Below are 54,439 nucleotides of genomic sequence, written 5' to 3'. Positions count from 1 at the left end.
AAGATGCTTATGCAGATATGATCAGAGACAGCAAGTATGCAGATAATAAGGAACTAATGATAATCCCTGATGCAGTACATACTGATCTGTATGATGGCGGAGATAAGGATTATATTCCTTTTGACAAGCTGGAGAACTTCTTTAAGAAGAATCTGAAATAATGATAACGGTTGAAGAAATACTGGAATATCTTAATTCGGACAGAATAGAGGATATGACAGAAAAGAAATAAAGGATGGGATGATATGAGCAAAGTGTTAGTAATTTCTACAAGCCTTCGTGCAAATAGTAATTCCGATATACTTACTGAAAAGCTTATAGAGGGAGCAAAAGCTTCAGGTCATGATGTGGAGTATATAAGTCTTAAAGGGAAGAGTATCGGTTTTTGTATAGGTTGTCTTGCCTGTCAGAATACTCAGAAATGTGTCATTAAGGATGATGCTGCTGAGATTGCAGAAAAAGTAAAGAATGCAGATACCCTTGTATTTGCAACTCCGATTTATTATTACGAGATGAGCGGCCAGATGAAAACTCTTTTGGACAGGCTCAATCCGCTGTATCCTTCAGACTATAAGTTTAGGAATGTATATATGCTCTCTGTTGCGGCTGAGGATGAAGAGTTTGTGCCTAAAAAGGCTGAAAGCGGACTTCAGGGATGGGTTGACTGTTTTGAAAAGGCTGAGTTTTCCGGTTCCTTATTCTGCGGTGGCGTAGGCGATATGGGTGAGGCATCGAAAAAAACTGAAGAGTTAAACGAAGCCTTCGAATTTGGTAAAGCTCTAAAATAAAGGAAGTCTGCGATGAAAACGAAAATGATTTTTCTGGCATTCTGTATGACCATAATGTTTTGCATGAGCGCCTGTGCAGGGACAACCAAAAACACAAGCTCAGATCTGGGTGCCGTAACTGAAATATCAGCATCAGAAAATAATGAAACGGAAAGTCCAAAAGAGAATGTCACGCCGGAGGGAACAACTATGTATCAGCTTGCCGCAGAAAATGAATCAGCAGAGGATGAAGCTATTGGAGATAGTTCTATGACAATGAAAATCGGCGATACAAAAGTTAATGTGGATTGGGAAGACAATCAGGCTGTAGAGGCACTGAGGAATATGGCTGAAGACGGTGATGTTACAATTCAGATGTCAATGTATGGCGGTTTTGAACAGGTGGGCTCAATTGGACAGAGTCTGCCGAGAGATGATAAGCATACAACAACGAGTTCAGGTGACGTTGTACTATACTCAGGAAATCAGATGGTAGTGTTCTATGGTTCTAATAGCTGGTCATATACAAGACTTGGACATATATCTGATAAGAATACGGAAGATATGACTGATCTTCTTTCCAATGGAGATGTTACTATAACCATTAGCATTGATTATTCCACGGAATAGAGTGTGTTCTTCTCAAACAATCCAATTGCAAATCCCATTCGCATGAATAATGGCATATGTTCATACGCCCGGAAGCTGGTGCGCTCCAATAATTCTTCCGGCGTCAGCACTTCGTAATAGCCATAGGGATTTGCAACCGTAATCGTATCATTTGGAATGTCAGCGCCTACAATCAAGGAATAATGCAGCGTCCATTCATCCCCATACATCGCCGCCCATTCAAAGGGAACCGGCTTGCCGGATTCTAAGGTGTCATACATGATATCGATAAACTCGGTATTCTTCACGTACTTGTGCATGGTCGTGGTATATTCCGGGAACTGCTTGTTCATCTCCTTGCAAAAATTATTGCCGGAGGAAGTCACAACTGTTCCGTATTCATCGAAGAGACTATCCTCTGTCACATTTCCCCCATTCCATGCAGAGAACATCTCAATGACCGCATACCCACAAGAAATGTGTTGCTGAATCACTTCCACGTCAGCTACTTTTACCGGATTCTGATACTTCGGATTCGTATACACCGCCGAATAATCGTCCTGCGTTAGCGTAGTACGAATGCTGACAATTAGGAGCAATACAAGGGGGATTGCTACCAACACGGCTAAGATTATTCCTGTGATTTTTGCCGCTTTTTTCATCTTTCTTCCTTTTCTTTCCTTTATTTTGGTCCCCGTCCCCAGGGGCTATCTCCCTACAATTCGGAAGTTGTCCCTATCATATTTTTTTTGAATAAAGGACTTCCTCTGTATCAAACGCAGGCTTTGAAAAATCAGTCAATGCGAACCCGTTTGCTTCATAAAAAGCTCTAGCGCGAAGGTTTTGCCGGAACACCCACAGAACCACTTCGGAATACCCCGCTTCCTTGATGTCTTTCAGAACCCGATTCATCATCATACTACCATAGCCTTTATGCCAATTGTTGGGCAAGCTGTGAATGCAAATCAGTTCCGCTTTCCCGACAAGTTCGGAGTCTCTTGCTGCATCCCAATATGCAATGCAATGAGGTTTTCCGTCCACAGCGAGAAGATATCCATTTCCCTTTTTCTCATCTAATAGCCTCTGATACATAGAGGTTGCTCGTTCAATATTAGTACATTTTGTTAATGTCTCAGCGTCAAGGATGCTCGTAAAAGCTGCTTTCCAGCTTTCAGTTTGAATATAAGCAAGATTACTAGCATCACCTTGCTGTACTTTTCGAATAACTGCTTCCATTTCCATATCTCCTCATTTATCTTCACAAGAGTACGACAAATCGCGATTTATCGATTGCATATGCAAATAATCATACTACAATCCTTGGTACTTTCAAGATGGGAGCAAGGCTTTCAAAGTAGTAGTATAGAAAAAGCTGAGGGGGATTTCTCAGCTTTTTAAATATAGAAATGTGACTCTGTCAGTGAAATGGAAAAAATACTAATATCAGTCAGGAAAAGAGTTAATTGTAGAATTGTACAAACCGTGCCGGGTATGATGCTATGATAGAGTATAGAGTTTGTAAAATACAGATATCACAATTAAAGGAACACAAATGTACCGTTTAGCAAGCATAGGTGAATCTAATACTGGAGAAGGTAGCTTATATAGATACCTAAGCAGTGCCATATCACAAACAATAATAGATTCTCTCGATTTGTATCTTGCTTCAGCAATGCTCTTAAAAGACAGTGAGGATGAGAATCTTATCTTTTGGGATGATGATTACGATATTTTTTGGAATGAAGGATTCATCAAAGACGGTATATTGAGAAAATGGATGAGCATTTTGGGGAAGGCTGATCACTGCAGGGTTTTAGTAAAGAATATTGGTATCGATTCATATTCTGAAATTAAATTGGAGAAAGTCTGGTAATTAGTGGAGGTGCTGTATGGTTTCAATAAGAGCTGATGTAGAAAAATATATAAAGAAAAAATACAAAGCATCGGCTAACATTACTGAGGATCGTTTACCGACATTTTTCTCAGATGAGTCAGACTTTAATGTAACTTTCTGGAACCTGAATTATGGGGTGGAGTTTTGTCTTACCATACTTCCCGAATCACAGGCAAAGATGTATCATGATATTAACCGGTTCAGACTTACTGATGAACCTACATGGGAAAGTTGCCTGATATATTCAAGGAACAGGCCACCAAGAAAAGCAGGACGGTATTTTATAGATCTTGCAGTGGACGATTGCTCTGAGCCGACCGGAACGGAGTGGAGACATTATGGACAAAACGAGTGGAAAGCTCACGGTATTCTTTGAGGATCCGTTCTGGGTTGGAGTTTTCGAAAAGGTATCTGGTGAAAAGTTGTCGGTAAGTAAAATGACCTTTGGATCAGAACCTAAGGATAACGAAGTCCGGGATTTCATACTTAAGCATTATCGTGAACTGAAATTCAGTCCGGCTGTGGAGGTCAGACTAAAGAAAACTGCTGATAATCCCAAGAGAAGACAGCGTAATGCTGTGAAGCAGATGCAAAACACCGGCATTGGAACCAAGTCCCAGCAGGCTTTGCAGAAGCAAAGGGAGGAAATGAAGGCTGAACGCAAGGAGAACAGGAAAGAGATGCGTGAAGCTGAGAGGCAGAGACATTATGATCTGAAGCAGCAAAAAAAGAGGGAGAAGCACAAAGGCCACTAAGTGTAACTCCTGTGAGAATCCCGGTTCGCAGATCAATGTGAGCCGGGACTCATGATACTATAACTGTCACCCCTGTTCCGGAGGTTACCATGGATACCGAAAACGCATATGCTTTCAACATGGCAAGAGAAGTCAGGAACTTATTTGAACTTGGATGCGCTAGTGATGCAACGAATATAGAAGAGTAAGATCTGGTATAAAGGAGGTAATTATGGCAAGTGGAAGGATGGAATTTCATGCTCAGAGTATAATGCAGCATGCGAACTTCTCTTTTGTGTTACCAAATGATGTTGAAATGGCAGAAGTCAAAGAACCAAAACATTATGAACGGCCAACGAAAAGCCTGTTACTTTTGCATGGTTTAACCGGCACAGATACAGACTGGCTTTTTGGCGGAGTGGCGCAGGAGATGGCTATCCAATATAATCTTGCTGTATTCATGCCAACAACGGGTAATTCTTTCTACCTGGATAAAGGATATGTTGGCGGTAATTTCTGTCAATTTGTAGGAGAAGAGCTGCCGGATTATATCCATAAGGTTTTCGGATACTTCTCTGATCGAGAGGATTCTCTCATTGCAGGTTTATCAATGGGCGGCTATGGAGCAATTCATACTGCATTTGCTTATCCTGACAGATTTTCACAGTGCATTGCCTTATCTTCAGCAATACACTTAGATGATATAGCAAAGGCGGATGCTTCAGCTACAAATCTTATGCCGGTCGAGATGCTCACAGATATATTTGGTGATTTATCAAAACTTATGGAATCGGATAAGAATCCTAAGGTTCAATTCGAGAAGTTAAAGAGAGAGGGTAAGAAAATTCCGAGACTTTATATGGCGATCGGTACTGAGGATTCTCCGGAATTGTATAATGCAAATACGGATTTTAGGGATTTCCTGAAGAAGGAAAATGCCGATTTCTTCTTTGAAGATGGCCCGGGAAAGCATGACTGGACATTCTGGAATGATTACTTGAACCGTGGTTTATCCTGGATGCTGGGATAATGAAAAGACATATAGTCTTATTAATGCTAAGGAGATTTTAACTTGATTTTGTGGATACTTGCTACGGTATTAGCATTCTATATAAAGGGCCTTTGTGGCTTCGCAAACACATTGGTTTTTACAGCAGTATTAGGTTTTGGCGAAGCAAATGTTAATATATCACCGGTTGAATTATTGCTGGGCTACCCCACAAATTTAATACTGACCTGGAGGAATCGAAAGCAGCTTGATCGGAAAGTGTATATTCCGCTTTCATTGTTGGTGTTGGGTGGCAGCATTCCGGGAGCGCTTCTTCTTAAGAATGCAGAAGTCAGATATTTAAAAGTATTTTTTGGTTTAGTGGTCATTCTTATTGCTGTAGAAATGCTTTTAAGAGAATATCAATATGGAAAGACTAAAGAATCAAGACTGGTATTAAGCCTCATTGGTCTGTTATCCGGTCTGTTGTGTGGATTGTTCGGAATCGGAGCTTTACTGGCTGCTTATGTTGGAAGAGTAACCACTACTACAGATGAATTTAAAGCTAACATCAGTGCTGTTTTCATCTTTGAAAACACGGTAAGAATGGTTATGTATGCCGTACTTGGAATTTTCACTCTTAATTCACTGAAACAGGCCATAGCTCTTGTGCCATTTATGGTTATGGGATTGTTTGCCGGGATTAAGAGCTCACAGATATTGGATGAACGGATTGTAAAAAAGCTGGTCATAATTCTTTTGGCAATTTCCGGGATTGTGTTAGTTGGGATGAATATGTGATAAGAAGTTCGCTAAAATCTACAGTTTATGACGATATGGGGGATTAATGATGAAGAGAACAATACTGACTATTGCACTATGCATTGTTTTTACTGCTTTAACTATAGCTTGCGGAAATAATATACCTGATCCGACAGAGCCAGCTACTACTGAAAAACAGATTGAGAGTTCTTCTGAAGAGCCTTCGACAGGAGTTTTAGAAACATTACGAAAAATTGAGACAGGTGAACAGGCATTATCAGCCATCAAAAACTACTGTTTTGCCAATAATCCGGAACTTGAGGATATGGTAAAATCCGGTGATTACACTATCTATTGGGAGATAGAATCATCTACAGATAACCAGGTTGTTGTGTTATTCAGGTCTTATACAGGTGCTGAGCTTCGTTACTATATTGATTCTGTTTCTGGAGATACATATGTCACAGAGTTTGTAAAGGGCATAACAGATGGAGAACAGCGCACGGAAGAGACTTTTAATGCGTGGGATTATGTAGATCAATAAAAAAGTTGGATAGACTGTAGCCGGCCGGAAAGGAATGGCAATGTAATATGAACGCATATTCATTATTCAAGCATGGCAGATCGTATCGGAAAAATGCAAGATTCGGTACACACATTTTTATCGGAGCACATCGATTTAAATATTATATGGAATGTCGGCCGTATTATTATTACAGTGACAGACCGTATACCATCAGTGACGCAAAAACATGGAAAATACGTAATCTGATCCGTTATGTGGTTCTTTCAGTAGTTAGCATATCTTTGCTTTTTGACAGACCCATGAACTTATCTGGATCAGTAAATATCCTTTTTAATGTCGGAATTTTTTGCGCCGCAGTGTTCTGCTTATATAGAACGATCATATTTCTTTTTATTGATCCTGAAAAAGACCCGATGCTACAGTCATCTCAGTGCGAGGATGAATAGAAAATATTTAAGGAGTCAGCATGCCATTTCAAATCATCCGAAATGCTATAACAAAAGTTAAAGCCGATGCCATCGTAAACACTGCAAATCCGGATGTCACAATCGGTGGAGGAGTGGATTTTGCAATATATTCGGCTGCCGGGAGGGACAGACTTCTGGCTGAGAGGAAGAATATTGGTGTCCTTATGCCCGGTGATGTTGCCATTACACCTGCATTTGACCTGGATGCCAGATACATAATCCATGCAAGTGGCCCATGGTGGAACGGTGGCAACGAGGGTGAAGCCGAACTTCTCAAAGCATGTTACGATAAATCGCTGAAGCTGGCGGCAGAATACGACTGTAAATCAATAGCATTTCCACTTCTTGCTACCGGTACTTATAAGTTTCCGCAGCGTCTTGCCATGGAGATAGCTGTCGAGGCTTTCACCGGATTTCTTGAAGAACATGATATGGAGATCATCCTTGTGGTGTTCGGACAACAGTCTGTAAAGATTTCCGGAGAGCTGGGAGAAGAAGTCAAAAGCTATATCGATGATGACTATGTTACTGAGACATTGGAAGAGGAATATGTCTGTGACAGGACGTCTCAGGTAGCTTCGGACTATAGGGAAGTTCAGGATGAAGAGTCGCTTGATGAAGTGATTTCTGATGAAGCAGTCACTGAAGATAAAGATGTACTGCCGACATCCGGTTCAACTCCTGACAGACTACCAATGGCAGGAAGTTTACCTGGAAACAATGTTTTTGCATCTCAGAGTGCCTTCGCTTCATCTGCATCTCTTGATGACATGCTAAAGAGTATTTACAAAGAGTCTTTCGAAAAGCACCTGCAGAAACTGATAAATAAGAAAGGACTTAAGAATTCAGAGGTTTATTCAGCTGCCAATATTTCAAAACAGTATTTCTCAAGGATCATGAAGGGGACTGTGAATCCATCAAAGAAAAAGGTACTGGCATTAGCTGTGGGGCTTCGTCTGAATCTCGATGAGACCATTGATTTTCTGAGAGTTGCGGGATATGCATTATCACCCATATCCCAGACTGATGCAGTTGTACGGTATTTCATTGAACGGCATGATTACAACGTTATAAAAATCGATATAGTTCTCTTTGACTACGGTTTGGATCCGTTGTCTAAAGACTGATTTCATTTTAAAGGTAAACTCCGGGTTTACCTTTTTTAAATTGCGAAATTGTATACTTATTATAAGAGATATGAAATGCCTCGCTGCAGAGGGGCAGAAGATCAACATATTTTATTGGCATGAATGGTTCTGTCCGGATAATTCAAGAATCCTGTCCGCGTAACTCAGGAATCTTGTCCGGGTAATGCAGGAATCATCATCTAAAGAAATCTGAAATTATATCGAATTATGCAGGAGGTATCATAATGAGTAAAGGTTATACAGAGATAGTTTACATACTGGACAGAAGCGGTTCCATGGGAGGTCTTGAATTAGATACAATCGGTGGTTTCAATGCCATGATGGAGAAGCAGAAAAAGACCGGGGAGAAAGCATTGGTATCTACAGTACTGTTTGATGACGTATGCGAGGTAATTCACGACAGAGTTCCGATAGAAAAGATAGAGAAAATGACTGATAAGCAGTACTACGTGAGAGGATGCACTGCGCTTCTTGATGCGGTAGGCGGAGCCATTCACCATATCGGTAATGTCCACAAGTATGCACGACATGAGGACAGACCTGCCAATACTATTGTTGTGATCACAACTGACGGTATGGAAAATGCAAGTTCACGTTATTCAAGGGAACAGGTCGAAAACATGGTGAAGCGTCAGCAGGAGAAATACGGATGGGAGTTTATTTTTATAGGTGCCAATATCGACGCCTACGCAGAAGCCCAGAAGTTTGGAATACGAAAAGAAAGGGCAGTCAATTATGTAAGTGATGAAGCAGGTACGGCCAATGTCTATGCCGGCATTTCCAAGGCAGTATGTTCAGTGATGATGGCTCCATGTGCAGCAAAGGCGAGCGAATGTCTCGACAGCAGTTCATGGGATGAAGATATAAAGGATGATTATAAGAAGCGTGAGAGAACTCAAAGGAGGAGATGATTGTTATGGCAGTTAAAGGTGCAAGCTTCATAAGAAATGTCTTAAGTCTTACTTGTGATACAGACACTATAGGTGCTATTACGGGAGGTGTTGCTGAAGAGTTCTATCATGGATTTGGAGAGTTAGATGCCGAGAGGATATTGGATGAGTGTTTGGATAAGGAATTAAGCGGAATATTCAAGAGAATTTAAGTGTTGTTTAAATCGAGAAACAGATTAATTATGTCGAGAAAGAAAAGGCTTTTGCCGAGAAATACCTGAAGGAAAAGTATCCTGAACACACATTTGAAGTGACAGTATCAAACGAATACACAGAAGGCAGCGAAGGGATAATTCCTGTGACACCGGGATATCATTTCGAGCAACTGTAAAAGTATCAGTCAGCCGAACATTTTACGCATGGGTATTTCAGTTTGCCGGAGGTATCAGGATTGCCGGACCTGAGGGCGTTCGGGAAGAGTATATGGAAATGTTAAAAGATGCTATGAAGTAAAATAAAAAATACTGCCACCATTATAGAAATGAGTTCTATTTCGTTTATAATTAAAAAAGATAAGTTAATGTCTTTTTTACGAAAGGTATTTGAGTATGGAAAATGAAGATGTAAAGGTTGAAGAGCAGCCAAAAGTTGAAGAACCAAAGAAGGAAGAAAAACCAGCACCAAAAACAACAGTTCCGAACTATAACTTCACAAGAACTGTATTTGAGTTCGATAAGAAGCAGTTCACAGAAGAGACAATCAACAAGAAGGTTCTTGAATACCTTGTTAAGCATCCGTATATTCATGCTGAAAAGATTGAGACATTCGTGAATCTGGAAGAGAAGAGAATTTACTTTACTGTTGACGGATTCGGTAATGCCGATTTTTCAGTGGATCTGTAAGAACACCATACGAAGCGCTAATCAACAGGTTAACGCTTCGTATTTTATTACTTCGAGGATGACTATGATTAAAATCAGAGAAATGACAGAAACAGATAATGCTGCAGTCGCAGCGCTGGTTAGGAATAACCTGAAACAGTTTAATCTTGATATTCCCGGAACAGTATATTATGACGCGGGATTAGATCATCTCAGCGATTACTATGGAAATGACAAGCGAAGATACTTTGTTATCGAAGATGATTATGGTGAGGTTATTGGTGGAATTGGTTATGACAGATTTGAACCAATAAAATATGCTGCCGAGCTGCAGAAACTATATCTTAAGGATTCAGCGAAAGGATCCGGAATTGGTTACGAGCTTATAGACTTCATTGAAGACAGGATGCGAGACGCAGGATATAAGATTTCATATCTTGAGACGCATGATAATCTTAAGGCTGCGATACATATCTATGAAAAGAAGGGATATAGAGAAATAGACCGCCCCAAAGAAGTAGTGCACAGCACCATGAACAGATTTTTTATTAAAGAATTGTGAGTTGTTTTTTTGAGATGATTCCCAGGAAATCATACTTGGATATTATGATGGTAATGTGTGGCTTAGCGGTAACACAATTCTATTTTGATCTATAACAGACTTCCGGAAAAGAAAAAACCATGATGTATTAATATCACATAAGTCATTCCAAACAAGCAAACCGATTGACGCGATACAAAACAGTATCTTAAGGCTTATCTATAACGGCGCAAAGCTTGGAGATGAATAATACTGTATTGAGCTCATTAAAAATCTCTACAAAGTTTACCACAAGAATGAATATAACCAGCTAAAACGATTCCGTATCATTAGTGCTGAGGAAATTCTTTCAATCGCTGAGGATGATTACGGGACCTCACATTCATCGGTCGGCCGGATTGTTGGAATGTGTCAGTTTTTAGACATTGAGCTTCATGAGAACTGTTCTTTCATATATAAGCTCCAGAATATGAAAAGGGAGACATTCCTTGCAGAAGAATATGAAGAAGTAGCGTTAATTTCAGATGATTCTGAATCAGATGACTCAATTTCATCAGATGAAAAATAAATAATTTTTGCATAAGAGAAAATGGCTGTGAAATCATTTGTTTCAAAGCCATTTTTTGGGGGGAATGTGTATATAAAAAGATGGGTTACTACTAAGACTACCGAAAACGTATCTCGCTATTAAATTGAAAACATATCGCAGATTTGGAGCTTTACATTTTGTTGAAGTATGGCTCGCTCGTCTTTTTGATCTATCCCGGAATCTGTGATAATTGTAAAAAAATCGCTTATATCTCCGAATTTTTTCATTACACGATGCCCGAATTTGGAATGGTCAACCAGTAGGATGGTTTTTTCGGAATTTCGCATCACAGCTTGTTTTATGGAACAGTCTATCTCCGTGCTGGTCACTCCATATACGGTATCTATAAAACCGGTACCAAGAAATGCAGACGTAAAATGAAAACCTGATAAATACATCATGGTTTCTGTATTCATTGCTCCTCCGTATTCGGCATGATATTTTCCGGGAGCAATGAATAGATTTACGTAGGGATTGTGTGCACATTCCTCCATAACAGGCAAGGAACTTGTAACTACCGTTATATGAAGAGGCGGGAGGAAATGCGTCATTAAAAGTACAGTGGTACTGGGATCGAGATAAATAACATCGTTTTCTTTGATTAATTCTGCAGCACGTTTCGCAATGGATATTTTTTCTTCATAAAAATCTTCTTTTCGCATATCAAATGAATGGAGAGCCAAACTCCGACGCCTGAGGGTCGCGCCTCCATAATGAACGGTAAGTATACCTTGTTCTTCCATGATGTGCAGGTCTCGTCTTATTGTCATATCCGATACGGCGAAATGAGTTGAAAGTTCTTTTACATTAACGGTCGTGGTTTCTTTTATGATGTCGTAAATTTTCTCGCGGCGTACAATGCCGTTTAGTTCAGTTGTCTGTTCCATATGATTTCTCCTCTCAATAGCTGGATATACGGTTTAAAACTGCTTGCCGGGCCTAAGGTCTGGATGGTTTCGACTTGATGAAAATATAATTAGTGTTTGATTAAACATAAATATAACATAAAAACTATGAAATTAAACATGAATAAACATTAAAACTTGTTTGTACATGTGTTATTCTGTACACGAAGAATAAGAAATTTCTTATGCTACAGAAGGAATTCCCAAGTTAAAGAAGAGGAGTGATCTACATGAATAGAAAAAGGTATTTATTTTTTGATATAGATGGGACTTTGGCAGCAGGAGGATATGAAAATTTTTATATTCCTGAGTCAGCACAGCTTGCACTTAAAAAACTCAGAAAAGCAGGGCACTTTTTGTGTATAGCCACCGGAAGAGCGCAGGCACTTGCTGTCGATGTAATGAAGGAATTAGGATTTGAAAATATGGTGAGCGATGGGGGATATGGCGTAACTATACACAATGTACTTCTGGGGATCAAACCACTTCCAAAGGAAAATATTGTAGCACTTGTAAAGGAATGTCAGGAAAACGGGTTTCCGTGGGGAATACAAGTTGATAATTCTGATACCCGACTAGTGCCTGATGGCAGATTTAAAAATGCTACGCAGGACATATATATGAAGCAGAAAATCGTAAAGAATCTTGATCCGAAGGACTATGATAAAATCTATAAAGCGTATGTTGCCTGCAATAGTGAGGAAGAAAAGTCACTGCCGGCATTGAAGAAGCTTCCCCGGTACAGATTTCACGATAATTATATATTCATTGAGCCGGCGTATAAATCTGTTGGTATAAAGAAGGTAATGGATTATTTCCATGCGGACTATAAAGACGTGGTAGTGTTTGGAGATTCAGGAAATGATATTTCCATGTTTACGGATGATTGGACAAAAGTTGCTATGGGTAATGCTATTCCGGAGCTTAAGGAACTGGCGGATTATGTTACCGATGATGTAGATAAAGATGGAATATATAATGCCTGTGAGATGCTGGGACTCTTTCAACCGATTTGCTGATATATACGTATAAAGTGATAGCAAAATGAACTAACAGATTTTAGATACCAAAAGGAGAAAACAATATGCCCAAAAGTACTTTTTATAGATATTGATGGAACCCTGGTAAATTATGAGAATGTCATTCCTCAATCTGCGATTGATGCTATTGAAGAGGGATGGGCTGTTAAAGCAGACAGTATTGAAGAGATTGCAGAGAAGTTCAATCTTCCAAGGCTTGTTGATACCGTAGAGAAATATAATGGCTACTGTGAATCCGGAGTTGATGATGAGTTTTATAAATCGAAAACATTCCTTACTCCTGTTAAGAACGGACCTTTCTATTGTTTCGAGTATGTTCCATCTGCGTGGGGAACTAATGGTGGTGTAAAGGTAGATGCATCACTTCGTGCCCTTGATGAAAACAACGAACCTATAAAGGGATTATATGTTGCGGGAGTAGATACAGGAAGTATGTACACAGTTCCTTATTATGATAACCCGGGTTCCTCAGTTGGACTTGCTGTAGGTTCGGGAGTTCTTGCGGCAAAGGAGATTGATGCTGCGCTTTAAAACCTAATATAATCCTAATTAAAGGGGCGGGTTTAGTAGGTACATGTTTTGTGCTAAGTCCGTCCCTTTCTGTCTGTCAGGCTTTCTTTAACGCATCCATCATAATATCATCATGATCAAAGGCAAGGTCTTTAAGTGTAAGTTCTAAATCACCATTCACTCGATGAGAATCTCCATTAAGCATTGCATTTCCTTAATTCTTCAATATATTCAAATCCGAATAACTCAATCTGGTCCAATACCTTCCTGAATTTTTCGCCCATTTCACTAAGGCTGTATTCCACCCTTGGCGGAACTTCAGCGTATACTTTCCTGACGATAAGCTTATCATCCTCTAATTGTCTTAGCTGTCTTGTGAGCATCGTTCTTGTGACTTCCGGAATGTTACGTTCAAGCTCGTTAAAACGTTTTGTTCCTGTACTTAGCTGAAACAGGATAACTATAGCCCATTTTCCCTGAAGAACTCTCTGGGTTGTTGCATAAGGACATTGACCATAAATACTTTTCATAAAAATTTTCTCCTTGAAAATGCACAATAGTATCAAAAATGTAACTATGTATTATAAATGTTCGTACTTGTTTAAATAATTCTTGAGAATAAAATGATGATACAGCAAACAAAAACAAATAGCAAACAAATGGAGGAAAAAACAATATGTCAAATTTCAAAAAAGTAAATGTAACTGAGGACCCGAGAACAGAGCTTCATGATGCTCTTGGACTGACAGGAGCAGAAGTAAGCATCAATCATCTTCCTGCCGGAGCAAGTGTTCCTTTTGTACACTCACATAAAAAGAATGAAGAGATTTATATCATCCTTTCCGGAAAGGGCAAGGCTTCGATAGATGGAGAAGATATTGAAATCGCTAAAGGTGATGTAGTTAAGATTTCACCTGAAGGAAAGAGACAGTTTTTTGCAGCTGATGATTCAGAGTTAAGCTACGCATGTATCCAGGTTAAAGCAGGTTCTATTGAAGGATACACAGCAGATGATGCGGTGGTATACTAAGGCAAGGTGCTAAGGATACAGTAAACTCATCTTGTGAGGCGGTGATTTCGGATGATAATAAACACAGGACAAAGGACGGACATACCTGCATTCTATTCAGAATGGTTTTCCAACAGGCTTAAAGAAGGTTTTGTATGTGTTCGTAATCCCTATAATCCTGAACAGGTCAGCCGTTACCGTCTTTCACCTGATGTTGTTGATGTAATCGGGTTTTGTACAAAGAATCCTTCACCCATGTTCAAGTACATGGATCTTCTAAAAGCTTATGGTCAGTACTGGTTTGTGACGATAACTCCCTATGGGAGAGATATAGAACCTAATGTGCCTGACAAACATAAGCTGATAGAAGATTTTAAGCAGCTTTCTCAAATGGTTGGAAAGAATTCCATGGGATGGAGGTATGACCCGATTTTTATATCTGACAGGTATACAGAAGAGTACCATTTACATGCATTTAAGCAGATTGCATCTGCTCTTGATGGATATACAGAGACCGTTGTCATAAGTTTCATTGATCTTTTTCCTAAAGTAAGAAGGAATTTCCCTGAAGCAAGGGAAGTGAATAAAGATCAGCGATTAAGACTTGGAAAAGAAATGATAACGATTGCGTCCCTTCATGGAATGACAGTAAAACCCTGTGCTGAAGGTGATGAGCTTTCGGAGTATGGTGCCGACTGTGGAGGATGCATGAGGATAAGTGATTATGAGAAAGCAATAGGAAAGAGGCTTGATGCTCCTAAGAAAAAAGGTGCAAGGGCAGAATGTTCCTGTTATCTTACATGTGACATAGGAGCCTATAATACCTGTAAGCATCTCTGTAAGTACTGTTATGCCAATGCAGAACCGGAAATAGTACTCTCACAAAGCAGGCTTCATGATCCAAAGTCGCCGTTTCTTATCGGGCATTATTCTGAAGGAGACAAAATACATGATGTAGCACAAAAATCATGGGTTAACGGGCAGATGGAGCTATCTTTTGTTTAGGAACAGAAAAAATATCATGTTTCAGTTTCTTTTCAGTATAGGGTGATATTATAAATTCATCAGATGAGGAACATCTGATACCCAATAGAAGTTTTTTTCATACTACTCAAAGCCGGCAGCCCCCAAATCTGCCGGTAACCCTCTGAAAACCGATGATCAGATAATATTCACTCTATCATCTTTATATAAACTTACGCGGTTAAGATTCGGTACATTCGAATTTTAACCGCTTTTTTATTAACATTGCTGTGATATAGTGCTAGACTAGATAGTTAGATAAAGCTAACTGCATAATCATCTTACGAGGAATAATCAGAGACATGCAATTTACAGAAATTGGCAATATGTCAGGAAAGACATTAATGCTGTTACCGGGCACTTGCTGTGATTGGCAGACTAATTTTGAAATAGTGATACCGGCACTTTCAGAAAAATATCATCTAATATGCGTAAACTACGATGGTTTTGACGGGAATGATACGATATTTAATGATATGTTGACGATAACCGGAAAAATAGAAGAGTATGTAATGGATCATCATAATGGTCGGGTTTATGGTGCCCTTGGCTCATCCCTGGGCTCAAGTTTTGTTGGTCAACTCATGATGAGAAAGAACATCCACATCGACCATGCCATTTTTGGAAGTCCTGACTTGGATCAGTGTGGCATTGTCCAGGCAAAGCTTCAGACCATGCTTTTCGTTCCTATACTTACAGGAACTGCAAAGAAAAAATACAGAAGAAAACTGCTTAAAAAGATGCTTATGCGCTTTCTCGAAATGGATGAAAAAAGCGCTGAGAAGTTCATGGAGTGTTTTTCTAAATTCAGACCTGAATCCATTAGAAACGAGTATTACTCAGATCTGTTAACATGGCTTGATGAAGATATAAATGTAGAGGGCACTAAAGCGCATTTTATATATGCAAGAAAAATTGGAAAGAAATACCTGATGCGATACAAGAGATATTTTCATGATCCGGATATCAGGGAATTTGAAATGCAGCATGAACAGTGGCTATTTGGGGATATGGGGCTGTCTGAACAGGTGCTAAATGCAATTGATGAATTTATGGTAATAGAAGCTAAGTAGATACAGAAAAAATGTTTTAGAGTGACAAATTATGTCACTATCGTTTGCAATAATATAGAGAAAAAGCTAAGAAGGCAGGCTAGCTTAATAGTTGAGTTACTAAGCATTTCGAAAGGAGATCTTCCCAGGACAATGTTTCCAGTCTCATATAATTCTGATAATAATTCCGAATGCCTTTCACCAAACGAATTGAATCCTTTAAGTAGTTTTCTGTCATTGCAATAAGGGCAGGAGTATCCATTCTTTTTGTCAACAATAGTAGCATTGTAATCTCCACCACAAACAGGGCATGCCCATTTTTTTCCGACCATACATTGGATTTGGTTCGTCCATTCATAGCCACATTTGCATTTCCAATATGCCGATTCATTAGAATAGGCAGAGATGCGGTTTATATCCATTGAGCATTCTTTTCAAAATCCCAAAATTTAACAAGATTTGGCTTTGAAGATACAGGGACGATCCTTGAAGAATAGCATTTTCTACATTTATTAAACTTATAGGAACCTTGATTGACGGTCTGCTTGCTATATTCCTTCCCTTATCTATGACAGTCACGAGATTTTCTATTTCTTTAGGGCTTAGGTCCATAGTCGTTATTACACGGGTTTTCTCCCTGGGATCTAGTCTCGTATATCTGTCTCCGAAGGCCATCTGTAACAGCATTGTGGCAAGACAGGAGAATACGTCGCGTTCAAGCAGCTCGAATGCCACGAACTCAGGTTTGAAAGTGTTGAACTGTGAATCCCTAAGGTATTCGAATGTGGTGGATGCGAAATTACCATAAATACATTTATGGCTTCTGGCATATGCGGCGAGAAAGTAGCCTTTGACATGGAGACCGGATTCATCAGTGCTCTCATCTGCGATCATGCAGATATCCTGCAGGAATGATTTTGTGGCTGATCCTGCCCTGAAGTCGTTTTTCAGGAACAGTGAACCGATATCTTCACCCATGTACCTGTTTATCTCCGCATAGGTGCTTATCTTTCTTATGATTGGTAATGTGCTCTCACCGAAGATATCCCTGTGAGCCTGGGCGAGTGTTTTTTATTGTGATAAAACGCATTATTTGCGGTAAAATAAAAGATATATATTTTTTATGAGTTTGATTCTGAAGATGCATAAAAAAGAAAATAAATGTAATTTCAGAATAAACGGTAGGCGTTGGTGGAGGAATGGGAATGAAAAAGAATCATATTAATCGTAAGATATTATCACTAATAATCATAACGGGCAGTTTGATAAGTGCTCTATGTTTAAGTGGATGTTCAAAAAAAGAAGATTCAAAAAAAGAAGGTTCTGAAATGGATGGAATTATTTCAAACATGACAATGGATGAAAAAATTTCTCAGATGATTATACCGGCCATAAGAACCTGGGATGGTGAAAACGTCACAGATATAGATGACAATCCGGAACTAAGAGACGCTTTGCAAAAGCATCAGTATTGTGGTGTCATTCTTTTTGGTTCTAATATCATAGATAATGAACAGGTATATAATCTTGTGAAGGATCTTCAGGATAATAATAAACAGTCAGACAACGTTTCGGTTCATATCCCTTATATTATGCCTTTGGATGAAGAGGGTGGGATTGTCGTAAGACTCACATCCGGAACCAGAATGACAGGAAATATGGCAATAGGCGCAACAACGGATGCCGAAGGCAATGCCTTAAAAACAGGAGAGATAATAGGAGAAGAATTAGCAGCGCTAGGTTTTAATACAGATTATGCACCGGATATCGATGTAAACAATAATCCTTCTAATCCTGTCATTGGAACAAGATCATTTTCAGATGATCCGGAGGTAGTTGCAAAACTCGGTAAGTCATTTGCAGATGGATTGAAGGAAAAAAATATAATTGCGACATATAAACATTATCCCGGGCATGGTGATACTGAGACTGACAGTCATATAGGGACTCCTTCAGTTGAAAAGACATATGACGAAATAAAAGAAGTTGAATTGGTTCCTTTTAAAGAAGCAATAAATAATGGTGCGGATATGATAATGACTGCACATATTACCTATCCATTGATTGATGATGAAGTAACGTTTGGCGATGGAGTTACAAAAGGATATTATCCGGCCACTATGTCCAGGAAGATGATCACTGACATTTTGCGTGACGATCTGGGCTTTAATGGAGTAGTTGTTACAGATGCATTGGAAATGAAAGCAATAAGAACTGCGGGACTTGTAAAAGGCGAGGAAGGTACTGTGGAATACGGTATCAATGTAGCCAGAGAAGTCATTAATGCCGGTGTAGACATTCTTTTGATACCGACAGACCTTAATAATGAAGATGCTGCTGCCTATTATGATGACTATATAAATGGAATATCTGAATTGGTTAAGTCCGGAGAAATCAGCTCAAAGAGAATTGATGAGAGTGTAAGACGTATATTGGTAATGAAAAATAAATATCATATTTTTGATATTGACGGCGGAAGCATAAATGAGAGTGAAGGCAAAACCAATTCTGAAAATCATATTGAAGAAGTAGGCTCTAAAGCTCATCATGAGGATGAGATGGAAATTGCCAGAAAAGCAATAACTTTGTTGAAGAATGATGAAGATCTTATTCCTTTAGCACAAGATAAAAAGGATATTGTTTTCCTTGGAAGACAAAAGAACGATTCATACACAATTAATTATGCTATTGATGAAATGAAGAAAGAAGGTCTTATTTCTGAAGATAGTAATATAAGTGTTGAGTATTATTATGATTCTTCTGCAGATGTAAAACTTAATTATACAGATGATATGAAAAATAAAATATCAAGTGCTGATATAGTTATTGCATTTTCATATGCATCAGGCAGCGCTTTTTATGACAAGGAGAATCCACAATACATAGCGCTTCATACTGCACTGAAGGACGTTCATGATAATGGAGGTAAATTTATCCTTCTGAGTGAAAATCTTCCTTATGATGCAGCGGTCTATAGTGATGCCGATGGTATAGTTCTTTCGTATATGGGTTCGGGACTAAATATAGATCCTACAGATAAAACTTCTGATGGAGTTAGTAAAGGTGCCATTAATGCAAACATCATCGCCGCTATCGAAACTATTTTCGGTTACAATAAACCAAAGGGTAAACTTCCGGTAAATGTACCTGAACTTACTGAGTTGGAAGATGGCACATATGGTTTTGGCTCAAATTATCTGTATGAAAGAGGCAGTGGGTTATTAACCGAATAGAACTTAAGTTTGAAATGAAAAATGGAATGGGGAACGTATGTAGACCATGCAAATCATGAAGTGAGTGTTTTAGGACAGAAATATGCATGGTTTAAAGCTCAAATTACGCATATTTGACTCTGCCTTGATTATGGAGTTATAGTAAATGTTGAAAACAAGGAGTTTCTTCATAGATTGATTGATGTCATGTATCCGGAATTACCTATGCCGAAAGTTAAAAAGAAATGAATATGTTGATATTGTTTAATCAGGAATTGCAGCTAAGGAAAAAGGATATATAGGTATTCCTTTGCTCATCACGGATGACGGCAAACTGTCTCTTGATTGGGAAAGTTATTTTACGGAACGAGGTATGGATGTTATTCATCCGGGAGAAACAGGAATGGCATGTACAGTTGATGGGAAATGATGCTGAGAGAGGTATATATGAAGACATTAGTTACATATTTTAGCGCAGAGGGCACAACAGCAAAAGTGGCAAAGGAATTGGCAGAAAAGATCGAAGCAGATATTTTTGAGATAGTTCCTTCAGAAGCTTATTCAAAAGCAGATATAAGATGGGTGAATCCATTGGCCAGATGCAATCGTGAACAATTAGGTAACAAAGAAGTTCCTGTCAGCAGAAAGATCGATGGATTTGACAAGTATGATACCGTGTATATCGGATTTCCTATCTGGTACGGACAGGCGCCAAGAGTAGTTCACACTTTCTGTAAGGGATATGACTGGTCCGGTAAGAACATTCATATATTTGCAACATCCGGTGGAAGTGGTATAGGAAAGACTGCGGAGAAACTTGCTCCATCTGTATCCGGAGGCAATATAGTCGATGCAAAAAGAGTTAACTCTGTTTCAGAAATATGACTCCGGTATTGAGGATGCTTCTTTTGTGACAACTCATTTGTAGAACCTTTTTAAAATGGAGTATTTATGAGTTCTATCAAGATTAAGAAAACCAGTATAACAAAACTTGATACTGATGCTATTGTAAATGCAGCCAACGAAGGTCTGTGGGAAGGCGGCGGAGTATGCGGAGCAATTTTCCGGGAAGCAGGCTCAGATAAACTTACAAAGGCCTGCAATGACTTTATTAAGGATAATCCGGATTATGATATTAATATAATCTTTGCTGTACTGGATGATAAGATTCTTGATGTTGGAGAGAAAACAATTAAAGAATTTGTTTGAGATGACAGGATTGAGGATGATATGATCATGAAAAATATGAAAATCCTGTATTTGTATGGTGATTCCAATACATACGGTTATAATCCATTGGCCTCTTGCTATGAAGATGGACGGCTGCCGGAAGAGAGTCGCTGGCCAACGATATTGCAGAAGAGTTTAAAAGAATCCATACAAATCCTAGAGGATGGCCAAAATGGCAGATGCCTGCCCGGATATGAGGAAGAGTTTAAACGTTTCCAAAAGGTTTTAGGAAGATTTGATAGGCTTGATTATTTTGCGGTAATGCTTGGCACAAATGATCTGTTGAATCAGTCATCACATGACTCTTTAAAAATCTCAAACTATATGGAATTGCTTCTCCAGGCTGTTAAAGCCATCCATGAAGAGTGCCTATGTATAGTCATTTCTCCTCCTAAGATGGGATTTCCCGCAGGACATCCCATGAACTCTTATCAGGAAGAAAACGTAAAGTTAGGTGCCCTTTACAGCGACGTTGCCGAGAAATATAAAGCAAGGTTTGTTGATGCCGGGAAATGGGATATCGATCTGTTCTCTGACGGAATTCATCTGACGGAAAAGGGAAACAGACAATTTGCCAGGCATATGGTGAGTGCATTAAAGAAAATGAAGATATGATAAAATCTTTTTCAGGTGAGTAATTAAACTTTACTATACGAATAAACGGATAAAAAGTATGGAAGTAGAGTGAGGGATTTTTCCGGAATATAGTAGTTATGGGAATTCTTCTATGGGTTCATATCCATTATCGGAAAAATCATTCATGATATCCATTTCGGTTTTAAACAGTTCTCCGCTAAATCCTCTTAGGGCATCAAATGGGTTGAAGATCTTTGCCCGTTTTCCAAGATCCATGGAAGGGTGTTTAATGGAAAAACTGTCAGTAGGGTTATGTATAGGTTTTCCCTTATCATAGACACTCTGATATCTGAAAAAGGATCGAGATAAAGAGACATCAATATCGTTATTCATGGTGGTTCCTCCGGTTTCTTAACAGACCGGAGGAACTTATGCTTTATGACCTCCGATCTGGTTATTTCGTTCTATTGTGGTAGCTCCGTCTAAAAGGTTCATGCCTTTCAGCATGGCGTTAGATCCGTATTTTGTTCTGACATCGAGAAGTGCTGCATGAATCTGCCGCTCTTTGTTCAAGACTTCATAATCCGTGAAAAGATCCATCTGGTACATCCCTCCATCATTTTTTACATCACATGCGCATACACCCAGCCTTCGGAACAGTATCCTGTGGTCACTCTTTTTTCTGACATCCTGCATAATGAGTTCCGTGACAAGTTTTGAGACATTGGTAGCGGTTCTAAAGTTTACAGTGCCGTTGGAGTGAGCTGGATGAAGTCTTCCGTACCAGTCAACAGAGAGCCTTCCGTCATAATAGGGGAAATATTCCAGACTCTTGTAGTCGTAGCTGATCCACCAGGTGAATTTCGAAGAGACAAGGTTCTTTTTGTACATGTCGCAGCACAGTATATCTATCATTTCCATAAGGACAACACAGGCCTCGTCGTATTTATACGGACGTGGAAGAACCTGCCCGTTGGACAGAGAATGACTGTCGCTTTTATAGTGCTTTATGTCATACATGGTGACAGGCTCTATCCCCCAGGCATGATCGATGAGGATCTCGGCATCGATGCCGAAGTTTTTGTAGAACCATTCTTCATCCCACTGGGAGCGTTCTGCTATATCTCCCATGGTGTACATATGATTTCTTTCAAGTATTCACTGACAGGTATAGGTTTATACTTTGGGTTTAAGGATACCAGGAATATTCCGGACTTCTTTTTGACAAATTTTTTAAAATAGGTAAGTCCGTCAAGGAAGAACAGTCCCAGATCACCGGACTCGAGAGTGTCTGTCTGCTCTATCCATATAAGCTGTTCATTTTTAAATCCCGGTTCCATGCTGTCACCATCGAGATATACACCGAAGGAAGCTTTTTTTGGGACCTGGTCAAAAATCTCCAGTTCTTCAAAATTCTCATCATCAAGGAAATTACCTGTTCCGGCTGAAGCTGATGTAAGAGCTAATATCCCTTTATTGTAACTATTTGAAAAAACAGAATTGTTGCCGGTTGGAAGCTGCAGCAAATCCCGGAAGGATCTGACAGCAGAGGAAACGGTTCTTTTTCTGTGACATATGTACTTGGCAGAGACAAAACGTTTTGTGGTGGAGAGACCTGGCTTTATAGGGATACTTATAAGCCCCCATGTCCACGGAGACCAGAACTGTTTTTTCGCTCTCTGCACCGAAGAATTTGCGCTGGAGAAAAAGAGTCGATCATAAGGATTGGGCTAATATCGGATTTGATGAAGACAAGCTTCTTTCTATCATTGAACATTATCTGAAGGATCACGGTTTTGAATATCGTCCGGGGATATGGAATCACAGACTCTTGGACTGGGAAGAAGGACGTCAGTTCCGTTTTGCAGGAATTCTCTTTTTATTAGTAGGCATCTTTTTGCTAATGGGATTTTTGAATAGCTCAATGATCAGTGATTTTTTGCGATTGGATGCATTTTTTGCAGGAGCTATCCTTCTTCTTTTGTGTGCAATAATGCTTCCGTTGATCCTTATCATAATCGGAGCCCTTTTGTCTTTGATCGGTTTTGGAAAAATGGAATTCTATGACCTGAGACCGGATGTGGGCGTTAAGCTGGTTTTAGGTATCATTATAGCAGGCTGGTTATTGGTATTCGCGCTGGTTTCCCTTTCACGTTAGACAAAATGATTGATTTATTGGCGGATATATACTTTAGACAGGGCTACAGAAATGTCATGGACAGAAATGCTTTGAATACACTATCATTGATAAAAACATTTGATGACTATATCATTGGAACATATAAAAGGGGGATAAATCGATGGATGAACGTTTAAAAAAACAGCTTGATTTTACTTTGGAAATCGATAAGGAAAAGAATATTTTCCGGCAGACCAGCCTGTCAGGAAATGGTCGAAAAGAAAATGATGCAGAACATGCCTGGCATATGGCTCTCATGGCATATCTGCTGAAAGAGTACTCCAATGAACCTATTGACATAGCAAAGACCATGATTATGTGCCTTATCCACGATGTTGTGGAAATAGATGCAGGTGATACCTACGCTTATGATGAAGAAGGTCTCAAGACTCAGAAGGAGAGGGAAGATAAGGCTAAGGAACGAATATTTTCTATTCTGCCCGAAGACCAGAAAAAGGAACTTATTTCATTATTTGACGAGTTTGAAGCCTATGAAACACCGGAGTCACGATTTGCTCATGCCATGGATAATCTGCAGCCTCTGCTACTAAATGAAAGTAATGATGGCGGAGATTGGAGAGAACATAAGGCTACAGCTGATAAGGTTTATGGTCGGCAGAGAAAAACAAAGCTTGGTTCAGTAAAGCTTTATGAAGAAGTAACCGATAAAATATTGCAGAAGAATATAAAGAAGGGGAATATTCTATAGATTACGATGAGCGGATTATGACATATGGAAGTCTTCCATATACAAAAAGTACCCCGGCTCGATGATGGTGTACTGCCTTAGGGTAGCATATCATCATCGAGCCGGGGGTTTTTATAAGTTACCGTTTTTACTGAGCAGTGTAACCACCGTCGATAAGAAGGTTAAATCCTGTAACGAACTCGTTCTCGATAAGGAAGATAACACCATGTGCGATTTCTTCAGATGTACCGAGACGTCCGAGTGGATGAAGGGAAATCAGGTAATCAATGCCTTCCTTACCCATTGTATCCTCATTAACCATGCCTGTGATGATGTATCCCGGGTTGACAGTATTTACACGGATTCCATCCTTGGCAAGAGCCAGTGCGGAAGACTTAGTAAGGATATTTACGCCACCCTTGGCAGCATTGTAGGAAGGAATGATGGGATCACCAACAAACATAACATCTCCTTTATGAACAATAAAAATTTGTTTTATTTTACTACGTTGTGCAAATGTGTTAATAAATGGTTATGTTTAATGCTGTCGTTTGTCTTTATTTTTGCCATTAAAGTTATCTTCAGGTGATATAATGAATTTGTATTGTTGATTATGTACAGTTTCTGAAGGCCCGGAGAATGATATCAAAGTGAATTTTAATGATGTTTCTTGAAAAAGAAAGGAACGATGACTGATGAAACGATTATTGGTTATTATGCTGGGGATTGTGATCATGTTTGGAATATTGGGATGCGGATCGAATGACGAAGGTGGTGAAAAAACCAAAGGTATTACAGGTACCTGCGGTGAGAATATAACCTGGACTTACGATAAATCAACGAAGACTCTCACTGTTTCGGGCACCGGAGAAATGGTGGCGGAGAAATTCATGTGGTCGGATTTTAAGATCAATAATCTGATCATCGGCGAGGGTATTACCTCCATTGCGAATAATGCCTTTTATTCAAACCATAATCTGAAGGGTAAACTTGTGCTGCCTGATACCCTGAAAACCATAGGAGATTTCGCGTTTTACGGCTGTGAAGAGCTGACCGGCGTGCTTACGATCCCGGATTCGGTGGAGAAAGTGGGAGGCTATGCATTCACACGCTGCAAGGGCTTTACCGGTATAAGACTGTCGAAGTCTTTGAAGGAGATCGGACCGGAAGCATTCTCGGACTTTGAAAATGCGGAAGGTACTCTGGAACTGCCTGAAGGCCTCGAAACCATCGGAAGATGCGCGTTTATAAGTGCCGGGAAAATAAAAGGTGATCTTATCATTCCCGATTCCGTGACTTCTATGGGAGACTGGGCTTTCAGCCAATGCGGTTTTGACGGAAAATTGAAGCTGCCGTCCTCGATTGAAAAGATTGAGTATGCCTGCTTTAACGGTTGTGAGAACTTCAGTGGTGATCTTGTGATCCCGGACAGTGTTAAGGATATCGATTACCATGCTTTCTTAGGCTGCGGCTTTGACGGAACATTAACTCTGCCCAGGGGACTCGAACATATCGGAAACGGCGGCTTATCCTATTGCAGAAGGCTTACCGGAGCTGTGGTGCTTCCGGACAGCCTGAAGCTGATGGAGAACAATGCATTTGAAGGCGACGAGAGTATCACATCTTTGAAGCTTCCGGCAGGCATCAAATATATCTGCTCCGATACATTCCGTGGATGTAAGAGTCTTACAGGGGAACTTGAACTGCCTGATTCGCTGCTTGTCATCGGCGACCATGCTTTTGGAGCTACAGCATTTACCGGTTCCTTAAAGCTTCCTTCTGGACTTATCTCAATCGGTAATTCAGCATTTATGAGCTGCAAGGGATTTACTTCCATAGCCGGATTCCCTGAAACACTTACACATATCAAGGATGGCGCATTTTCTTCATGTGAGGGGCTTACGGGAGAACTGGTATTCCCGGATGGTCTTAATTATGTTGGGAAATACGCATTTACCGGATGTACCGGCATTACCGGGGTTACCTTCGGAAGCGGCATAAGCAGTATCGGACCGAATGCCTTCGTTAATTGCTCCGGACTTAAGTCTGCTGAGTTTACCGGAGCTGTAGCCGATTACTACGGACAGGATGAGAAAAATCCAAGCTTCCCTGAGGGGTGCAGTGTCAATGCTCCTGCATCAGCTGTTAAGCGTGCGGAAATCTGGAAGAAAAATGCCTCGAAGTCCATACCCGGAAAAGAAAGCAGCTCATCAAACAATGATGGAGCTGCAAGGGAGGAGCCGTATTACTGGACACAGTCTCTTACAGGAGATGATTATGTCGGCGAAGGACGACTTGCTGACGTTGTATTGTATTTTGATGACGATGTGTTAAGTGTGAGAATAAATGGACGCGAACTTCTTACCACAAATTATGAGGCCGACAGGAACGCAGGAATAGAAGAACGCATAGTAAATACAAATGGATTCTTCTGCCGTGATGGCTGGATCGAGTCTCTTTCCTACGATGGCGGTTTTTACAGTGATGATATCCTGACTGCTACTCTGGTCAAAGACGACGGATCAACAGAAATAGTACATTTCCATACAGGTTCTGAAGAAAGCCTGTATATCGGATTTGATGAATAAATGTTGCTTGATATGGAATATAAAACAGACTGTTAGAGTCTGCATCTGTGTGACAGAAATACAGTGCGAAAAATAGGGAATTATATATGAGGAGGATGGAAATGGAAGAAAACTTTAATTATGAAGAAGCGATGGCGAAGTTAAATGCTGCAAAGGCTCTTACACCGGAACAGCTTGCGAAAAAACTTGAAGAAGCACAAAGACAGGCTCAGGAAACATTAGCCAGAATGACACCTGAAGAGCGTAAACGCGCCGAGGAAGAAGCACAGAAAATGATCCGGGAGGATGAACAGAAACGTAAAGCTCTCCTTGAATCAGCTCAACAGGTTTTGGGCACACGTACTCCCAGGTTCTGTCCGTATTGCGGAACTCCAAACAGCGGAAGCAATTTCTGCCCGAATTGCGGCGGAGCACTTAAATAAAAAGAGTGCAGGATGGTTTTATTCGTAAATGCATGTGTACGTGGTGAATCAAGGACAAAACATCTTGCTGAGACTTTGCTTGAAATGATTGCGGATAATTATGGAATGCTTACTTCTGTTGCGCTGGATCCGATTGAGAAGAAACCTCTGAGAAGATTCATGCCGGGAAGTCTTATTTTGTCCGTGGGGAGTTACGGCTGTAATCTTCGCTGTCCCTTTTGTCAGAACTACAGTATATCATGGTCTGAAGAGGTTAAATATGAGATCGTATCTGAAAGGCCAATTGATTTTGAAATAATTAATACGTTATGTTGTATCACGGTTTATGTGAAAATCAATATTAGTCAAAAGGAAAAACTTAAAGCTTATATTTAAGAGTAATTCATATTCAAGTCTCAGTCTTTTATGGCAAACATAGTGACATCACTTTTTCCGTCACTGCCTTCAAACGGTACATTACCTTTAGGATCTTTGTAAAAACTGTAGCCTTCACGGATGGTTGTAGAGATACGGTAATCACTATCCACTGTGATTCTGAAAGACTCTTCATCATCTGTATCAGGATCATAAATTACAGTTAAGGTTTTAGGATTTTTTGGAGGATCATTATTGAAACTGTTAACAAGTTCACACATGTTATCGTAAACTTCAGGCGGTTCAACATCATAGAATATCTTTTCTGTCATAAAATCATAAGTATCATCACCGACCACGATCTCAATTACAATGTCTGTTACTTCAAGTGTGTCCTTATCAATGGTATAAGTATATCTGGCGTCGCCACCCTTCAATTCCGCAGGCAGATTAATGACTTCAGAAGCTTTTTTCGACGGGAGATAAGGTGATAAGAGTCAGTGTTCCATCATCGTTATCCTGAATAGAATCAATAGTTTCACCGGCTTCTTCAATATAAACGAAAGGAACAAAGCAGTCTGGATGAGCATACTTAGATATAAGGACGTCTTTTTTCTCATCATCAGACATAACGTACCAGCCAACTGTCATTAACTTATCATCTTCATGGTCAAGGTAATAATCTGTTTCACCATTAAATATCGAACTCTGAAGGTTGTGAGATACGCCATCTTCATCAAGAAAATCCGATTCAAAACAGGTTACTCCGTTTTCAGAATAAACTTTAAAACCATAGAGTCCATATGCCTTAACAGCCATGTTTGAATTATCCTCTGAAACTTTCACTTCGGATGCCCAGTTCTTATGATTTGAAAAGATTTTATCAAGACTGTTGGCTTCAGACAGCTTCTCCAGGGTAAGCTTTGAAGTTCCCTCGTCTGTATCTTCAGTTTCTGATGCAGTATCCTGATCTGCTGAATTCATAGCTGTTTCCTGAACCGTGATAGTTACATCCGGTACCTCCATAGTACCACAGCCACTCATGATGGCGGCGGATGTAAGCATTGAGACAACAATTACACTTAAAATCCGCTTTCTCATAATGCAACTCCTTTCCGGGATATGGTCCCATAAAAAATTTCATCTGAATCATAGAAAAGCACTTAAGAAATTCAACGCTTTTTTTCACAAAGCACAGGAAGTTTTCACAAACCACCCTATACTCTATCGACAAAACCAGGTTTCTTTATAAGTTGTTCAAATGATTTAATAAAACACTATAATCCGTCGAATATCAATATAGACACGGTGTATTGTCAGTGTATCCATGTGGTAGTTATGGACTATGATAATGAGAAGGACAAATACACTGTTCCCAAGGTGGACGATGAGGTGAAGGAATGAAAAAAACGCAGGTCATTGCCATCAACATTGTGATAATGGCGTTGATACTCTTCTTTATAATTCAATATACCAATACAAAAATGAACGAAAGCAACAAGAGTGCTATTGAAGCTTTCGAGAAAATGACAGTCTCCGCAGAACAGATAGTCACTAACTATCTTTTGGATGAGCAGCATCTTTGCGATATATGGTCAAATTATATCAATCGATCCGCAGAAGCCGGATCACCCATGACTGCAGAGGAAGCAATTTCTTTCATAAGAAAAGCCAAGATATCGCCCGATATATACGGTCATCTGATATATCCTGATGATCCTTTAAAAAACGGCATATCAACTCACCGGGGATTGACAGATACCGATGATTATTCGGTTTCATATCGTAATATCAATCTGTTTGAAAATCTTAACAACATAAGTACCGAAGACGGTGTTGTAAGTCTGACAAGGGCATATACGAATCCACAGAATGGGATACAGTCAATTGCTTTCATGAATTTTGTGTCTGTTCTGGATGAAACCACAGGAGAATTAAAAAAGGCTCTTTTGATGAGGGTTGAGCCGGTAAGCACCCTTAAAGATAAGCTTGTCTTTTTTAACGGTGAGTATGAAAGCGTGGAGATTTCCCTCATTAACAGTGATGGTGACTATCTGGTTCACGGCAAATCTCTGAAAAATTCCAATTTCTACGAGTATTATAAGTCCTATAACCATGCGGACAGCATCGGATATAAGAAGATGGTAGACGAAGTAACATCGGAATTGGGAACCATGAAGATGTTCAATTCAAAAGGAGAGGAATGTATAATTTCTCATATACCTTTGAAATCACTTAATACATGGTTTCTTTTGGCATACATACCTTCACGGGAGCTTACAGCGAGTACCGTTGTTGACTGGCTGTTACTGGGGATGGTAACACTTGGTTTACTGATATTGCTTGTATTCAATTACCTGATACTCATGATTTACAACAGGAAGCTGTCAGAGGCAGCGGAGGCGGCCAACCAGGCTAATGAGGCAAAATCCCATTTCCTGTCGACTATGTCTCATGATATCCGTACACCTATGAATGCTATTCTGGGACTTAATGAAATGGTGCTGCGGGACAGCCACGAAAAGGAAATTATCGTATATTCCGAAAGTATCCGGACTGCCGGAAAAACCTTGTTGGGACTTATCAATGAAATACTTGATTTTTCAAAGATAGAAGCCGGAAAAATGGATATCATCAATGTCGATTACAGTTTTGTTTCAATGCTTAATGACCTTGTGAACATGGTACAAAGCAAGGCAGAGGATAAGGGTCTTGTATTAAATCTTGATGTGGACAGAGATATCCCCATGGTACTAAACGGAGACGAAATCCGTATAAAACAGGTTATTACCAATATTCTTTCAAATGCTGTTAAATATACAAAAGAGGGATCCATCACCTTCAGGGCGGGATTTGAAAAAACAGAAGAAGATTCCGATTTCATAAAGCTCATAATAAGTGTAAGAGATACGGGTATAGGCATTAAGCCTGAGGACATGAAGCGCCTGTTTATGGCTTTTGAGCGTATCGAAGAAAACAAAAACAGAAATATAGAAGGAACCGGTCTCGGAATGAGCATTGCACAGAGCTTTCTAAACATGATGGGCAGCCATATAGAGGTGGAAAGCGAATACGGAAAGGGGTCTGTTTTCTCCTTTAAGCTTGTGCAGGGAGTAAAGGATTGGACTCCAATAGGTGATTACGAGGAAACCTTCAGAAAGCATGTTTCGGAAAGAAAAAAATATCAGGAGACATTTACGGCACCTGAAGCGAGGCTTTTGGTGGTTGATGATACCCAGGTCAATCTTTCTGTTTTCGAAAATCTTCTTAAGCGAACAAAAGTTCAGATAGATACAGCAATCAGCGGAGATGAGGCTATAGTACTTTACAGGGTCAGACATTATGATGTTATATTCCTGGATCATATGATGCCTGATAAGGACGGTATTGACACTCTGAAGGAAATGAAAGAAATCACGGATACACCGAATACCGGGACGCCTGTGGTATGTTTTACAGCCAATGCCATCTCAGGTATGCGGGAAATGTATATTAATGCAGGCTTTGATGATTACATTACCAAGCCGGTTGATCCCTTCAGACTTGAGGCTATACTGTTAAAGTATATTCCGAAGGAAAAGATTGCTCCTGCATCAAAAGATGACGGGGAGGAGGATAACAATATCCCGGATTTCATTTTCGGTATAGAGACACTTGATGTTGATACGGGTTTGAAACATTGTGGAAACCGCGAAGCATATTTGGGTACTTTGGAGATGTATGTTGACGCTGCGCCAAAGAATACAGATGACATCGAGAAATACTGGGCTGCGGGAGATATAAAGAACACTACCGTTAAAATACATGCACTTAAGAGTACTTCACGCCTGATCGGAGCAGCAAAACTCGGAGATTTTGCCGCAAGACTTGAAAAAGCAGGAGAAGCCGGTGATACGGACACTCTTGAAAAGGAGATAGGAGAACTTCTTGATCAATACAGGAAACTTGTTAAGGAACTTGAGCCTTTAAATGATATAAAAAATGAGGTTGAGGATGAACGGCCTGTAATATCAGAGGAGGATATGAAAAAGGCCTACACCGATATCAGAGAGTTTTGTGCCTCATTTGATTATGACAGTGTGGGAAATATCGTGGAATCTCTTGAAGGATACAGATTTCCCGGAGATGAGGCTGAAAGGTTTAATGCCCTCAAAAAGGCGGTGGACTATTTTGATTACGATCTGATACCGGAATTGTTATCAGATTGATTGTATCTGGTATAAACAAAGAGTTATATATGAGGAGGCAACATGATGGTCAAAACAAAGGGACCGATTTCGGGGATATTGATATCGATAGCTGCTTTTGCAATGGTATTGGGCTTTTCCGCCTGCGGACAAAAGGAGGAGAACAGTACGGAATTTAAGCCCGGATTGTCAACTGAAACAACATGTTCCATTAAGGTTGCGGGGAGTTATTCCAATTTTGAATCCCTTGAGAGTGAATTTGAACGTTTCTATGAATACTATCCAAATGTAAGTCTGAATTATGTTTTTCTGGATGATTATGAAAATACTATAGCAAAGGCCCTGCGGAGTGATGAAGCACCGGATATTTTTGTTACGGCATCATGGATGCTGGATGACGATGAAATGAATCCGATTTTGGATAATGCCGAGATTCTCTCGGATCCTGCCTTGAAGATAGATATGAACTGCATTCGTAAAGGAGCCCGGTGGACTCTGGATAACGGAGATGTAATCATGCTTCCGATTTTCACAAGATCATACGGAATGCTTGTGAATATGGATATTTTTGAGAAGAACGGTCTTAAGGTTCCGAACAATTACAGTGAGCTGGTGGATGTTTGTGATAAGCTTAAGGCGGCAGGATATGAAACACCTGTTATGGGAGCAAATGGTACTACGGTTGCAGGCATGTACTATGCTTTCGCTTTTCCGATGTTTTGTAATAATGTAATCCGAAATCCGGAATCGGTGGTTCAGCTTAATGCTATGGAAAAGTCCGCCGGAGAAATGATGCGCCCTGCTCTTCTTAGATTAAAGACTTTTGTGGACTCCGGTTATCTGAATCCCGATCGTTGTTCAGAGGAGATAGAAGATGATTATAATGCTGTCATCATGCGCTTTTTCGAAGGAGATGTTCCCATGATGCTGGGAAGCGGCGATATGGTTTCGGGTACCATGAAACGTGAGAGTAAATCGGAAAAGTTTATGAATAGTCCATTTAAATATAAATTCTATGTGGTTCCTCTGGGGGATGATGGAGGATATTTTCTGGATGCGGTAAACCTGTTCTTCAGTGTAAATAAAAACAGCAGCAATCTGGATATGACCAATGAATTCATCAGATTCCTTATGAGAGAAAAAGAACTGGGAAATATGGCAGCCATAAAGCGTCTTATTACTCCCACCAATGATTTTTCTTTAGATGAAGTGTATTCTTCTCTTGAAGGATTTCCTGAAGATAAGGCTTTCAGTTATCAGGAGACCGGTCTTAATGATGCTGTAAACAAAGAGTTTCGTGCAGCTGCCTATAAGGTTGCAAACGGTATCATGACTGTGGATGAGGCGATAGGTGCATACGGTAGTTTATGGGATAAATAATGTTTCAAAGAAAGGATACTGAATGGAAGAACGCGTAGTGATTGTAGATGATGATGCGATCATATTGAGGAACGCCAAAACAGTTCTTTCGGAAGCCGGTTTTAAGGTTACATGTCTTAAAAGCGGCCGGCTTTTACTGGATTACGTTTCGAAGAATACCATCGATATGCTTCTTTTGGATATAAAAATGCCTGATCTCGACGGTTTTGAGACCATGAAACTTCTTCGGATATGGGAAAAAGAGAACTCAAAGAAAGAGACACCGGTTATTTTCTTTACCGCCAATGACGATTGTCTTTCTGAGACTACAGGGCTGTCCATGGGGGCTATGGATTTCATCCGAAAGCCTTTTGTAGCTGAGGTTCTGACGCTTCGGGTGAGACATCTTTTGGAACTTATCAGACTCCAGCGGGATCTGCATGCCGAAGTTGAAAGTAAGACTAAAGAGATAGAAGCCCTGTCCCTTCATATCGTACAGACTCTTGCAGAAGCCATCGATGCCAAAGATGCATATACAAAGGGACATTCCAGCAGAGTTGCGGAGTATTCCAGAGAAATAGCAAAAAGAGCCGGTTATTCATCCGAAAGGCAGGAAGAAATCTATATGATGGGTCTTCTTCATGATGTTGGTAAGATAGGAGTGCCTAACGCCGTCATAAATAAACCGGGAAAACTAACGGATGAGGAATATGAGAAGATAAAAACACATCCGGGAAGAGGCGCAAGGATTCTTCAGAATATTAAGGAAATGCCCAAACTTTCAATCGGAGCCAGGTGGCATCATGAACGCTTCGACGGCAGAGGATATCCTGACGGCTTATCGGGAGAGGATATACCTGAAGAGGCAAGAATCATTGCGGTTGCAGATGCGTATGATGCCATGACAAGCAATAGAAGCTACAGGGGCATCATTCCTCAGGACGTAGTAAGGAATGAAATTGAAAAAGGCTCAGGAACGCAGTTTGATCCGGGATTTGCTGCAATAATGCTTGAAATAATTAAAGAAGATGTTGATTACAAACTGCACGAGTCTTAAACAGGGAAAGAGTTTTATTCGTCATAAACAAACTATTTTAAAGAGAAAAGGAGTTGAAGTATATGAGTAAAGTCATTAATGAAAAGGATGTCGAACGATGCAAGAAAACGATTAATAAAGAAAAGGATTTTTTGGATAAAACGCTTACGGAATAAACTAATATTGAGGCGTATGTTCAAGCATTATATTTTGGATACTTAGATGCATCCCGAACATTTGGTGGACAGAAAAAAGTAACAAAAAAAGATGATGCCATCAAACAGGTTGCTCAAAAGATGGTTGAGTTGTTAATAGAGAAAACATGGGAAAAAGGTGTCACTGAAATAAGTCTTGATGCAACTGCATCGGGAAGACCACTTTATGAAAGAATAGGATTTAGAGATTCAGAAGAATGTATGGTTTTGACAAAACTATAGGTGAAGGGGCATGAGAGAAATAACACAGAATGAGGTAAGCAAGCTGTACGATTGTATTCGTGAGTTATCAGAATATCACAATACAACATCTGTGAATTTTAAAGGTTACTACCCATTGAATCCATACGAAAAGACTCTGAAATCTTTTGAGGCTGCATTAAGCAGTAAAGATTCTTATATAGCAGTCACTGAAATTGAAAACCAGATTATTGGTTTCTGCAAAGTTAATATTAATGGAGAAAGCGGTAAACTCGATTATTTGGTGGTAAAGGAAGAATATAGAGGTAAAGGATTTGGTAAAGAACTCATGGACTGGGCAATGCTTATGTTTGCCCGGAATAATGTTAAGCATATAGAAGTGAAAGTGGTTGATGGTAATCCAACGATTCATTTGTACGAAAAGTATGGTTTCAAAATGAAATCCCATATCTTAGGCTTTGAACACTAAATTCAAATTGAACAAAATCGCTGCGCGATGGCCTGCCAGGGCTGTGGCGCAGTTTTACTTTATTGACAAATAAAAAGCAGTGGAAGTTCTTTTCGTAATTCGGTATTGTTAAGTTACCACACCAAACAACTGAATACGGAAAGCCCCACTGCCTATGAAAACAATAGCATTTACAGGCGTCTTCCGCAATCGGAATTATGATGCCAACGCACCTCCTGATAGGTAGTTGTATCTGCAGGCAATACTATCAAGGAGGTTTTTATGTACGAAGATATTTTTACCCAGATCCGCAACGAAGCGAAAAAGCGGAACTTAAAAGAAAATACTATCAACGCTTACTGCAATTCCGTAGACTACTTCCTGCGCACTGTAAATAAAGATGTCTCTGCCCTAAAGACGGATGATGTTGATGCATTCCTGACAGAAAAGCGGCTAGGTGGACTGGCACCGCAAACCTATAACCACTATTACTCATCTATCCGTTTTTTCTATAAGCGAATTCTTAAGATGAATTGGGACGATGAAGACATTCCCAGGATGAAGCTTGACCGCTCATTGCCTACTGTTCTTTCAAGGGATGAAATACAGAGCATTATTGATCATACGCCCAACCTTAAACACAAAGCGATTATTGCCACCATGTATTCTTCCGGCCTGAGAGTGTCTGAAGTCGTACATCTTCATTATGACGATATATCCCGAGCTAACAGAACCATTCATGTCCGCGAAAGCAAGAGCCGACGGGACCGATATACGATTCTTTCTGATCGCAACCTTGATTTACTGACCGAATACTGGTTTAAGTGTGGCAAGCCCAGAGACATTCTTTTCCCAAGCTCATGGACCGGAACTTATCTTGACAAGAACAGCATCAATCAGTATTTCAAGAAAAGTGCAGAAAGAGCCGGTATTACAAAACATGTAACCAGTCATTGCTGCCGCCACAGCTTTGCCAGCCATCTGTTTGAGGATGGTGTTGACATTAAATACATCCAGGCATTGCTTGGACATGTGGATCCAAAATCGACAGAAGTCTATATCCATGTCAGCAACAAGAGCCTTCTTGGAATCCGCAGTCCTTATGACCTGCATAAAGGCGGTGAAGCATGAGCGCCGCCTGTACAATTCAGGATGTGTTCAATCGCTTTTATCCTGAGTACACGAAAACTCATGAACTCTCCGCGGCTCAGCGAAAAGCAGCTTATCACATCAGGAACTGCAAAACAGGTGCTTTTGGCGTCAACGTAAGTGTGTGTGAAGAATGCGGCTGTATTTCCGTCCACTATAATTCCTGCCGCGACCGGTGCTGTCCCATGTGCCAGGAGTTCCCGAAGGAAAAATGGGTGGACGCCCGTCGGGAAGATGTACTGGAAGCGCCATACTTCCATGTAGTCTTCACTGTTCCGGAGGAATTGAATCCAGTCATCTACAGCAATCAGAAACTTCTGTATGATGCTCTGTATCACGCATCTTCCGATACACTGCGGGAACTGGCTTCCGACATCAAATATCTCGGTGCAGACATCGGGTATATCTGCATTCTCCATACTTGGGGGAGTGAAATGAACTTCCATCCCCACATCCATGCCGTTGTCCTTGGCGGTGGTCTTGATCCCCAAAACCATTGGAAAGACAACGGGGAAGATTTCTTTCTTCCCATCCGGGTCGTTTCACGCCTTTTCCGCGGAAAGTATCTTGCGGAACTGAAGAACCTTTGGGAAGATGGAAAGCTTGAATTTTATGGCAAGGCGGAATGCTTCAAAAACCACTATGCGTTCAAGGAACTGCTGGACTCCTGTTATAAAAAAGAGTGGATCCCTTACTGCAAGAAACCGTTTGATGGCGCAGAGTCCGTTATCAAATATCTTGGGAAGTATACCCACCGGATCGCGATCAGCAACTACCGTATTAAAAGCATGACGGACAGCACGGTTACCTTTACTGCCAAAGACTACAAAAACCAGGGACAATGGAAAGAAGTCACCATCACCGGTGAAGAATTCATCCGCCGCTTCCTGATGCATGTCCCGCCCAAGAGGTTTGTCCGGATACGTCACTATGGGCTTCTGTCTTCACGCAACAAGAATCGTAAGATTACTCTGTGCAGGAACCTTCTTGGCTGCAAAAAGTATCTGTCCCGACTGAAGGATCTGGATGCCCCGGCGATCATCCGGCTTCTCTATAACAAGGATGTCTGTAAATGTTCATCCTGTGGCGGAAGGATCATTCCAATAGGTGCTGATCCGTCTTTGTTCCGGCCAGAGCCGCATCTGCTCTGCTGATACTTTGAAACAGAATACGGATCTATGTGAAGCCTTTTAAAGGCTTATTTCTGATGCGATCATCGTGGTTTTCTTGTACAAAACAGTACATTTATCAGAGAATCCATGCTACACTCTGAGCAAAAGCGGTCTGATTGAAAGTCCATATATACAGGCAACCCGGACGCGCTTTGTTCAACCAGGAAAAATCGAAATTGATGCAAACGAAAGGGCAGTTATCGAAAAGCGCATGCTGCTTTTTCGTTTGCACCATCTTCGATTCTTTCCTTAACGATTTAACAATTAACTGATGAAAAAGCAGATGATAGGCTGCCCGGTCTTTACTCCCGTATTCTATTTGTTGTATATCGCTGCCGGAATCTCAGATATGATTGACGGTGCGGTGGCAAGGAAAACAGGTACTGTCAGTAAACTGGGTTCTCGATTGGATACAATCGCGGATATAGTGTTCACGGTGGTCTGCCTGATAAAGCTGCTCCCTTTACTGGAGGTTCCGGTTTGGATTTACATATGGATATCTGTCATAGCGATTATAAAACTTCTTAATATCGTTATGGGATACATCAGACGGAAAGAGCTTGTGGCTGTGCATTCTGTAATTAATAAAATTACTGGATGTTTACTGTTCATTTTTCCGTTGACAATGACATTTCTCGATTTAAAATACAGTGCGGTGGTCATCTGTACAGCTGCGACAATAGCCGCTTTTTATGAAGGGTATACTGTATTAAGCGAGTAAATATATGTGGAGACTAGCCAGGTGCTTAGTGCAGAGAAGGAAAAGTAAATGTTGGGGATTTATTTTAGAGTATTACTTACATCTATGTGGTTTAAATTATTATTACTGATTATAGCGGTGGAAATATTAATCGTAATGATGTACAAACAAAAACTGGGAATCGCTATCTTGGATAATGATGAATTGAACACTCAGAAAATACATAGGGTGTTAAATATAATAAGATTATCGATACCGGTAATGTTATCTGCAATAATGTTATATTCAATTCATTTTATACTTGGACGTATCCATTTCAGTTGGGTACAAATAGGCATCCTCAGTATGGGATTATTATTTACATATATAGGTATTTTGTTTAGAAATAAAAATGAGTATGCAAATATATATTATATTGCCAGTACAAAAGGGGAGGTCATTGATATACAAAAGACCGAAGACCAGGAACGTAAATCCTCTTATATTCCGGTCTACCGATACAAGGTGGATAGTAAAGTCTATGTAAGTAATTCTGAATTCTCAAGTGGCAGTAGAAGATGTTTGCCTGAGATCGGAGAGTATGTAGACATATATTATAATCCCAAATCGCCGTCTGAAATGCAGTCGGAGCTTGATGCAAAAATAAGAAGGCATTTTGTTCGATGGTTTGAAACATTTGGATATGTGATGATCATAATTGGATTTAGCCTAAGCTTCGTTTTACTTTTTTGATTTTTGTTGTGGTTTTTTATTTTGAATAAAAAATAAAAATATGAATCCTGATTCAGAGATAGAGAAAAGCCCTCAGAGCATGAATTTCTGAGGGCTTATTGTATAGTGAAAAGATATCACAGCATATGATTAGCTTTCATATATTGTATGTATTCGTTGCCCCATATCTCTGATTCAGCCAGAACTTTATCGAATTTGTATCTCATACTATTGCTATTAGTGGTATGTCTAAAGGCAAGTGGAGACGGTATGCTTATTGTCCAAACTACATGAAGCAAAGCATCATATCAACGTAAAGGTAGATATGGACGAGCTTGATCTTACAAGTGCAGAAGCTAAGGCAACATACAAAGAGATAGAGGAATGGGTGCAGGAGAACTATGGATTTCACGTGACAAATCTGATATGTAATGACCTTTGTCAAGAAGTAAATTGAGCCAAAGATCCCTACAAACTTATTTGATTGTTTCTGAAGGCATCTTGATAGAGCTTCGGGTATCAGTTCCCGGCATTGGCCACTCTGATATACGTGGATTGGTTACCGACAGGTCAATGGTCCGCCGTGAGCTCTACCGTCTAAAAACGTGGATCACGGATGACTCCGTGCCAACATAGATTTTTCGTAGATAGCTCGAACCTTGAAAAGGCCGAAGCCCTTTCAAGATGCCTTCAGTTGTTACTTGGTTTATTAGCAGATGTAAACTGTATTATCTGGATCACATCCGCTTAATTGCCTATGATCACAGTGGGATGTTGATGTCAAGACTGCGTAGCACCGCCTATGGCGGCCTGGTCTTGAGGTCATCATCACGCTGTGATATTTTTGTTTTAAGCGATGTGATCAGTCATCATTCCCCACATAAAACAAGCTAATTCTCGTGCAATTGCGACAGTTGCTACGTTATGTTTCTTATTCTGACCTAGAACCATCTTGTAATACCGCCTTCTGAGACGTTCGTTAGCTCTATCGGCATACGCAATCACTTCAGAACGGTTACCTGCCTGGCGGGCTTTTAATTCTCTTGATTTGAATCCAATTTCACCACGTCCAAAGCATTTTGCTGATTCTACCAGCAGAAGTCTGACATGACGATTACCTGCCTTTGTAATGCTTAAGCGCGTGCAATCCGGTCCGCTGGAGTCTTCTCCGGGAACCAATCCGATATAGCTGGCAAAGCGTTCAGCAGTTGCAAATCTGTGGAAATCTCCTACTTCTACGATGGTTGATAAGGCTGTATTGGTTTTTACTCCGATGTAGCAGGTAAGCATTTTTACTTTTTCTGCATAAACTTCCTGTGAGGCGAGCTCCTCGATACGTCTGTCGAGGCGTTCGATTTTATCAGTCAGTGCATCATATGTCAGCAAATACTCTGTCAGAATCTCTGAATAAAGTCCTTCTGACTTCAATGACCTCAGCCATTTGATATGAACCTGAGTCCAATAATGTCTGCTTCCATAGCGATAGTTATGACGGAGGCAAAATCCAAGAATCTGTTGCTTGATCTTCTTCAGGGCAAGTTTATGATCATCACGCATACGTAAGAATTCCTTGGTTTCCTCATCCTGTTGAGTTGGGATATGAACAGGACTGTAGCTGCGAGATACAAGGCATTTAGCTATGAGCTCAGCATCACGTTTATCTGTTTTGATACGTTTTTTGCTACGCTGCTCCAGCATGGTTGACGGAGCCAGAATCTTGCAGTTGACATTATGATCAGTCAACTGATGATACAAAGTATATCCAAGACAACCGGCTTCATATCCACACACAAACTCAACGGCTTCTCCGTAGATTCTTCTGAGATAATCGAGATATGATAGAACTTTTTTATAGTCTGCCTCCATCTTTTGAAAATAAGATGCCTTATCAGTTTCGACTGTATAAGCGCATACTGTAAAACTTTCCTTATGAACATCCATTCCTACGTAAACTGTGGTATTATACATGCTATGACCTCCATTTGTATGCGGTAATCCCTGTTACCAATTTTTTCTTTTCCGATTAAAAATTATACAGGTAAATCCACGTTGCTACAAATCGGGGGTCATTACATATTGTCTAAATATTGCGCAGGTAAAGCAGAAGCATGGGATCATAGAAAGAGAGAATTATAATAAGCCAAAATCAGAAAACAGCAGGCAGCCGGGAACAACACCAGAAAAGGAGAATGCTATTACTGAGGCACTAAAGTTTTTTAAGATGATATAAGTTTGAGGACAGGGAATAAAAAACCTGTCCTTTTTCTATTATTAAAAAATGCTTGGTAAAGTGGTTCGTATAGAAATATTATTGACAAAACTAACAGTGTTAGTATAATAAGACTAACACTGTTAGTTTATAAGGAATGGGAGTAAATATGCCAAGAACAGGATTATCTAAGGAAGAAATAATAGAAAAAGCTGCTACATTAGCAAATGAAAAGGGGTTGTCATATTTGAGCGTTACAACTCTTTCTGAATATTTAGGAATCAGAAAACCTTCTTTATATAATCATGTAAAATCAATAGATGACTTACACTATAGGCTTATGATCTATGGTTGGAAGAAGGTTTCGGATGAGATAGTTGCAGGAATTGATTCAACCAGTCCAAAAGAAAAGCTCAAAAATTATGGCATAGCATTTTACAGATTTTCTATGGAGAATCCGGGTGTATTTGAGGCGATGCTTTGGTATAACAAATACTCTGATGAAACTTTACTTGAAGCTACAGAGGGCTTGTATTCATTCTTCTTTGAACAAACAGATAGTCTTGGTATAGATAAAGAGGTGGCAAATCATTTGCTTAGAACTTACAGAGCTTTTCTTGAAGGATTTATCATGCTACAGATCCATAATTCTTTTGGCAATCCGATTTCTATTGATGAAAGCTTCGAGATATCTATGAATGTACTGATATCTGGTATGGAGCAGTATAGGAGATGACTATTGTTGTTGCGATTGTTTACTGTATATATCTGGGAAGAATAAAAGAGGATGCCATTAAAAAATGAGAACGGCTCTATTCCAGACAGTGGGATCCATACTGATATTGGCGATAAAGGTGGAGACAAATGAATAATACAAATGAAGAACTTATTAAAGGCAGAATATCTGCGATACACAAGAACAATTATACAATTAGATTCGAAGGAAAGGATATCCCTGCCAGACTCAAAGGGAGCTTTTATGACTTAATGACAGATCGGTTTCCTGTTGTGGGTGATTATGTTTCTTTTGAGTACAACCCAATCGGAGATTCTTTGATCGTATCAGTGCTTGACCGTTCTGGCCTTTTGCAGCGCCCTGATCAGGCGAAGACCGGAGTTATGCAGTACATGGTAGCTAACGTGGATTATACCTTTATTGTGACGTCGCTTAATGAAGACTATAGCTATAATCGAATAGCTCGATATGTGAGTGTTGTTCTTCAGGGGCATTCTATTCCGGTGGTGGTTTTGACTAAATCGGATCTGTGTAGTAACTATGGCAGATATATTAGAGAAGTGGAGAGCATATCTGATAAGGTGAAAGTTCATGCAATTTCAGCGCTCTACGGTATAGGAACAGATGAACTTGAGCAGTACATGAGACCAGGCGTTACTATATGTCTGATGGGGTCTTCTGGGGGCTGGAAAGTCAACACTTTTAAATGCTTTTGCTGGTGAAGAGACAATGAGAACTTCCAGCATCAGAGAGTCAGATTCCACAGGGAGACATACCACTACCTACAGACAGCTGATTGAACTTAATAACGGCGTATCCATAATTGACACACCCGGTATGAGAGAAATTGGCATGGCAAATACGGAGTTGGGAATTGATAATACCTTTTCGGATATAGCCAAGTTGGAAAAACAATGTAAATTTAGTGATTGCCAGCATGACACGGAGCCAGGCTGTGCTGTGAAAGCCGCAATAGAAAGTGGTGATCTTTCTGTGGACAGATACATCCTGTACAAGTCACTTAGCTCTGAGAATACGAAGAATTATGCCAAGAAAAAAGAAATATCAAAATGGGCTAAGGCTGCAAAGAAAATAAAAAGAGATAGTTTTTGACATTGTAAAGGAATTTCAGCACGCAGGCAGGTATGAGTGAAATTAATAACCTGCTGATTTGTGACATCGCACAAATCCAGTATTCATGCGGATGACACGAAGCGTATCGCCCATGTGACGGCGGGATTCTTTCTGTTTTTCATATCCTTTGATACTTTGAAATCAGTCGGAAGGAAATTTTTCAAAGGAAAGGAATTAGAAAAATGAGAAACAGAAAAACTTGCTTTTTAACAGGAGTCACTTTTATAGCATTGTTTGCATTATTAACCTTGCTTATTATGACAATTGATGTTAGGACCGCCGGTCAAAATGGAACAAATATTGGATTTGCAACATTCAATACCGGATTTCATGCGTTGACTGGAGTCAACATGACACTGTATACCATCACAGACTGGCTTGGGCTGGTACCTATTTTTATCTGCATGATATTTGGTGGTGTTGGGTTACTTCAGCTGATTAAGAGAAAGAGCCTGTTTAAGGTGGAGAAGGACATTATCATTCTCGGAATCTACTACATCATTGTCATCATGGCTTACCTTATTTTTGAGATGATACCAATCAACTACAGACCTATACCTATAGAAGGGGTCATGGAGGCATCGTATCCATCTTCTACAACGCTGCTGGTACTTAGTGTGATGCCGACACTGGTGGAACAGGCTGGCAGAAGGCTAAGTGATGATGTGATAAGGAAGCTGATAGCTGCTTTTGCAGTATTGTTTTCGCTATTTATGGTAATAGGAAGACTTATTTCAGGAGTCCACTGGTTTACTGATATCGTGGGCTCGGTACTTTTAAGCATCGGCTTGTATTATCTGTATAAGGGATGTGTTCTGTCATGCAGAAAAGAGGCATAAGAGGAGATGGCAGCTATGGAGTTTGGCGAAAAACTGTTGGAACTGAGAAATAGCAAAGGGATGACCCAGGAGGAACTGGCAGAAGCTTTGTTTGTTTCAAGGACAGCGATCTCAAAATGGGAGTCAGGGAGAGGATACCCCAGTATTGATTCGTTAAAAGAGATATCAAAGTTCTTTTCTGTATCAATAGATGAGCTTCTTTCCAGTGAAAAGCTGGTAACCATTGCTGAAAAAGAAAACAGAGCAAATATTCACAAGGTCCTGGATTACCTTATTGGGCTTAATGACCTATTGGCGTGCGGGCTGATATTTCTTCCGCTTTTTCCGCACCCGGTGGAAAATATGATTTACGCAGTTAGCCTTATTGAATACAGTGATGTTTCGGCAACCATAAGGCTGATCTACTGGGGATTGTTTGCTTCCCTTGTGGTAACGGGAGCTGTAATAGTGGTTTTAAACCATTTTAAGTGTGAAAAGATAAAGAGGGTAATGATCAGCTTGTCCTTGGGAATCAGTATAGTCACTGTACTTGTCCTGGCCATTACCAGGGCAGCGTATGCTACATCTGTAGCTTTTATTTTGATGACCATAAAAGGATTATTGCTACTTAAACGAGAGAAAACATGAATTATATGAGGAGATTATTAGAGATGAATTCAAATGATTATACAATACGACCTGAGAAAAAAAGAAGAATACAGAGAAGTTGAAAACCTTGTAAGGGAGTCCTTCTGGAACGTCTATCGACCGGGATGCAGTGAGCATTATGTGATACATGTCCTTAGGGATGATCCTGCTTTTATAAAAGAGCTTGATTTTGTCATGGAAAAGGATGGGAAACTTATCGGTCAGAATATATTCATGAAGACGATAATTGAGGCAGATGATGGCAGGACTATCGATGTCCTTACAATGGGACCAATCGGTATCACTCCTGAATTAAAGAGACAGGGATATGGCAAGGCAATCCTGGACTACTCACTTGAAAAGGCTGCAGAAATGGGCTTTGCGGCAGTGCTTTTTGAAGGAAATATTGGATTCCTATGGACACAGCGGCTTTGGCTATGCAAGCAAGTTCGGAATCAGATACCATGACCTTCCGGAAGACGCAGACGCATCATTCTTCCTATGTAAGGAACTAATCCCGGGATATCTTGATGGAATCACCGGTGTATACCAGACTCCAAAGGGTTACTATGTTGAAGATGCTGATGTTGAAGAGTTTGATAAGAATTTTCTGCCAAAGGAAAAGCTTAAGCTTCCAGGGCAGATTTTTGAGTAAAGTATAAGGATGATATTGATTATGAGGGCTAATATAGATTTTAAGAATTATACTGACAGTGATTATGAGGCCTTGTGCTTTTTTCCGATATGGAATTCTATGAGAGGCTTGGCTTCAGGAAGAAACATCATTATTCATTTTTCTGGAAAAAGGATGGCAAGTAAGGAGATACATGATAAAAATAGAGACGGAAAGGCTGCTCCTGCATCCGATATCAGATGAGGAAATGCAGAAGATTATAGATGACGAGAAAAATCCGGAAATGCAAAAGGCATATTCAGAGATGCTTCAAGGATGCCTTGATAACCCAGAAGACAGAGTATGGTTTGCAACTTGGAATATGGAACTCAAGGAACAGCCTAAAACTATCGTGGGAGACCTTTGCTTCAAGGGAATCACAGATGACGGAATGGTAGAAATAGGCTATGGCCTTAAGGAAGGCTACTGTGGGAATGGATATATGACTGAGGCAGTAAGGGCTATAACTGAATGGGCATTATCCCAGAACAAAGTATCACGAGTCGAGGCGGAAACTGATCCGGACAATCTGCTATCAAAGAGGATACTGGCTAATGTTGGATTTGTTCCAACCGGTGAAGTGGGGGAGGAAGGACCAAGATTCGTCTTAGAGAAGAAAATAACCGTGTGTGGAAAGTTATACCGGATTATTAAACTTCTCGGGCATGGAAAAAGTGGGTATTCATATCTTGCAGACCAAGATGGACAGAATGTGGTCTTAAAACAAATACATCATGAGCCCTGCGATTACTATACCTTCGGAAATAAGATACAGGCTGAGAAAAATGATTACGAACGACTCACTAATGCCGGAATCAGAGCTCCGAAGATGCTGGCTATAGACGAAGAGAATGAGCGGATTGTCAAGGAATATGTTGATGGGAAAACTATTTTTGACTTAATCCTAGAAGGAACTTCAGTAGATCAATTTTTGCTGCAGGTACGTACAATGGCGAAGAAGGCATTTGACGTTGGGCTGAATATTGATTATTTTCCTACTAATTTTGTTATTCAGGATGGACTGCTATGGTATGTCGATTATGAATGCAATGACTACATGGCAGAATGGAACTTTGATAACTGGGGAATCCGGTACTGGTCAAGAACACCGGAATTTGAGGAGTATCTTAAGTCTGGTACGTCATAAAAAGTGCGGTTATACCGGTTTCCAATTTTGACGAAAGTGACGGAAGTAAAGATTAATGCGTGAAGAAAGTAAGAGGAAAAAGGATATTCATATTCTACTTGCAGATATGAAATATATTGATAGCTGCATAGAAATATTGCAAAATTCGAATTTAGGGAAAGCGTATTTTAGCAATCATCAAAAGGCAGCTAATATGCTTACATATGCAGTGGGACAAGAAAACATATATGTTGCATTGGATGAAAATGAGAAATGCCTGGGGTTTATTTACTACATGACAAATGGTGTTTTTGGAAGCTACCCTTATCTCCATATTGTTGCAGTAAAGGAAGAATACAGAAGTTGTGGTATCGGTAAACAGCTGATGAAGTTTTTTGAGGATAATGCTTCCGATTCTTCTTCGGCAAAATATTTTTTAACTGTAGATGATTTTAACCCGGGAGCGAAGAAATTATATGAAAATCTGGGGTATAAGTGTGTCGGAGAACTACCTGATTTTTATAAAAAGGGGATAAACTGCTATCTGATGATGAAAAGAAGAGGGTAAAGATATGAACTATAGAGTTATTGATAAAGAAACCTATTACAGGAAGGGGGTATTCCGGCATTTTACGGAGGATTGCAAGTGCTCGACTTCTATGACGGCAAGGGTTGATGTGACGGAGCTTGTTAAGTGCTCGAAGGAGAGTAACACGAAGTTCTATGTCAATTTCCTATATATCCTTTCCATGGTATTGAATTCCCGGGATGATTACAAAATGGGGTATCTCTGGCAGACTGAGGAACTGATCTGTTATGACAGGATTAACCCTACGCAGTATATTTTTCATGAGGATACCGAGACCTGTACGCCGGTATATACAAGTTATGATCCGGATTATGCCGCATTCTACAAAAATGCTGTCTATGACATAGAGAAGGCAAAACAAACGAGGGAGTATGGCCTTGATATGGAAAAGCATCCGAACTGGTTTGATGCTTCCTACATTTCATGGCTGTCCTATGATTCCCTGAATATTGAACTGCCAGATGGATTCCTCTATTTTCTGCCGATCATCAACTGGGGGAAATACCGTGAGGAAAACGGGAGACTTTTGATGCCGGTGTCGGTTCGTATGAATCATGCGATAGCGGATGGGTATCTGATTGCGAATGTATTCCGCTTGCTTGAAAAAGAGATGGCTGCGTTTTGCAATGGTAAAGTGAAGGATGAACAGATATGAGTAAATACGAACATCTTTGGAAATGGATCCGGGATAATGGAACGGACAGCATCAAGCTCACATATGCTGAGATTGAAGAAATTACAGGGGTTCCGATCGACCATTCTTTTCTCAAATACAAGAAGGAATTGTTGGAATATGGCTTCTGTGTCGGAAATATCTCAATGAAGGAAGAGACGGTCATGTTCCAAAGAGTTAAGTGATGGCAAATAGAATAACAGGTTTTAGGGTACTGATCAGTATTGCACTACTGTTCTGTCCGGTGTTTTCGCCGGTATTCTATATACTATATTTGACTGGCGGCTTATCAGATATGATAGACGGAACTATTGCCCGAAAAATGAATACTGTCACCGAGTTTGGAGCGAGATTTGATACTGCTGCGGATTTTGTATTCGTAGTAGTATGCTTGATAAAGCTGCTCCCGGTGATAAGTATGTCGGCATGGTTGTGTATATGGATCGTAATAATTGCGCTGATAAAGATAATAAACATCATTTCGGGACACATTGTACAAAGAAAGTTGGTGGCGGTTCATTCAGTGATGAATAAGGTGACAGGGGTATTGCTTTTTATACTGCCTTTGACATTTCCCATAGTCCCACTAAAGTATTTGGCGATTCCGGTATGTGCGGTTGCGACTTTTGCGGCAGTTCAGGAAGGGCACTTTATCAGGACAGATCCGGACATAAAATGACAGGATATTAACTTCCTAAACAGGTATACTGATCATACAAGGGCGCTGGATGTCCGGGGGACATCCGTTTAGCGCGGACCGGAACGAAGTGGAGACGGGAGGTTTGAGTGATGGAGTTGATTACCAGCATTCGGAAAGCGATCGATTATATGGAGAAGCATCTTACCGACAACATCAGTGCGCAGGATGTTGCCGATCAGGTGTATCTTTCACCATTCTTCATTCAGAAAGGGTTTTCGCTGATAACAGGTTACGGTCTCGGAGAATATATCCGAAATCGGAGACTGCATAATGCGGCACTTGATCTGAAGGAGACAGAGGATAAGGTGATTGATATCGCACTCCGGTATTGTTATGAAACTCCAGAGAGTTTCAGCAAGGCTTTCTCGCGTTTCCACGGCGTGACACCCACGCAGGCACGTGAAGGAGCAGATGTAAGGACTTTTCTTCCCTTGTCTATCAAAGTACAGGTTCAAGGAGGTATCCAAATGGAATACAAGGTAACAACAATGTTTCAGTTCAAGGTAATCGGATTTCAGAAGGAATTTGATTACGAAACCGCTTATCAGGAGATCCCGAAGTTCTGGGATGAGATCTGCGAGAAGTATGCCGCAAATGTTTATGCTGGGAATGAGCCGGCAAGCCCTCAGGAGAAGGCGATTATAGATCATTGTATCGGAGAATATGGTGTTTGTATCGATGATATCGGTGGAGGTAAGTTCCGATATCTGGTTGCTGGAAAGTACTCCGGCGGAGATGTCCCGGAGGGCATGGTAGTCTATGAGTTCCCACGTGGTGAATGGGCGATGTTTGACTGCATAGGTCCTATCCCTGAGTCACTGCAGAGCCTTAATACCCGCATATTTAAGGAGTGGCTGCCGGGAAATCCTGACTATGAGCTCTATGGAAACGCTAATGTCGAATGGTATGACTGCGTCAATGGGGAAAAGACCGACAAGGATTATCACAGCGCGATCTGGATTCCTGTAAAAAAGAAGGCGTAAGATTCAAAACCTGTATCCCGGGAAACCGGGGTACAGGAAAAATTTTATCAGAAACATGACATACTGTTGTCCTGTTTGGCTTGATAAGATATGCGAAAAGGGAGATCGAGCCTTATTATCTGATTTTTAAATGGTCTAGCTGGTATGCATATGGGTTCTGTCTGTTAAGGGAAGACTTCCGGCTGTTCAAGCTGAACAGGATGGACAGTATCATTCATGGTGAGGTGTTTGACAGAAGATCCGAGATTCCTTTGCCGGAGCTGTCGAATGAAAAGGTCTTTCCGGCAAAAGGAAGAGTCAAAGCAGTTTTTGATCCGTCCATGAAGTGGCAATTGATTGAAGAGTACGGCGTGGGTTCATTTGAAGAGCAGCCGGATGGATCGCTTCTCTTTGAACATGAATATTCGGATGATGAAGGCCTGATATCATGGATGCTTTCATGCAGGGATAAGGTGACTGTGATCGATCCGGAGTCTGTCAGGGATAAACTGTATGAGATCGCCTGTGATATGGCGGAAAAATATGCAACAGCAGTGAGCGAAGCGGAGCCATGCGGAGCTTTTGAAAGGAGGGAAAAGAACCATGGGAAACAAAGCGCTGATGATAATTGACATTCAAAATGACATTACTAAGAACTACAAAAAGATCATTGATCGTATCAATCAGGCTATCGACTGGGCTGTGACAGAGAATATGCAGATCATCTATATCAAGCATAATAATCTGTCGCCGGGAACTAGAACCTTTAAGGCGGACACAAAAGGGGCTGAGCTGGTTACTGAAATGAAGGTGGTATCCGATAATATCTTTGTGAAGACGAAGGCAAATGCGCTTACGAGCGAGGAATTTACAGAGTTCATTGAAAAGAATGGAATTAACGAGTTCTTTATTGCCGGTGCGGATGCCACAGGCTGCGTAAAGTCCACATGCTTCAATATGACAAAGGCAGGATATAGCGTTCACGTGATATCCGATTGTGTTACAAGCTATGATCTGAAAAAGATGGATGAAATGTACGCATACTATGTGAATAAGGGCTGTGAGGTCAAAGAACTTAAGGATTATATGGAGGGCGCTGATCGTCCGGTGGACGATCGTTTAGCGCGGACCGGAACGAAGTGGAGACAGAGCATGAGATTAGATGGTTTTGGGTTACTTGTAGAAGACATGGGGAAGATGATTCGCTTTTACAGGGATGTTCTCGGATTTGAGATCAAGGAAGAAGAGAATACTTCTAATGTTTATCTTGTAAAGGATGGAACGCTTTTTCTGCTTTACGGCAGGAAGGATTTTGAGAAGATGACAAGCCGGCGGTATGAGTATATAAAAGGACTGAACGGTCATTTTGAAATAGCGCTGTATGTCGATACTTTTGAAGAGGTGGATGAAGCATATAAGAAGGCCGTGGAAAATGGAGCGACATCCGTGCTGGAACCAGAACTTGAACCTTGGGGACAGAGAACCTGCTATATCGCTGATCCGGAAGGCAACTTGATAGAGATCGGTTCCTGGAATAAGTCTTATGAAACAAAAGACTTGACGGAGGGGTGCTGATCGTCCGGTGGACGATCGTTTAGCACCGACCGAAACGAAGTGGAGAAAAAGGGTATGGCGTTTGATTACAAGAAGGAATACAAAGAATTCTATATGCCGAAGGGCACACCATCTATCGTTACTGTTCCGAAAATGAATTATATCGCGGTTAGGGGCAGTGGGAATCCAAATGATGAAGATGGCGAATATAAACAGGCTATAGGTCTTTTGTATGGAATCGCATTTACGATCAAGATGAGTAAAAAAGGTGATCATCAGATTGACGGATATTTTGATTATGTAGTTCCGCCATTGGAAGGTTTTTGGTGGCAGAATGGAGTAATCGGTATCGACTATGCTCATAAAGAAGATTTCAAGTGGATATCCGTCATCCGCCTGCCAGACTTTGTAACGAAAGATGATTTTGAGTGGGCTGTCAGGGAAGCTACGGTTAAGAAAAAACAGGATTTCTCAAAGGTGGAGTTCTTTACTTATGATGAAGGGTTGTGTGTGCAGTGCATGCATATCGGATCGTATGATGATGAACCTGCTACAGTAGATGCAATGCACAGATTTATAGAAGAACAGGGTTATGTTCTGGATATCACTGACAAGAGACTGCACCATGAGATTTATCTATCTGATGCGAGAAAAGTCCAGCCGGAGAAACTGAAGACAGTGATCCGGCACCCGATCAGGAAGGAGAGCTGACGATGAAGAAGTGGTTTGATGAAGAGTATGAGTTTACGGTTGAAGTGACAGGCTTTCTCAGGGGAGATCACACAGAGCGGTACTGCCGAAACGGAGAAGAGATAGGCGATACATACACCTGTACATACGGATGCCCGGTAAACAAAGATGGATACGGAATCTGTTCCAAAACCATGATGCTGCTGTATCCGTTGATGGAGGCTGTTCGAAGTGGCGGAGATCTTGAAAACCTTGGTGGAGACAGCAAGTACACGAAAACTGTAGTTTGCCCGGATGGCTGCGTTATGTTCCGATTGACAGCAAAACCTCTAGGGAATGAGAACTTCCATAAGGGAGGATATTGGAAAGATCCGGAGGGCGCAAATCGTCCGGGGGACGATTGCTCTGCGCCGACTGAAGTGGAACGGAGAGAGTAGGAGAGGGCTATGGAGTATATCAGGGTTACAAAAGAGAATCTGGAAGAGGAGCATATCTGCTGTGCCATATCCAACAATAAAGATGTACAGGTATCTTCAAAGAAGGCGTGGCTTGCGGACAGATTTGATGAGGGGCTTGTATTCTTAAAAAGTGTGGAGCGCGGGAAATGCTTCATAGAATATATTCCTGCAGAGCATGCATGGAATCCAATCGAAGCACCTGGGTATATGTATATAGACTGCCTATGGGTTTCCGGTTCTTTCAAAGGTCATGGATATTCAAGCGATCTGCTTTCCGAATGCATCAAAGACAGCAAGGAGAAGGGAAAGAAAGGACTTTGCATTCTTGCTGCAGCAAAGAAAAAGCCGTTTCTGGTTGATCCGAAATTCCTGAAATATAAAGGCTTTGAAGTCGGTGATGAAGCTGATAATGGGATACAGTTATGGTATCTGCCGTTTGAAAAAGGAACCGAGAAACCAGTGTTCAAGGAATGTGCCAGACATCCCCATATAGATGAGAGCGGTTATGTTCTTTACTATACGAATCAGTGCCCATTTAATGCAAAGTATGTACCGGTTCTGGAAGAAACCGCTGAGAAGAACGGTATATCATTAAGGGCTGTAAAAATTGAAAGCAGAGAAGATGCTCAGAATGCACCGACTCCGATCACGACGTATTCGCTATTCTGTGATGGGGAGTATATCACGAACGAGCAGATGAATGATAAGAAGTTCTTAAAGTTGTCTGATATTTATGGATATGAGCTTAAAGCTATGAATCAGTAGGTGAAACGAAATATTGAGCGATTCCCGGAAGATTTTATGTTTCAATTAACAAAAGATGAAGTTGAATTGGTGAAGTCACAATTTGTGACTTCACGAGAAAACACATTTTTTTCTGGACAAGGTGGAGGTCGTAGAAAATATCCATATGCCTTTACAGAACAGGGCATTTATATGTTAGCAACGGTTCTAAAGGGCGAATTGGCCACTAAGCAGAGTATTTTTATAATGCGTGCTTTTAAGGAGATTATCGTTATATAAAAGAAGAAAAGAAATTCTATACAGAAAGAATAATAAATGGAGAAAAGTATACTCTTTCCTTTGATGCAGAATCCGATGGAACAAAGAAGCTTTTGTCAACACTTCCGATGCTTATAGTTGCGCTTAAGGAAGGCCGAATGGTCATAATTGACGAATTGGATTCAAAGCTTCACCCAAAGCTGCTCAGGTATATAATCAGTTTATTTAAAAACAAGGAATTGAACCGAAATGGAGCTCAGTTACTTTTCACTTCCCATGATATGACTACCATGTGAAACACTGTATTCAGAAGAGATGAGATATGGTTTGCAGCTACGGATATGAAACATGAGAGCCAGATTTATTCATTGTACGATATAAGAAATGCTGATGACAGTCATATCAATAATAAATCGGCTTATGATAAACAGTATTTGGAAGGAAGATATGGAGCGGATCCTTATCTTGAGAACATGCTCAATGGAGGTTGTGGATGATGAAGGCAATGAGAAATATGTGTCAGTAGAAGATGACTGGCTTACTGAGAAGAGATTGGATATTGGCTCAGAGTGGCCAAAGGAGATTTAACTAATGAAACATTACATAATTGCAAAGTTCAAAGACAGAGATGATATAGAGAAGCTTTTACCAGAAATCAAGGAACTTTTTAATGAGACTCTTAAGATTCCAGGAGTGGAATCATTTATTATACATAAGTCCAACAGTACCAGAGAGAACAGATACAGCATCATGATAGAGATGAATCTGTCAGCGGAAGGACTAAATAACTTTGATGCATCTGAGGTGCATAAGAAGTGGAAGGATACTTATGGAGACAGACTTGAGAGCAAGGCAATATTTGACTGTGATTGAGCACTGGAGGAGCAGTATGAAAAGATTATGCGTCGCCATGTTAATACTTATGACGATTGTTGCTGTAGGTTGTGGAAACAATAAAGTGGCAGATAGCGGAGCTGCTTCCAGCACAGTGAGTGAACCGGAAGCGGTTGAAGCCAGCACTCTTGGTGTGCCTGCGGTGAAAGACGGAGTTTTGAGACCGGGAGAAGACTGCGCTGAGGTTTGTTTCGAATGGGATCCGGTTGAAGGTGCTGATGGATACGAAGTCTCTGAGGAGAATAAGTACTATTCAGAAAAAGAGTACAGAGAACCTGAAACAGTTGAGGTCGCCGATAATACTTATGTTACCGGTGCCCAGGATTATTTTGATTTCAGAATAAGAGTAAGGGCTTTTAAAGGTGAAGGAGCCGACAGAGTTTATGGCGAATGGAGCTCTTTTGCCAGAAGCTTGATCCAAAGAACTTGAACCCTGATATTGCCAAGCAGTTCTATGAAGGCGATGCCGAGCATGACATGTACATTGGCGAAGTTGTGGACATCATAAGGTGAATTAGATGATAAACGTTAAGGTAAAAGAGTTTTTAGACATAAAGGGATTTGGAGACAGGCTGACGGAGCATTCCGAGACAATAGATACTGTTGAGCATGCAGCACAGCAGATTGGTTGCACAGAGCCTGAGATTGCCAAGACACTGTCATTTGTTGTGGATGAAAAGCCTGTTATTGTGGTCATGGCTGGGGATGGCAAGGTGAACAGCTCCAAGTTTAAATCTGTTTTCCATACTAAGCCCCATATGATCCCGAGAGACCAGGTGGAGGATATAACAGGATTCCAGCCGGGCGGAGT

General features: G+C 40.5%; 76 protein-coding genes and 3 pseudogenes (1 of these 79 cut by a window edge). 66 read left to right on the top strand and 13 right to left on the bottom strand.

The genetic code is table 11. The annotated features are described in order from the left end of the window. From BM294_RS13085 to BM294_RS13075, 3 genes are all read left to right on the top strand, one after another. Positions 1–161 carry the final stretch of an alpha/beta hydrolase gene (locus BM294_RS13085; protein ID WP_091209151.1) on the top strand. It extends 841 nt beyond the left edge of the window, so only the last 161 of its 1,002 coding nucleotides appear in the window; the start codon falls outside the window, past its left edge; its stop codon occupies positions 159–161. Between the two features lie 84 nt (positions 162–245). Further along, entirely contained in the window at positions 246–788 is a 543-nt protein-coding gene (locus tag BM294_RS13080) for a flavodoxin family protein (protein WP_091209149.1), read from the top strand. Positions 789–800: 12 nt separating this feature from the next. After that, entirely contained in the window at positions 801–1,397 is a 597-nt protein-coding gene (locus tag BM294_RS13075) for a cyclophilin-like fold protein (protein WP_091209146.1), read from the top strand. Here the strand turns inward: BM294_RS13075 and BM294_RS13070 are convergent. Together BM294_RS13070 and BM294_RS13065 are read right to left on the bottom strand one after the other, a co-directional pair. Then, positions 1,382–2,038, bottom strand: coding sequence for a C39 family peptidase (locus tag BM294_RS13070; protein WP_091209144.1), 657 nt, complete (start codon positions 2,036–2,038; stop codon positions 1,382–1,384). The two genes, BM294_RS13075 and BM294_RS13070, sit on opposite strands and share 16 nt — an antisense overlap. A 76-nt stretch (positions 2,039–2,114) precedes the next feature. Further along, positions 2,115–2,612: a GNAT family N-acetyltransferase gene (locus tag BM294_RS13065; RefSeq protein WP_091209141.1), complete on the bottom strand. Its 498-nt coding sequence runs from the start codon at positions 2,610–2,612 to the stop codon at positions 2,115–2,117. A 316-nt stretch (positions 2,613–2,928) separates the two neighbouring features. On the opposite strand from BM294_RS13065, the gene BM294_RS13060 reads away from it, so the two are divergent. The 13 genes from BM294_RS13060 (at position 2,929) to BM294_RS16025 (ending at position 10,775) form a co-directional block, all read left to right on the top strand. Beyond that, positions 2,929–3,249 (top strand): hypothetical protein, encoded by a 321-nt coding sequence (locus tag BM294_RS13060; protein WP_091209138.1) that lies wholly within the window; start codon positions 2,929–2,931, stop codon positions 3,247–3,249. A 16-nt stretch (positions 3,250–3,265) separates the two neighbouring features. Then, positions 3,266–3,646, top strand: a complete 381-nt coding sequence (locus BM294_RS13055; RefSeq protein WP_091209136.1) for a hypothetical protein — start codon at positions 3,266–3,268, stop codon at positions 3,644–3,646. Next, positions 3,609–4,025, top strand: coding sequence for a YjdF family protein (locus BM294_RS13050; RefSeq protein ID WP_091209133.1), 417 nt, complete (start codon positions 3,609–3,611; stop codon positions 4,023–4,025). The genes BM294_RS13055 and BM294_RS13050 overlap by 38 nt, the downstream gene beginning before the upstream one ends. A 211-nt stretch (positions 4,026–4,236) precedes the next feature. Then, entirely contained in the window at positions 4,237–5,034 is a 798-nt protein-coding gene (locus BM294_RS13045; RefSeq protein ID WP_091209130.1) for an alpha/beta hydrolase, read from the top strand. Positions 5,035–5,076: 42 nt separating this feature from the next. Further along, on the top strand, positions 5,077–5,793 hold the full coding sequence (locus BM294_RS13040) for a sulfite exporter TauE/SafE family protein (protein ID WP_242944536.1): 717 nt from the start codon (positions 5,077–5,079) through the stop codon (positions 5,791–5,793). A 46-nt stretch (positions 5,794–5,839) separates the two neighbouring features. Next, the gene (locus BM294_RS13035; RefSeq protein ID WP_091209128.1) at positions 5,840–6,298 is read left to right on the top strand and encodes a hypothetical protein; all 459 of its coding nucleotides are present in this window, start codon (positions 5,840–5,842) and stop codon (positions 6,296–6,298) included. 448 nt (positions 6,299–6,746) lie between these two features. Beyond that, positions 6,747–7,874, top strand: coding sequence for a macro domain-containing protein (locus tag BM294_RS13025; RefSeq protein ID WP_091209121.1), 1,128 nt, complete (start codon positions 6,747–6,749; stop codon positions 7,872–7,874). A gap of 245 nt (positions 7,875–8,119) precedes the next feature. Next, the gene (locus BM294_RS13020) at positions 8,120–8,806 is read left to right on the top strand and encodes a vWA domain-containing protein (RefSeq protein ID WP_091209119.1); all 687 of its coding nucleotides are present in this window, start codon (positions 8,120–8,122) and stop codon (positions 8,804–8,806) included. 5 nt (positions 8,807–8,811) lie between these two features. Further along, entirely contained in the window at positions 8,812–8,997 is a 186-nt protein-coding gene (locus tag BM294_RS13015; protein ID WP_139225894.1) for a hypothetical protein, read from the top strand. A 106-nt stretch (positions 8,998–9,103) separates the two neighbouring features. After that, complete coding sequence (locus tag BM294_RS16875) at positions 9,104–9,298, top strand: WCX domain-containing protein (RefSeq protein WP_442950784.1); 195 nt, start codon at positions 9,104–9,106, stop codon at positions 9,296–9,298. Between the two features lie 95 nt (positions 9,299–9,393). After that, positions 9,394–9,687 carry a DUF6465 family protein gene (locus tag BM294_RS13010; RefSeq protein ID WP_091209113.1) on the top strand — a complete coding sequence of 98 codons (294 nt, stop codon included), beginning with the start codon at positions 9,394–9,396 and terminating at the stop codon, positions 9,685–9,687. 64 nt (positions 9,688–9,751) lie between these two features. Beyond that, positions 9,752–10,228: a GNAT family N-acetyltransferase gene (locus BM294_RS13005; protein ID WP_091209111.1), complete on the top strand. Its 477-nt coding sequence runs from the start codon at positions 9,752–9,754 to the stop codon at positions 10,226–10,228. A 385-nt stretch (positions 10,229–10,613) separates the two neighbouring features. After that, complete coding sequence (locus tag BM294_RS16025) at positions 10,614–10,775, top strand: hypothetical protein (RefSeq protein ID WP_175494683.1); 162 nt, start codon at positions 10,614–10,616, stop codon at positions 10,773–10,775. A 119-nt stretch (positions 10,776–10,894) separates the two neighbouring features. Here BM294_RS16025 and BM294_RS13000 read toward each other — a convergent pair whose 3' ends face one another. Continuing rightward, entirely contained in the window at positions 10,895–11,683 is a 789-nt protein-coding gene (locus tag BM294_RS13000; RefSeq protein ID WP_091209108.1) for a DeoR/GlpR family DNA-binding transcription regulator, read from the bottom strand. A 248-nt stretch (positions 11,684–11,931) separates the two neighbouring features. Here BM294_RS13000 and BM294_RS12995 point away from each other — a divergent pair, with 248 nt between their 5' ends. Together BM294_RS12995 and BM294_RS16870 are read left to right on the top strand one after the other, a co-directional pair. Then, on the top strand, positions 11,932–12,720 hold the full coding sequence (locus BM294_RS12995) for an HAD-IIB family hydrolase (protein WP_091209105.1): 789 nt from the start codon (positions 11,932–11,934) through the stop codon (positions 12,718–12,720). Between the two features lie 63 nt (positions 12,721–12,783). Next, positions 12,784–13,170, top strand: a pseudogene (locus BM294_RS16870) (FAD-binding protein); the annotation flags it as partial. A gap of 278 nt (positions 13,171–13,448) precedes the next feature. On the opposite strand, the gene BM294_RS12985 reads toward BM294_RS16870, so the two are convergent. Beyond that, positions 13,449–13,781: a winged helix-turn-helix transcriptional regulator gene (locus BM294_RS12985; protein WP_029201516.1), complete on the bottom strand. Its 333-nt coding sequence runs from the start codon at positions 13,779–13,781 to the stop codon at positions 13,449–13,451. Positions 13,782–13,927: 146 nt separating this feature from the next. Here BM294_RS12985 and BM294_RS12980 point away from each other — a divergent pair, with 146 nt between their 5' ends. From BM294_RS12980 to BM294_RS12970, 3 genes are all read left to right on the top strand, one after another. Then, positions 13,928–14,281: a cupin domain-containing protein gene (locus BM294_RS12980; protein WP_091209100.1), complete on the top strand. Its 354-nt coding sequence runs from the start codon at positions 13,928–13,930 to the stop codon at positions 14,279–14,281. 51 nt (positions 14,282–14,332) lie between these two features. Continuing rightward, complete coding sequence (locus BM294_RS12975; protein WP_091209097.1) at positions 14,333–15,265, top strand: DUF1848 domain-containing protein; 933 nt, start codon at positions 14,333–14,335, stop codon at positions 15,263–15,265. Between the two features lie 344 nt (positions 15,266–15,609). After that, positions 15,610–16,356: an alpha/beta fold hydrolase gene (locus BM294_RS12970; protein WP_242944535.1), complete on the top strand. Its 747-nt coding sequence runs from the start codon at positions 15,610–15,612 to the stop codon at positions 16,354–16,356. 29 nt (positions 16,357–16,385) lie between these two features. On the opposite strand, the gene BM294_RS16865 is transcribed toward BM294_RS12970, so the two are convergent. Continuing rightward, positions 16,386–16,757 (bottom strand): zinc-ribbon domain-containing protein, encoded by a 372-nt coding sequence (locus BM294_RS16865; protein ID WP_442950782.1) that lies wholly within the window; start codon positions 16,755–16,757, stop codon positions 16,386–16,388. Beyond that, the gene (locus BM294_RS12960; protein ID WP_091209091.1) at positions 16,726–17,313 is read right to left on the bottom strand and encodes a hypothetical protein; all 588 of its coding nucleotides are present in this window, start codon (positions 17,311–17,313) and stop codon (positions 16,726–16,728) included. The genes BM294_RS16865 and BM294_RS12960 overlap by 32 nt, the downstream gene beginning before the upstream one ends. Positions 17,314–17,663: 350 nt before the next feature. Between BM294_RS12960 and BM294_RS12955 the strand changes: the two genes are divergently transcribed. From BM294_RS12955 to BM294_RS12940, 4 genes are all read left to right on the top strand, one after another. Beyond that, positions 17,664–19,568 (top strand): glycoside hydrolase family 3 protein, encoded by a 1,905-nt coding sequence (locus BM294_RS12955; protein WP_175494682.1) that lies wholly within the window; start codon positions 17,664–17,666, stop codon positions 19,566–19,568. Between the two features lie 426 nt (positions 19,569–19,994). Beyond that, positions 19,995–20,432, top strand: a complete 438-nt coding sequence (locus BM294_RS12950; RefSeq protein WP_091209173.1) for a flavodoxin — start codon at positions 19,995–19,997, stop codon at positions 20,430–20,432. A 66-nt stretch (positions 20,433–20,498) separates the two neighbouring features. Then, on the top strand, positions 20,499–20,756 hold the full coding sequence (locus tag BM294_RS12945) for a macro domain-containing protein (protein WP_091209086.1): 258 nt from the start codon (positions 20,499–20,501) through the stop codon (positions 20,754–20,756). A gap of 27 nt (positions 20,757–20,783) precedes the next feature. Beyond that, the gene (locus BM294_RS12940) at positions 20,784–21,392 is read left to right on the top strand and encodes a GDSL-type esterase/lipase family protein (RefSeq protein WP_175494681.1); all 609 of its coding nucleotides are present in this window, start codon (positions 20,784–20,786) and stop codon (positions 21,390–21,392) included. 96 nt (positions 21,393–21,488) lie between these two features. Here BM294_RS12940 and BM294_RS12935 read toward each other — a convergent pair whose 3' ends face one another. The 3 genes from BM294_RS12935 to BM294_RS12925 are packed head-to-tail and all read right to left on the bottom strand — an operon-like array spanning position 21,489 to position 23,038. After that, positions 21,489–21,746 carry a hypothetical protein gene (locus BM294_RS12935; protein ID WP_036609967.1) on the bottom strand — a complete coding sequence of 86 codons (258 nt, stop codon included), beginning with the start codon at positions 21,744–21,746 and terminating at the stop codon, positions 21,489–21,491. A 36-nt stretch (positions 21,747–21,782) separates the two neighbouring features. Next, complete coding sequence (locus BM294_RS12930; protein ID WP_091209079.1) at positions 21,783–22,493, bottom strand: DinB/UmuC family translesion DNA polymerase; 711 nt, start codon at positions 22,491–22,493, stop codon at positions 21,783–21,785. Continuing rightward, complete coding sequence (locus BM294_RS12925) at positions 22,472–23,038, bottom strand: S24 family peptidase (RefSeq protein WP_139225893.1); 567 nt, start codon at positions 23,036–23,038, stop codon at positions 22,472–22,474. The genes BM294_RS12930 and BM294_RS12925 overlap by 22 nt, the downstream gene beginning before the upstream one ends. A gap of 8 nt (positions 23,039–23,046) precedes the next feature. Here BM294_RS12925 and BM294_RS12920 point away from each other — a divergent pair, with 8 nt between their 5' ends. After that, positions 23,047–23,511, top strand: coding sequence for a hypothetical protein (locus BM294_RS12920; RefSeq protein WP_139225892.1), 465 nt, complete (start codon positions 23,047–23,049; stop codon positions 23,509–23,511). A 142-nt stretch (positions 23,512–23,653) separates the two neighbouring features. Continuing rightward, the gene (locus tag BM294_RS12915; protein ID WP_036609961.1) at positions 23,654–24,241 is read left to right on the top strand and encodes an HD domain-containing protein; all 588 of its coding nucleotides are present in this window, start codon (positions 23,654–23,656) and stop codon (positions 24,239–24,241) included. Between the two features lie 127 nt (positions 24,242–24,368). Here the strand turns inward: BM294_RS12915 and BM294_RS12910 are convergent, their stop codons facing one another. Continuing rightward, positions 24,369–24,683, bottom strand: coding sequence for an SDR family NAD(P)-dependent oxidoreductase (locus BM294_RS12910; protein WP_091209071.1), 315 nt, complete (start codon positions 24,681–24,683; stop codon positions 24,369–24,371). Between the two features lie 232 nt (positions 24,684–24,915). Between BM294_RS12910 and BM294_RS12905 the strand changes: the two genes are divergently transcribed. The 3 genes and pseudogenes from BM294_RS12905 to BM294_RS16860 all read left to right on the top strand — a co-directional run. Next, positions 24,916–26,808 carry a leucine-rich repeat domain-containing protein gene (locus BM294_RS12905; RefSeq protein ID WP_091209067.1) on the top strand — a complete coding sequence of 631 codons (1,893 nt, stop codon included), beginning with the start codon at positions 24,916–24,918 and terminating at the stop codon, positions 26,806–26,808. Positions 26,809–26,909: 101 nt separating this feature from the next. Further along, positions 26,910–27,230, top strand: a complete 321-nt coding sequence (locus BM294_RS12900) for a zinc ribbon domain-containing protein (RefSeq protein ID WP_091209065.1) — start codon at positions 26,910–26,912, stop codon at positions 27,228–27,230. 12 nt (positions 27,231–27,242) lie between these two features. Continuing rightward, positions 27,243–27,482: pseudogene (locus tag BM294_RS16860) on the top strand (radical SAM protein); the annotation flags it as partial. Positions 27,483–27,625: 143 nt separating this feature from the next. On the opposite strand, the gene BM294_RS12890 reads toward BM294_RS16860, so the two are convergent. Beyond that, a complete protein-coding gene (locus BM294_RS12890; RefSeq protein ID WP_091209062.1) occupies positions 27,626–28,021 on the bottom strand; it encodes a hypothetical protein in 396 nt (131 codons plus the stop codon). A 22-nt stretch (positions 28,022–28,043) separates the two neighbouring features. After that, positions 28,044–28,685 (bottom strand): hypothetical protein, encoded by a 642-nt coding sequence (locus BM294_RS12885; RefSeq protein ID WP_091209059.1) that lies wholly within the window; start codon positions 28,683–28,685, stop codon positions 28,044–28,046. A gap of 299 nt (positions 28,686–28,984) precedes the next feature. Here BM294_RS12885 and BM294_RS12880 point away from each other — a divergent pair, with 299 nt between their 5' ends. From BM294_RS12880 to BM294_RS12835, 10 genes are all read left to right on the top strand, one after another. After that, positions 28,985–31,792 carry an ATP-binding protein gene (locus BM294_RS12880; RefSeq protein ID WP_091209056.1) on the top strand — a complete coding sequence of 936 codons (2,808 nt, stop codon included), beginning with the start codon at positions 28,985–28,987 and terminating at the stop codon, positions 31,790–31,792. A gap of 42 nt (positions 31,793–31,834) precedes the next feature. Further along, positions 31,835–33,151 (top strand): ABC transporter substrate-binding protein, encoded by a 1,317-nt coding sequence (locus BM294_RS12875; RefSeq protein WP_091209054.1) that lies wholly within the window; start codon positions 31,835–31,837, stop codon positions 33,149–33,151. Positions 33,152–33,173: 22 nt separating this feature from the next. Further along, on the top strand, positions 33,174–34,187 hold the full coding sequence (locus tag BM294_RS12870) for an HD domain-containing phosphohydrolase (RefSeq protein ID WP_091209051.1): 1,014 nt from the start codon (positions 33,174–33,176) through the stop codon (positions 34,185–34,187). A gap of 275 nt (positions 34,188–34,462) precedes the next feature. Next, complete coding sequence (locus BM294_RS12865) at positions 34,463–34,603, top strand: GNAT family protein (protein ID WP_175494680.1); 141 nt, start codon at positions 34,463–34,465, stop codon at positions 34,601–34,603. 10 nt (positions 34,604–34,613) lie between these two features. Next, entirely contained in the window at positions 34,614–35,051 is a 438-nt protein-coding gene (locus BM294_RS12860; RefSeq protein WP_091209048.1) for a GNAT family N-acetyltransferase, read from the top strand. Positions 35,052–35,312: 261 nt separating this feature from the next. Then, a complete protein-coding gene (locus tag BM294_RS12855; protein ID WP_091205030.1) occupies positions 35,313–36,161 on the top strand; it encodes a tyrosine-type recombinase/integrase in 849 nt (282 codons plus the stop codon). Continuing rightward, complete coding sequence (locus BM294_RS12850; RefSeq protein WP_091205029.1) at positions 36,158–37,333, top strand: IS91 family transposase; 1,176 nt, start codon at positions 36,158–36,160, stop codon at positions 37,331–37,333. Before BM294_RS12855 ends, BM294_RS12850 begins: the two co-directional genes overlap by 4 nt. Positions 37,334–37,622: 289 nt before the next feature. Continuing rightward, entirely contained in the window at positions 37,623–38,072 is a 450-nt protein-coding gene (locus tag BM294_RS12845) for a CDP-alcohol phosphatidyltransferase family protein (RefSeq protein WP_091209046.1), read from the top strand. A gap of 48 nt (positions 38,073–38,120) precedes the next feature. Beyond that, on the top strand, positions 38,121–38,783 hold the full coding sequence (locus BM294_RS12840; RefSeq protein WP_091209043.1) for a DUF3592 domain-containing protein: 663 nt from the start codon (positions 38,121–38,123) through the stop codon (positions 38,781–38,783). Positions 38,784–39,039: 256 nt separating this feature from the next. Further along, positions 39,040–39,219, top strand: a complete 180-nt coding sequence (locus BM294_RS12835) for a hypothetical protein (protein ID WP_330389883.1) — start codon at positions 39,040–39,042, stop codon at positions 39,217–39,219. A 392-nt stretch (positions 39,220–39,611) separates the two neighbouring features. On the opposite strand, the gene BM294_RS12830 is transcribed toward BM294_RS12835, so the two are convergent. Then, positions 39,612–40,730 carry an IS110 family RNA-guided transposase gene (locus BM294_RS12830; protein ID WP_091209039.1) on the bottom strand — a complete coding sequence of 373 codons (1,119 nt, stop codon included), beginning with the start codon at positions 40,728–40,730 and terminating at the stop codon, positions 39,612–39,614. Between the two features lie 410 nt (positions 40,731–41,140). Here BM294_RS12830 and BM294_RS12820 point away from each other — a divergent pair, with 410 nt between their 5' ends. From BM294_RS12820 to BM294_RS12705, 26 genes and pseudogenes are all read left to right on the top strand, one after another. Further along, positions 41,141–41,707, top strand: coding sequence for a TetR/AcrR family transcriptional regulator (locus BM294_RS12820; RefSeq protein WP_242944534.1), 567 nt, complete (start codon positions 41,141–41,143; stop codon positions 41,705–41,707). Between the two features lie 128 nt (positions 41,708–41,835). After that, positions 41,836–42,429, top strand: a complete 594-nt coding sequence (gene rsgA, locus BM294_RS12815) for a GTPase RsgA (RefSeq protein WP_091209033.1) — start codon at positions 41,836–41,838, stop codon at positions 42,427–42,429. A gap of 7 nt (positions 42,430–42,436) precedes the next feature. Further along, entirely contained in the window at positions 42,437–42,820 is a 384-nt protein-coding gene (gene rsgA, locus BM294_RS12810) for a GTPase RsgA (RefSeq protein WP_242944533.1), read from the top strand. A 203-nt stretch (positions 42,821–43,023) separates the two neighbouring features. Continuing rightward, entirely contained in the window at positions 43,024–43,680 is a 657-nt protein-coding gene (locus BM294_RS12805; protein ID WP_091209028.1) for a phosphatase PAP2 family protein, read from the top strand. A gap of 15 nt (positions 43,681–43,695) precedes the next feature. Then, the gene (locus BM294_RS12800) at positions 43,696–44,307 is read left to right on the top strand and encodes a helix-turn-helix domain-containing protein (protein WP_091209025.1); all 612 of its coding nucleotides are present in this window, start codon (positions 43,696–43,698) and stop codon (positions 44,305–44,307) included. A 33-nt stretch (positions 44,308–44,340) separates the two neighbouring features. Then, positions 44,341–44,775 (top strand): GNAT family N-acetyltransferase, encoded by a 435-nt coding sequence (locus BM294_RS16620; RefSeq protein WP_330389882.1) that lies wholly within the window; start codon positions 44,341–44,343, stop codon positions 44,773–44,775. Further along, positions 44,702–44,962, top strand: coding sequence for a hypothetical protein (locus tag BM294_RS16615; RefSeq protein WP_330389881.1), 261 nt, complete (start codon positions 44,702–44,704; stop codon positions 44,960–44,962). The genes BM294_RS16620 and BM294_RS16615 overlap by 74 nt, the downstream gene beginning before the upstream one ends. 21 nt (positions 44,963–44,983) lie before the next feature. Then, positions 44,984–45,184, top strand: a complete 201-nt coding sequence (locus BM294_RS16020; protein ID WP_091209023.1) for a hypothetical protein — start codon at positions 44,984–44,986, stop codon at positions 45,182–45,184. Beyond that, positions 45,135–46,127, top strand: coding sequence for a GNAT family N-acetyltransferase (locus tag BM294_RS16610; protein ID WP_091209020.1), 993 nt, complete (start codon positions 45,135–45,137; stop codon positions 46,125–46,127). The genes BM294_RS16020 and BM294_RS16610 overlap by 50 nt, the downstream gene beginning before the upstream one ends. 55 nt (positions 46,128–46,182) lie before the next feature. Next, positions 46,183–46,674, top strand: coding sequence for a GNAT family N-acetyltransferase (locus BM294_RS12780; RefSeq protein WP_091209017.1), 492 nt, complete (start codon positions 46,183–46,185; stop codon positions 46,672–46,674). A 4-nt stretch (positions 46,675–46,678) separates the two neighbouring features. Continuing rightward, positions 46,679–47,350: a CatA-like O-acetyltransferase, family 3 gene (locus tag BM294_RS12775; protein ID WP_091209014.1), complete on the top strand. Its 672-nt coding sequence runs from the start codon at positions 46,679–46,681 to the stop codon at positions 47,348–47,350. Beyond that, positions 47,347–47,553: a hypothetical protein gene (locus BM294_RS12770; RefSeq protein ID WP_091209010.1), complete on the top strand. Its 207-nt coding sequence runs from the start codon at positions 47,347–47,349 to the stop codon at positions 47,551–47,553. Before BM294_RS12775 ends, BM294_RS12770 begins: the two co-directional genes overlap by 4 nt. Next, complete coding sequence (locus BM294_RS12765; protein ID WP_091209008.1) at positions 47,553–48,047, top strand: CDP-alcohol phosphatidyltransferase family protein; 495 nt, start codon at positions 47,553–47,555, stop codon at positions 48,045–48,047. Before BM294_RS12770 ends, BM294_RS12765 begins: the two co-directional genes overlap by 1 nt. Before the next feature lie 110 nt (positions 48,048–48,157). Continuing rightward, the gene (locus BM294_RS12760) at positions 48,158–49,051 is read left to right on the top strand and encodes an AraC family transcriptional regulator (protein WP_091209005.1); all 894 of its coding nucleotides are present in this window, start codon (positions 48,158–48,160) and stop codon (positions 49,049–49,051) included. An 80-nt stretch (positions 49,052–49,131) separates the two neighbouring features. Then, positions 49,132–49,251, top strand: a pseudogene (locus BM294_RS16855) (WYL domain-containing protein); the annotation flags it as partial. After that, on the top strand, positions 49,252–49,662 hold the full coding sequence (locus BM294_RS12755) for a helix-turn-helix transcriptional regulator (RefSeq protein WP_442950783.1): 411 nt from the start codon (positions 49,252–49,254) through the stop codon (positions 49,660–49,662). Continuing rightward, positions 49,634–50,605 carry an isochorismatase family protein gene (locus BM294_RS16850; protein ID WP_330389880.1) on the top strand — a complete coding sequence of 324 codons (972 nt, stop codon included), beginning with the start codon at positions 49,634–49,636 and terminating at the stop codon, positions 50,603–50,605. Before BM294_RS12755 ends, BM294_RS16850 begins: the two co-directional genes overlap by 29 nt. 54 nt (positions 50,606–50,659) lie before the next feature. Continuing rightward, entirely contained in the window at positions 50,660–51,295 is a 636-nt protein-coding gene (locus BM294_RS12740) for a GyrI-like domain-containing protein (protein WP_091208999.1), read from the top strand. 2 nt (positions 51,296–51,297) lie between these two features. Next, a complete protein-coding gene (locus tag BM294_RS12735; RefSeq protein WP_044915874.1) occupies positions 51,298–51,711 on the top strand; it encodes a TIGR04076 family protein in 414 nt (137 codons plus the stop codon). Positions 51,712–51,720: 9 nt separating this feature from the next. Next, positions 51,721–52,497, top strand: a complete 777-nt coding sequence (locus BM294_RS12730) for an N-acetyltransferase (RefSeq protein WP_091208997.1) — start codon at positions 51,721–51,723, stop codon at positions 52,495–52,497. A gap of 36 nt (positions 52,498–52,533) precedes the next feature. Next, positions 52,534–52,755 (top strand): ORF6N domain-containing protein, encoded by a 222-nt coding sequence (locus BM294_RS12725; protein WP_091208994.1) that lies wholly within the window; start codon positions 52,534–52,536, stop codon positions 52,753–52,755. Next, positions 52,752–53,030 carry an AAA family ATPase gene (locus BM294_RS16720; RefSeq protein ID WP_334292732.1) on the top strand — a complete coding sequence of 93 codons (279 nt, stop codon included), beginning with the start codon at positions 52,752–52,754 and terminating at the stop codon, positions 53,028–53,030. Before BM294_RS12725 ends, BM294_RS16720 begins: the two co-directional genes overlap by 4 nt. A gap of 151 nt (positions 53,031–53,181) precedes the next feature. Continuing rightward, the gene (locus BM294_RS16005; RefSeq protein WP_175494678.1) at positions 53,182–53,322 is read left to right on the top strand and encodes a hypothetical protein; all 141 of its coding nucleotides are present in this window, start codon (positions 53,182–53,184) and stop codon (positions 53,320–53,322) included. A 3-nt stretch (positions 53,323–53,325) separates the two neighbouring features. Continuing rightward, a complete protein-coding gene (locus tag BM294_RS12715; protein ID WP_091208991.1) occupies positions 53,326–53,607 on the top strand; it encodes a Dabb family protein in 282 nt (93 codons plus the stop codon). Between the two features lie 16 nt (positions 53,608–53,623). After that, the gene (locus tag BM294_RS12710) at positions 53,624–54,058 is read left to right on the top strand and encodes a hypothetical protein (protein WP_091208988.1); all 435 of its coding nucleotides are present in this window, start codon (positions 53,624–53,626) and stop codon (positions 54,056–54,058) included. Positions 54,059–54,146: 88 nt separating this feature from the next. Continuing rightward, positions 54,147–54,439: YbaK/EbsC family protein (locus BM294_RS12705; protein WP_304528641.1), on the top strand; the 293-nt coding region annotated here is incomplete at its 3' end.

It is taken from the genome of Oribacterium sp. WCC10, assembly GCF_900113415.1.
Taxonomy (GTDB): domain Bacteria; phylum Bacillota; class Clostridia; order Lachnospirales; family Lachnospiraceae; genus Oribacterium.
This window is presented reverse-complemented; position numbering and strand designations above follow the sequence as displayed.

What these genes read in the sequence shown, in the direction of transcription:
- BM294_RS13080 (WP_091209149.1), top strand. Translation starts at nt 246, where the DNA reads ATGAGCAAAGTGTTAGTAATTTCTACAAGCCTTCGTGCAAATAGTAAT.
- BM294_RS13075 (WP_091209146.1), top strand. Translation starts at nt 801, where the DNA reads ATGAAAACGAAAATGATTTTTCTGGCATTCTGTATGACCATAATGTTT.
- BM294_RS13070 (WP_091209144.1), bottom strand. Translation starts at nt 2,038, where the DNA reads ATGAAAAAAGCGGCAAAAATCACAGGAATAATCTTAGCCGTGTTGGTA.
- BM294_RS13065 (WP_091209141.1), bottom strand. Translation starts at nt 2,612, where the DNA reads ATGGAAGCAGTTATTCGAAAAGTACAGCAAGGTGATGCTAGTAATCTT.
- BM294_RS13060 (WP_091209138.1), top strand. Translation starts at nt 2,929, where the DNA reads ATGTACCGTTTAGCAAGCATAGGTGAATCTAATACTGGAGAAGGTAGC.
- BM294_RS13055 (WP_091209136.1), top strand. Translation starts at nt 3,266, where the DNA reads ATGGTTTCAATAAGAGCTGATGTAGAAAAATATATAAAGAAAAAATAC.
- BM294_RS13050 (WP_091209133.1), top strand. Translation starts at nt 3,609, where the DNA reads ATGGACAAAACGAGTGGAAAGCTCACGGTATTCTTTGAGGATCCGTTC.
- BM294_RS13045 (WP_091209130.1), top strand. Translation starts at nt 4,237, where the DNA reads ATGGCAAGTGGAAGGATGGAATTTCATGCTCAGAGTATAATGCAGCAT.
- BM294_RS13035 (WP_091209128.1), top strand. Translation starts at nt 5,840, where the DNA reads ATGATGAAGAGAACAATACTGACTATTGCACTATGCATTGTTTTTACT.
- BM294_RS13025 (WP_091209121.1), top strand. Translation starts at nt 6,747, where the DNA reads ATGCCATTTCAAATCATCCGAAATGCTATAACAAAAGTTAAAGCCGAT.
- BM294_RS13020 (WP_091209119.1), top strand. Translation starts at nt 8,120, where the DNA reads ATGAGTAAAGGTTATACAGAGATAGTTTACATACTGGACAGAAGCGGT.
- BM294_RS13015 (WP_139225894.1), top strand. Translation starts at nt 8,812, where the DNA reads ATGGCAGTTAAAGGTGCAAGCTTCATAAGAAATGTCTTAAGTCTTACT.
- BM294_RS13010 (WP_091209113.1), top strand. Translation starts at nt 9,394, where the DNA reads ATGGAAAATGAAGATGTAAAGGTTGAAGAGCAGCCAAAAGTTGAAGAA.
- BM294_RS13005 (WP_091209111.1), top strand. Translation starts at nt 9,752, where the DNA reads ATGATTAAAATCAGAGAAATGACAGAAACAGATAATGCTGCAGTCGCA.
- BM294_RS16025 (WP_175494683.1), top strand. Translation starts at nt 10,614, where the DNA reads ATGTGTCAGTTTTTAGACATTGAGCTTCATGAGAACTGTTCTTTCATA.
- BM294_RS13000 (WP_091209108.1), bottom strand. Translation starts at nt 11,683, where the DNA reads ATGGAACAGACAACTGAACTAAACGGCATTGTACGCCGCGAGAAAATT.
- BM294_RS12995 (WP_091209105.1), top strand. Translation starts at nt 11,932, where the DNA reads ATGAATAGAAAAAGGTATTTATTTTTTGATATAGATGGGACTTTGGCA.
- BM294_RS12985 (WP_029201516.1), bottom strand. Translation starts at nt 13,781, where the DNA reads ATGAAAAGTATTTATGGTCAATGTCCTTATGCAACAACCCAGAGAGTT.
- BM294_RS12980 (WP_091209100.1), top strand. Translation starts at nt 13,928, where the DNA reads ATGTCAAATTTCAAAAAAGTAAATGTAACTGAGGACCCGAGAACAGAG.
- BM294_RS12975 (WP_091209097.1), top strand. Translation starts at nt 14,333, where the DNA reads ATGATAATAAACACAGGACAAAGGACGGACATACCTGCATTCTATTCA.
- BM294_RS12970 (WP_242944535.1), top strand. Translation starts at nt 15,610, where the DNA reads ATGTCAGGAAAGACATTAATGCTGTTACCGGGCACTTGCTGTGATTGG.
- BM294_RS16865 (WP_442950782.1), bottom strand. Translation starts at nt 16,757, where the DNA reads ATGGATATAAACCGCATCTCTGCCTATTCTAATGAATCGGCATATTGG.
- BM294_RS12960 (WP_091209091.1), bottom strand. Translation starts at nt 17,313, where the DNA reads ATGGGTGAAGATATCGGTTCACTGTTCCTGAAAAACGACTTCAGGGCA.
- BM294_RS12955 (WP_175494682.1), top strand. Translation starts at nt 17,664, where the DNA reads ATGGATGGAATTATTTCAAACATGACAATGGATGAAAAAATTTCTCAG.
- BM294_RS12950 (WP_091209173.1), top strand. Translation starts at nt 19,995, where the DNA reads ATGAAGACATTAGTTACATATTTTAGCGCAGAGGGCACAACAGCAAAA.
- BM294_RS12945 (WP_091209086.1), top strand. Translation starts at nt 20,499, where the DNA reads ATGAGTTCTATCAAGATTAAGAAAACCAGTATAACAAAACTTGATACT.
- BM294_RS12940 (WP_175494681.1), top strand. Translation starts at nt 20,784, where the DNA reads ATGAAAAATATGAAAATCCTGTATTTGTATGGTGATTCCAATACATAC.
- BM294_RS12935 (WP_036609967.1), bottom strand. Translation starts at nt 21,746, where the DNA reads ATGAATAACGATATTGATGTCTCTTTATCTCGATCCTTTTTCAGATAT.
- BM294_RS12930 (WP_091209079.1), bottom strand. Translation starts at nt 22,493, where the DNA reads ATGTACACCATGGGAGATATAGCAGAACGCTCCCAGTGGGATGAAGAA.
- BM294_RS12915 (WP_036609961.1), top strand. Translation starts at nt 23,654, where the DNA reads ATGGATGAACGTTTAAAAAAACAGCTTGATTTTACTTTGGAAATCGAT.
- BM294_RS12910 (WP_091209071.1), bottom strand. Translation starts at nt 24,683, where the DNA reads ATGTTTGTTGGTGATCCCATCATTCCTTCCTACAATGCTGCCAAGGGT.
- BM294_RS12905 (WP_091209067.1), top strand. Translation starts at nt 24,916, where the DNA reads ATGAAACGATTATTGGTTATTATGCTGGGGATTGTGATCATGTTTGGA.
- BM294_RS12900 (WP_091209065.1), top strand. Translation starts at nt 26,910, where the DNA reads ATGGAAGAAAACTTTAATTATGAAGAAGCGATGGCGAAGTTAAATGCT.
- BM294_RS12885 (WP_091209059.1), bottom strand. Translation starts at nt 28,685, where the DNA reads ATGAGAAAGCGGATTTTAAGTGTAATTGTTGTCTCAATGCTTACATCC.
- BM294_RS12880 (WP_091209056.1), top strand. Translation starts at nt 28,985, where the DNA reads ATGAAAAAAACGCAGGTCATTGCCATCAACATTGTGATAATGGCGTTG.
- BM294_RS12875 (WP_091209054.1), top strand. Translation starts at nt 31,835, where the DNA reads ATGATGGTCAAAACAAAGGGACCGATTTCGGGGATATTGATATCGATA.
- BM294_RS12870 (WP_091209051.1), top strand. Translation starts at nt 33,174, where the DNA reads ATGGAAGAACGCGTAGTGATTGTAGATGATGATGCGATCATATTGAGG.
- BM294_RS12865 (WP_175494680.1), top strand. Translation starts at nt 34,463, where the DNA reads ATGGTTGAGTTGTTAATAGAGAAAACATGGGAAAAAGGTGTCACTGAA.
- BM294_RS12860 (WP_091209048.1), top strand. Translation starts at nt 34,614, where the DNA reads ATGAGAGAAATAACACAGAATGAGGTAAGCAAGCTGTACGATTGTATT.
- BM294_RS12855 (WP_091205030.1), top strand. Translation starts at nt 35,313, where the DNA reads ATGTACGAAGATATTTTTACCCAGATCCGCAACGAAGCGAAAAAGCGG.
- BM294_RS12850 (WP_091205029.1), top strand. Translation starts at nt 36,158, where the DNA reads ATGAGCGCCGCCTGTACAATTCAGGATGTGTTCAATCGCTTTTATCCT.
- BM294_RS12845 (WP_091209046.1), top strand. Translation starts at nt 37,623, where the DNA reads ATGAAAAAGCAGATGATAGGCTGCCCGGTCTTTACTCCCGTATTCTAT.
- BM294_RS12840 (WP_091209043.1), top strand. Translation starts at nt 38,121, where the DNA reads ATGTTGGGGATTTATTTTAGAGTATTACTTACATCTATGTGGTTTAAA.
- BM294_RS12830 (WP_091209039.1), bottom strand. Translation starts at nt 40,730, where the DNA reads ATGTATAATACCACAGTTTACGTAGGAATGGATGTTCATAAGGAAAGT.
- BM294_RS12820 (WP_242944534.1), top strand. Translation starts at nt 41,141, where the DNA reads ATGCCAAGAACAGGATTATCTAAGGAAGAAATAATAGAAAAAGCTGCT.
- rsgA (WP_091209033.1), top strand. Translation starts at nt 41,836, where the DNA reads ATGAATAATACAAATGAAGAACTTATTAAAGGCAGAATATCTGCGATA.
- rsgA (WP_242944533.1), top strand. Translation starts at nt 42,437, where the DNA reads ATGAGAACTTCCAGCATCAGAGAGTCAGATTCCACAGGGAGACATACC.
- BM294_RS12805 (WP_091209028.1), top strand. Translation starts at nt 43,024, where the DNA reads ATGAGAAACAGAAAAACTTGCTTTTTAACAGGAGTCACTTTTATAGCA.
- BM294_RS12800 (WP_091209025.1), top strand. Translation starts at nt 43,696, where the DNA reads ATGGAGTTTGGCGAAAAACTGTTGGAACTGAGAAATAGCAAAGGGATG.
- BM294_RS16620 (WP_330389882.1), top strand. Translation starts at nt 44,341, where the DNA reads ATGATTATACAATACGACCTGAGAAAAAAAGAAGAATACAGAGAAGTT.
- BM294_RS16020 (WP_091209023.1), top strand. Translation starts at nt 44,984, where the DNA reads ATGAGGGCTAATATAGATTTTAAGAATTATACTGACAGTGATTATGAG.
- BM294_RS16610 (WP_091209020.1), top strand. Translation starts at nt 45,135, where the DNA reads ATGATAAAAATAGAGACGGAAAGGCTGCTCCTGCATCCGATATCAGAT.
- BM294_RS12780 (WP_091209017.1), top strand. Translation starts at nt 46,183, where the DNA reads ATGCGTGAAGAAAGTAAGAGGAAAAAGGATATTCATATTCTACTTGCA.
- BM294_RS12775 (WP_091209014.1), top strand. Translation starts at nt 46,679, where the DNA reads ATGAACTATAGAGTTATTGATAAAGAAACCTATTACAGGAAGGGGGTA.
- BM294_RS12770 (WP_091209010.1), top strand. Translation starts at nt 47,347, where the DNA reads ATGAGTAAATACGAACATCTTTGGAAATGGATCCGGGATAATGGAACG.
- BM294_RS12765 (WP_091209008.1), top strand. Translation starts at nt 47,553, where the DNA reads ATGGCAAATAGAATAACAGGTTTTAGGGTACTGATCAGTATTGCACTA.
- BM294_RS12760 (WP_091209005.1), top strand. Translation starts at nt 48,158, where the DNA reads ATGGAGTTGATTACCAGCATTCGGAAAGCGATCGATTATATGGAGAAG.
- BM294_RS12755 (WP_442950783.1), top strand. Translation starts at nt 49,252, where the DNA reads ATGGACAGTATCATTCATGGTGAGGTGTTTGACAGAAGATCCGAGATT.
- BM294_RS16850 (WP_330389880.1), top strand. Translation starts at nt 49,634, where the DNA reads ATGGGAAACAAAGCGCTGATGATAATTGACATTCAAAATGACATTACT.
- BM294_RS12740 (WP_091208999.1), top strand. Translation starts at nt 50,660, where the DNA reads ATGGCGTTTGATTACAAGAAGGAATACAAAGAATTCTATATGCCGAAG.
- BM294_RS12735 (WP_044915874.1), top strand. Translation starts at nt 51,298, where the DNA reads ATGAAGAAGTGGTTTGATGAAGAGTATGAGTTTACGGTTGAAGTGACA.
- BM294_RS12730 (WP_091208997.1), top strand. Translation starts at nt 51,721, where the DNA reads ATGGAGTATATCAGGGTTACAAAAGAGAATCTGGAAGAGGAGCATATC.
- BM294_RS12725 (WP_091208994.1), top strand. Translation starts at nt 52,534, where the DNA reads ATGTTTCAATTAACAAAAGATGAAGTTGAATTGGTGAAGTCACAATTT.
- BM294_RS16005 (WP_175494678.1), top strand. Translation starts at nt 53,182, where the DNA reads ATGGAGCGGATCCTTATCTTGAGAACATGCTCAATGGAGGTTGTGGAT.
- BM294_RS12715 (WP_091208991.1), top strand. Translation starts at nt 53,326, where the DNA reads ATGAAACATTACATAATTGCAAAGTTCAAAGACAGAGATGATATAGAG.
- BM294_RS12710 (WP_091208988.1), top strand. Translation starts at nt 53,624, where the DNA reads ATGAAAAGATTATGCGTCGCCATGTTAATACTTATGACGATTGTTGCT.